The organism is Paraburkholderia sp. Ac-20342, from assembly GCF_017104985.1.
Classification (GTDB): Bacteria; Pseudomonadota; Gammaproteobacteria; order Burkholderiales; family Burkholderiaceae; genus Paraburkholderia.
Genome location: NZ_JAAGPQ010000016.1, coordinates 57,672 through 114,875 on the forward strand (window position 1 = coordinate 57,672; position 57,204 = coordinate 114,875).

The following is a 57,204-nucleotide window of genomic DNA, read 5'->3' on the forward strand; positions in this document are numbered from 1 at the left end:
TTGGCGGTCAGCGTCGAGCCGATCTGCGAGAAGATCATCACGAACGGGCTGCCGCCCGCCGCCACCTCGTTCCACGGATACAGCGACAGCAGCACCGCGAGCGAGCAGATGTAGAAAATCAGAATCCGCACGATCACCTGGTTGACGGCCTTCGGAATGCTCTTCTGCGGCTCGGCGGCCTCGGCCGCCGTAATGCCGATCAGCTCGAGCCCGCCGAACGAGAACATGATCACCGCGAGCATCATGAAGAGCCCATGAAAGCCATGCGGGAAAAAGCCGCCGTGGCTCCACAGGTTCGCGACCGTCGCCTGCGGGCCGCCGTGACCGCTCGCGAGCAGATAGCCGCCGAACACGATCATGCCGATCACCGCCGCGACCTTGATGATCGCGAACCAGAACTCGGTTTCGCCGTATGCCTTCACGTTGGCGAGATTGATCGCGTTGACGATCGCGAAGCACACTAGTGCCGACACCCACGACGGCACGCCCGGCCACCAGTAATGCACGTAGGTGCCCACCGCGGTCAGCTCGGCCATGCTCACGAGCACGTAGAGCACCCAGTAGTTCCAGCCCGACAGGAAGCCCGGAAAGTCGCCCCAGTATTTGTAGGCAAAGTGGCTGAACGAGCCGGCCACCGGCTCCTGCGCGACCATCTCGCCGAGCTGGCGCATCATCATGAAGGCGATCACGCCGCCGATCGCGTAGCCGAGAATCATCGACGGACCGGCCGCCTGCAATACGCTCGCCGAGCCGAGAAAGAGACCCGTGCCGATCGCGCCGCCCAGCGCGATCAACTGGATGTGGCGATTCTTGAGCCCGCGCTTCAGGCCTTCCTGCTGTTGTGTACTATTCATTGCGCCTTGCCGTGTGGAAACCGTTGTGTCCGGACCGTTGTCTCCGGTCCCCTGTATCGGGGCCCATTGCCCGGCCAGCTGTGGTTGCGGTGACGGCCTGGCCCGGCAAAACCGGTAATGTTACCTTGGCCGATATTCCTCAGACATTCGTGGCAACCCGCGTTGGTTCAGCACCGCACCTAAGCGCGAGGATTGTGATTGTCGCCGCGATAGGGCTTCGGTATGTTGCCGGAGTCGAACTCTCAGCCCGCGGAGATTCAGCATGTTGCCCAAACGCCTGCTTTGCGCCGCCGTTCTGTCTCTCTGCTTCGCGAACGTAAGCGCGCTCGCGCAAACGGCGCCCGACGCCGCATCGGCGGAACAGCCACAGCCCTCGGCCGGATCGCCGTCCGGGAACGAGCCCGCAGACCAGGCCGCGCCAGCGGCTCCGGTGGCGACGGCCCCGCCGGCGCCCGCCGCCGCTCCCGCTGCCCCTGCCCCTGCCCCTGCAAAAGACCAGCCCGCCGCCGCGCCGCTCGCCGGCCCGGTGCGCAACATCGTGCTCGTGCATGGCGCGTTCGTCGACGGTTCGAGCTGGAACGGCGTCGTCGCGAAGCTGCAGCAGAAGGGCTATCACGTGACGTCGGTGCAGAACCCGCTCACCTCGCTCGCCGACGACGTCGCCGCGACCCGCCGCGTGCTCGCGCGCGAGCACGGTCCGGTGCTGCTCGTCGGGCATTCGTGGGGCGGCGTCGTCATCACCGAGGTCGCGGCGAATGCGCCGAACGTCGCGGGGCTCGTGTACGTCGCGGCGATCGCGCCGGAACTGCACGAATCGGCGATGGACGTGATGAAGCAAGGCACGCCGATGCCCGCCAGCCAGAGCATCAGCAAGGATGCGAACGGCTTCCTGTGGGTCGATCGCGCGCGCTATCGCGCCGACCTCGCCGCCGACGTGCCCGAGAACGTCACACGCGTGCTCGCGGCCGCGCAGGTGCCGATCGCCGCGCAGGCGTTCGACGAAGCGGTCGATCAGGTCGGCTGGAAAGATAAACCGTCGTGGTACGTGCTGACGACGAAGGACCGGGCGGTCTCGCCCGCGTTGCAGAAAGCGCTCGCCGAGCGCATCGGCGCGAAGGTCGTGCCGGTCGCGTCGAGCCATCTGGCGCCGGTGTCGCACGCGGGCGCGGTGGCGGAAGCGATCGATCACGCGGCGCGCGAGCTGAGCCGTCAGCAGTAGACGCTGCCGGTAACGGTCCACATCGGCGCCGCGTCGGCACGGGACCCTCCCTTGTCATGCGGAAGCCCGGCGTGACAGCACCGGCCCTCTGTGCTTGCCTGCGCCCGACGATGAGCCTCGCCGGGACAGGCAAGCGTGCTACACGCTCACGGGATCGAACGGCAACGTCACCTTGCCATGCGCGTCGACGGTAACACAGCCGCTGGGTCCGTCTGCTCGGGAATGTCAGCAAGGCGCGCCGCGGGCGACACGACAATAATCAGCGCCTGCACGAGAAACGCGAGCGCGGCCGCGACGAGGCATGCGTCGATGCTCCAGCGTGCGCTGAGCGCCGCGCCGAGCAGCGCGCCCACCGGCCGCGCGCCATAGGTTGCGGTGCTGATGAGCGCCGAGACGCGGCCCATCATGCGCTCGGGCGTGATGGCCTGACGCAGCGTCGTCGAAGCGACGACCCACAGGATCGGTCCCGCGCCAAGCAGAAAGAAGCTCGCGAGCGCGAGCCAGAACGATGGCGCGACGAGCGTCGCGACCATCACGAGCGAAGCGAGCAAGCCGCACGACGGACCGATGACGAGCAGGCGGCCGAACGCGAGACGCCGCGCGATCGCGGGCGCGGCAAGCGCACCGCATACCATGCCGACGCCATACGCGCCGAGCGTCACGCCGACCATCGAGGCGCCGAGCCCGAGCCGATGCACCGCATAGGGCACGTACACCGCTTGCAGGATAAAGAAGCCGAGATTGAAGAACACGGCCGTCAGCAGCATCGGCAACAGCAAGGCATCGCGCAGCACGAAGCGCGTGCCGTCGCGCAGTTCCAGCATGAAGCGACGCGGCGGCACGGCGGCGCGCGGCGGTTCGCGCAGTCCCGCGAGCAATGCGACGGCCAGCGCCGACAATGCGGCCGCGCCGCCGTAGGCCCAGCCCGCGCCGATCCAGCCGACCAGCAAGCCGCCGAGCGCCGGCCCCGCCGAATACGCGACACTGCGCGCGAGTTCGAGCCGGCCGTTGGCATTCGCGTAGGCGGCGCGCGGCACGATCGACGGTACCAGCGACGGCGCCGCGACGTTGTAGGCCACGGTGCCGGTCGCGGCGACGAAGCCGAGCGCGGCCAGCAGCGGCAGGTTCAACGCATGCGTGAGAACGAGCAGCAGCACGCAGAGCATCGCGAGCACGCGCACGCTTTCGGCAAGCGTCATCAGCACGCGGCGCGAATGGCGGTCGGCCCAGACGCCGAGCGGAATCGACAGCAGCAGGAACGGCAGCGTCTGCGCGGTTTGCAACAGACCGGTATCGCGCGCGCTGGCGCCCAGCGCGAACACCGCGACGAGCGGCGCGGCGGCGAGACTGATCTGCTCGGCCGACTGCGCGCACAGATTCGACCAGGCGAGACGCTGGAATGCGGCGGGCAAGCGGCTCGCCGCGGCAAACGAAGACGATGAAGACGTGGCGGGCATCGGCCAACTCCGGAGTTCATGACGAGACGTTCATCGTCGCCGCCCGGCCGTCGCGCCGCGCTCCGCTTCTTGCGGTGTTATTCTTCGCTCGCCATGAATCTCGAAAGCATCCTCTTCACTCAAGGTTTCGGTTCGCGCCGACAATGCCGCGCCCTGATCGGCGACGCGCGCGTGAGCATCGACGGCACCGTATGCACCGATGCCGACGCCGACTTCCCCGTCGCCGACGGCACGTTGCGCTTTAACGTCGACGGTGTCGAATGGCCGTATCGCGAGCACGCGTATCTGCTGCTGAACAAGCCGGCCGGCTACGAATGCTCGCGCGATCCGCAGCATCATCCGAGCGTGTTCAGCCTGCTGCCGCCGCCATTCGCCGAGCGCGGCGTGCAGTGCGTGGGCCGCCTCGATCAGGACACCACGGGCCTGCTGCTGCTCTCCGACGACGGCAAGTTCGTGCATCAGTTCACGTCGCCGAAACGCAAGGTGCCGAAGCTCTATGTCGCGACCACGCGCCATCCGCTCGACGATGCGCAACTGGACGCGTTGCGCGGCGGCGTGCTGCTGCACGGCGAAACGAAACCGAGCGCCGCGCTCGACGCGCAAGCGCGCGATCCGCATACGCTCGCGCTCACCGTGCTCGAAGGCAAGTACCACCAGGTCAAGCGGATGATCGCGGCATCGGGCAACCGCTGCGAAGCGCTGCATCGCGAGCGGATCGGCGGACTCGTGCTGCCCGCGACGCTCGCGCCCGGCGCGTGGCAATGGCTCGACGAAGCCGACCTCGGTTCTTTACGGAGCGGGTAAACCACGGCTGCGCCACGATCGCGCTGATACTGTCCCCATAAGCCTTTGATGCGCCGGGAAAAAAGCCCGCGCACATCGTGGTACATCGTGGTGCACCGCACAGACGGCGCTGCGCCGCAGCATGCCGTTCCTTTCATGCCGCCCTATACTCGTTTAAACAAACGACTACAAAGATTTTCAAGGAGGGGCGCCATGCATATCGACAGCACGAACGCGATCTCGCAGGCGATGATTGCCTTTATCTGCTTTGCGCTGCTGCTGATCGGCGGCTTGATGGTCATGATGCGACGGCGGCATACGTATCATCCGGGCCTGATCGGCGCCCTGATCGGCGGAATGCTGTGCTTCCTGCTGCTGGAAGTACTGCCGACGCTGACCTGAAGCGAGCGGACCGCGCGGGTGACGCGGAGGGTCGTTGCACGCGGGCAAGCGCCCGATGCAACGCGACGGGTCAGTGTTTTCGCGAGGGCAGCGATATCTCGCACCCTGCCCCTACGCGCCCTTCGCCGCGTCCCGCAAAAAATCCTCGACGCTCGGATAGCGCAGACGCACGCGTAGCTCGTCCTTGAGACGCCGGTTCACGAGCCGTCTCGATTCGCGCATGAAGGACAGCAGGCTCGGATCGATCTGCTGCTCGGCCTGCGCGCGCGTGATGCGCGGCGCGCGCGCGAGCCCGAACGTGTCGGCGACGAGATCGAAGTACTCGCCCATCTTCAGCGACGAATCGTCGGACGCGTGGATCACGCGCGCGGGTTTGCCGTGCGTCGCGAGGCGCACGAGGATCGCGGCGAGATCGTCGGCGTGAATGTGATTCGTGTAGACGTCGTCGGCCGCGTTGAGCGCCGGCGTGCCCTTCTTGAGCCGCGCGAGCGGCAGCCGGTTGCGCGCATAGATGCCGGGAATCCGCGCAATGCTTGCCGTCACGGCGCCGCGCGCGGTCGCGCGCCGCAACTGCCGCTCGGCCGACACGCGACGTTTCGCGCGCGCATTGGCCGGCCTGACGGCACGCGTTTCGTCGATCCACGCGCCGCCGCAGTCGCCGTAGACGCCCGTCGTGCTCGCGTAGACGATGCGCGACGCGCCGCGCGAAGCGGCAGCCCGGCGCACCCTGTCGGGTACAATACCGGCTGCTTCAGCGTCCAGAAATGAAGCGCGCGCGCGGCGCATGCGCGCGATCGGCGCGACGGCGGGAATCCACGTACAAGCGCGCATGCCAGCGCCCATGCGGCGCACCTGACCCGCGCTGCCGAGCGTCGCCAGCAGTGCGCGAGTGCGGCGGTCGTCGTCACCTGACTTCTGTGGCGGCGCGAGATGCAGCACGGTCGGCGCGAGACCCGCGAGCCGTTTGAGGCTGCGGCGCTCGTCGAGATCGCCGACGAGCGGCGTCGCGCCCGCGGCGCGCAGTTCGGCGCAACGCGCGGCATGGCTCGTCAAGGCGAAGACCCGCGCGCGCGGTTGCAGCAAGGGCACGCAGCGCAGGCCGACGTCGCCGCATCCTACGATCAGCACGCGCGGGCGGCGGAAATTTCGTGTCGCTTTCATGGTGGACGCATTGTAGCCGTCACACACAACAGGTACCGCGCGGTCAATGCGCGCGGGTCCGCTAACGATTCCGATTTTTCGATTCGAACAACGCTATGGCATTTAACGTCACGCTCCGGCAAAGCGGCCGGCAGTTTCAGGTAGAACAGGACGAGCCGGTGCTCTCCGCCGCCCTGCGTCAAGGTATCGGCCTGCCGTACGGCTGCAAGAACGGCGCGTGCGGTTCGTGCAAGGGCACCGTGGTGAGCGGCGAGGTCGAGCAGCGCGCGCATTCGTCGTCGGCGTTGTCGAACGACGAAAAGACGCGCGGCATGGCACTGCTGTGCTGCGCGACCGCGTGCTCCGATCTCGAAGTCGACATCCGCGAAGTCGCCGGCGTCGGCGACGTGCAGGTCAAGAAGCTGCCGTGCCGCGTGAACGCGATCGAGCGCCGCGCCGACGACGTGGTCGTCGTGAAGCTGCAACTGCCCGCCAACGAACGTCTGCAATATCTGGCCGGCCAGTACCTCGAATTCATCCTGAAGGACGGCAAGCGCCGCAGCTATTCGATGGCGAATGCGCCGCACGCCGAAGGCCCGATCGAACTGCACATCCGCCACATGCCGGGCGGTGCGTTCACCGATCACGTGTTCGGCACGATGAAGGAGCGCGACATCCTGCGCTTCGAAGCGCCGCTCGGCACGTTCTTCCTGCGCGAGGATTCGGACAAGCCGATCGTGCTGCTCGCGTCGGGCACCGGCTTTGCGCCGCTGAAGGCGATCGTCGAACACGCGGTGTTCAAGAACATCGCGCGCCCGATGACGCTCTACTGGGGCGCGCGCCGCAAGAAAGACCTGTATCTGCTCGAACTTGCCGAGCAATGGGCGCGCGAAATTCCGAACTTCAGGTTCGTGCCGGTGCTCTCCGAGCCCGATGCAAGCGACGCGTGGACGGGCCGTACCGGCTTCGTGCATCGCGCGGTCATTGAAGACCTGCCCGATCTGTCGGCCTACCAGGTGTATGCGTGCGGCGCGCCGGTGATGGTCGAATCGGCGCAGCGCGATTTCACGCAGCATCACCAGTTGCCGGAAGACGAGTTCTACGCGGACTCGTTCACGAGCGCGGCCGATCTCGCAAACGCGGTCTGATCCGGCGCACGGCGTGTTCATGGCGCGTTGAGTCCGCGCGGCGCAGCGCGGGTTCAACGCGGGTTCAACGCGGGTTCAACGCGGGTTCAACGCGGGTTCAACATGAACCCGGCGCGCCGAACATGTCAGCATCAAGGCAGAGGCTCAAAAATCCGCCTCGTTGCGATGTCATGCAAATTCATGGTTTACACCGGCGCTTTTCTTATCGTATTCTTTCGCGCATGAACCGCATCCAGTCCGAACTCCGACGTCGCCGCTCGCCGCTTCCTTAGGGACGCCGCTGGCTTCGTCACGGATTCGCGCCGCACACGACACTGGGCGCAAGCAGTTCGAATCATGAAAGCCACGGCATGCCGTGGCTTTTCTGTTTTTCCGGTCGCGTTTTTGCCCTGGCCAACCCGTCATATCGATTCACCGTGCTTTTTTACCCTTTGCCTGGAGCCTGCCGTTATGAATTTCAATGAGTACCCGATCGATTCGCTGATGTACATCACGAACCGGCCCGACGTCGTGTTCACGCACGGCAAGGGCTCGTGGATTTACGACAACAACGGCAAGCGCTATCTGGATTTCATTCAGGGCTGGGCGGTCAACTGTCTCGGCCACTGCAACGACGGCATGATCGAAGCGCTGAACCACCAGGCCAAACTGCTGATCAACCCGTCGCCGGCGTTCTACAACGAGCCGATGGCGAAGCTCGCGGCTCTGCTCACGCAACACAGCTGCTTCGACAAGGTGTTCTTCGCGAACAGCGGCGCCGAGGCGAACGAAGGCGCGATCAAGCTCGCGCGCAAGTGGGGCAAGAAGCACAAGGACGGCGCGTTCGAGATCATCACGTTCGATCACGGCTTCCACGGCCGCACCATCGCGACGATGTCGGCAAGCGGCAAGCCGGGCTGGGACACGATCTACGCCCCGCAGGTGCCGGGCTTCCCGAAGGCGGACCTCAACGACATCGCCTCGGTGGAAAAGCTCATCAACGCGAAGACCGTCGCCGTGATGCTCGAGCCGATTCAGGGCGAAGGCGGCGTGATTCCGGCCACGCGCGAATTCATGCAGCAACTGCGCGAGCTGACGAAAAAGCACAACCTGCTGCTGATCGTCGATGAAGTGCAAAGCGGCTGCGGCCGCGCGGGCACGCTGTTCGCGCATCAACTGTCGGGCGTCGAGCCGGACATCATGACGCTCGGCAAGGGCATCGGCGGCGGCGTGCCGCTCGCGGCGCTGCTCTCGAAGGCGGACGTCGCCGTGTTCGAAGCAGGCGACCAGGGCGGCACCTACAACGGCAATCCGCTGATGACCGCGGTCGGCTACTCGGTGATCTCGCAGCTGACGGCGCCGGGCTTCCTCGAAGGCGTGCGCGCGCGCGGCGAATATCTGCGCACGAAGCTGCTCGAACTGTCCGAGGAGCGCGGCTTCCTCGGCGAGCGCGGCGAGGGTCTGCTGCGCGCGCTGCTGCTCGGCAAGGACATCGGCAACCAGATCGTCGAGAAGGCGCGCGAGATGCAGCCCGACGGCGTGCTGCTCAACGCGGCGCGCCCGAACCTGCTGCGCTTCATGCCGGCGCTGAACGTGACGACCGAGGAGATCGACCAGATGCTGGCGATGCTGCGCTCGGTTCTCGACTCGCTGTAATCCACGCGAACCGCACCGATGACGACGCACACGACGCTATCGATCCGCTGCTTCGACGCGAGCGATACCGAGGCGGTCGTCGCGCTGTGGCAGGAAGCGTTTCCCGAGTACCGGGACGTGACGAGGCCGCAGCGCAATCCGTATCTGTCGATCGAGAACAAGCTCGCGACGCAGCCGGAACTGTTCTTCGTCGCGGTGCTCGATGCGCGCATCGTCGGCACCGTGATGGGCGGTTATGACGGACACCGCGGCTGGCTGTATTCGCTCGCGGTCGACGCATCGCTGCGACGTCACGGCATCGGCACGCGGCTCGTCGCACACGTCGAAAGTGCGTTGACGAAGCTCGGTTGTCCGAAGCTGAATCTGCAGGTGCTGTCGGCGAAAGCCGAGGTGCGCGCCTTTTACGACGCGCTCGGTTATCGCGCCGATGCGGTAATCAGCCTGGGCAAGCGGCTCGGCAAATTTGCGGACGCGGCGCCGGCCGGTTGAACGTGTCGCGCCGGGCGCGGCGTCCTCTTCGCGCCTGAACGAAAAAGGCCGCATGCGATCGACAACGCATGCGGCCTTTTCTTTATCGCCGTAATCGGCGACGCAGCCGGGTTGTGGAACCCGGCGTCTTTACCCGCCTATTCGCCGAGATAAGCCGCGCGAACCTTCGGATCGTCGAGCATCTGCTTCGCGTCGCCCGACATCGTGACCAGCCCCGAGTCCATCACATAGCCGCGATTCGCGGCCTGCAACGCGAGACGCGCGTTCTGTTCGACCAGCAGCACGGTCATGCCTTCGGCCGAAATCGAGCGCACCACTTCGAAGATCTTCTCGACCATGATCGGCGACAGACCCATCGACGGTTCGTCGAGCAGCAACAGCTTCGGCCGCGAGATGATCGCGCGCGCCATCGCCAGCATCTGCTGCTCGCCGCCCGACAGCGTGCCCGCGTATTGCGAGGCGCGCTCCTTCAGACGCGGGAAGAAGCCGAACATGCGCTCGACGTCGGACTTGATGCCGTCGGCGTCGTTGCGCAGGTAAGCGCCCATCTGCATGTTCTCGACGATCGACATGCGCGCGAAGATGCCGCGCCCTTCCGGCACCATCGCGAGACCGCGCTTCAACAGCTCGTGCGCAGGCAGGCCCTTGATCGACTGGCCCATGTACTCGATGTCGCCGGCCGCGTACGCCTTCAGACCCGTGATCGCCTTCATCGTCGTGGTCTTGCCCGCGCCGTTCGCACCGATCAGCGTGACGAGTTCGCCCTGCCCGACTTCGAGGTCGATGCCCTTGACCGCCTGGATGCCACCGTAGTTGACCTGCAGGCCCTTGATTTTCAACATTGCTTGCGTCGTGGACATCAGTGGACTCCCGCACCCAGATAAGCTTCGATCACCTTCGCATCCTTCTGCACGTCCTGCGGCAGACCTTGTGCGATTACCTTGCCGTAGTCGAGCACGGTCATCTGGTTGCACAGACCCATCACGAGCTTCACGTCGTGCTCGATCAGCAGGATCGTCCGGCCGTCCGCGCGAATCTTGTCGAGCAGCTTCGTGAGTTCGACCTTTTCGGTCGCGTTCATGCCGGCCGCCGGTTCGTCGAGCGCGAGCAGCTTCGGATCGGTCGCCAGCGCGCGCGCGATTTCGAGGCGGCGCTGGTGGCCGTACGACAGATTGCGCGAGGTGTAGTCCGCGTACTGCGCAATGCCGACATAGTCGAGCAGTTCGATCGCGCGCTCCTTGATCTCGCGCTCTTCCTTGCGCTCGCCCGGCGTCTGGAACACTGCGCCGAGCAGGCCGTGTTTGGTGCGCACATGACGGCCGACCATCACGTTCTCGAGCGCGGTCATGCCGCCGAACAGACGGATGTTCTGGAACGTGCGCGCGATGCCCGCCTTCGCGACCTGATAAACCGCAGTCGGCGTGTACGCTTCGCCGTCGAGCTTGAACTCGCCCGAATCCGGCGTGTAGAGGCCCGTGATCACGTTGAAGAAAGTCGTCTTGCCGGCGCCGTTCGGGCCGATCAGCCCGTAGATCTCGCCCGCGCGAATCTGCAGGCCGACCTCGGAAAGCGCCTGCAGGCCGCCGAAGCGCTTGTTGACGCCCTTCACCGACAGACGGATCGGCGCGTTGTTGCTTACGTTATCGCTCATGTCTTTTTCTCCACCGCGGCCTTATACGCGCACCGGCTTCTTGCCGTTGCGCTTCGCCAGCTTCGCAATCCTGTCTTCGTGTTTCGGCGCGGGCCACAGGCCTTCCGAGCGATACAGCATGATGACGACCATCGCGAGACCGTACAGCAACTGACGGATCACTTCGGTATCGACGATTTCATGGCCGAAAATCATGTTCTGCAGCGGGCCCATCGTCGAGCGCAGGAACTCGGGGAACACCGCGAGCAGCACCGCGCCGAGAATCACGCCGGGAATATGGCCCATGCCGCCGAGCACCACGCAGGCGAGCACCACGACCGATTCCCAGAACGTGAACGATTCCGGCGACACGAAGCCCTGGAACGCACCGAACATCGCGCCCGACAGGCCGCCGAACGACGCGCCCATCGCGAACGCGAGCAGCTTCACGTTGCGGGTGTTGATGCCCATTGCCTTGGCGGCGATTTCGTCTTCGCGGATCGCGGCCCATGCACGGCCGATACGCGAATGCTGCAAACGCGTACAGACCCAGATCACGAACAGCGCGCACAGCACGAACAGGTAGTAGTACAGATACACGGACGGGAACTGCACGCCGAACAGCGAATGAGACTGCGAGAGACTGAAGCCGCCGACCTGCACCGGATCGATGCCGGTGATCCCCTTCGGGCCGTTGGTGATGTTCACCGGACGGTCGAGGTTGTTCATGAAGATCCGCACGATTTCCCCGAAGCCGAGGGTCACGATCGCGAGGTAGTCGCCACGCAGACGCAGCGTCGGTGCGCCGAGCAGAATCCCGAACACGGCAGCGAGCGCCATCGCGATCGGCACGATGATCCAGATCGGCATGTGAATGCCGTTCGGCGCCAGATGTGCGATCCAGTCGAATTGCGTGGAGAGGTGCGGCGAGCTCAGCAGCGCGGCCGTGTAGGCGCCGATCGCGTAGAACGCGATGTAGCCGAGGTCCAGCAGGCCGGCGAAGCCGACCACCACGTTGAGGCCGAGCGCGAGCATCACGTACAGCATCGCGAAGTCGAGCACGCGGACCCAGTAGTTGCCGCCCGCCGCGCCGATAATCATCGGTGCCGCGATCACGAGGATGGCCGTGACGACGCCGATCGCCAGCGTCTTCGTCAGGTTCTTTTCGGGGATCAGCGTCGTCGACGGCTCGATCGGTTGAATTGAGGTCATGTTCGTTTACTCCTTATGGCCCGGGATCAGGCGCGATCCGCAACGCGTTCGCCGAGCAGGCCCGACGGACGGAACACCAGCACGACGATCAGCACGATGAACGCGAACACGTCCTGATAGTTGCTGCCGAACACGCCGCCCGTGAGATTGCCGATATAGCCGGCGCCCAGTTGCTCGATCAGACCGAGCAGCACGCCGCCGACCATCGCGCCGCCGAGATTGCCGATCCCGCCGAGCACCGCCGCGGTAAAGGCCTTCAGGCCGGGGATGAAGCCCATGTAGAAGTGTGCATTGCCGTATTCGGACGCGATCATCACGCCGGCGAGAGCCGCCAACGCCGAGCCGATCATGAAGGTGGCCGAAATCACGAAGTTCGGGTTCACGCCCATCAGGCTCGCGACGCCCGGGTTCTCGGCGATCGCGCGCATCGCGCGGCCGAGCTTGGTCTTGTGCACGAGCAGCAGCAGGCCGCCCATCACGAGGAACGCCACCACGATGATGACGATTTCGGTCATCGAGATCACGGCGCCGGGCGTCGTGTCGGTGGCCTTGATCACGTTGATCGGATCGGTGGGCAGCAGCTGCGGGAACGGCAGCGGGTTGCGCGACCAGATCATCATCGCGAGCGTCTGCAGGAGGATCGACACGCCGATCGCGGTGATCAGCGGCGCGAGACGCGGCGCGCGCCGCAACGGCCGGTAGGCCACGCGCTCGATCGTGTAGCCGACCACGGCGCAGACCGCCGCCGCGATGATCAACGCGATGATGAGCGTCGGCACGTTGCCGAGGCCGGGGAAGTGGTTCTGCAGCACGCCTATGGCGGAGAGCGCGACCATTGCGCCTACCATCAACACGTCGCCGTGAGCGAAGTTGATGATGCCCAGAATGCCGTAAACCATCGTATAGCCCAGTGCGATGATGGCATAGACACTGCCAAGCACCAGTCCATTGAGGATCTGCTGGATGAAGATATCCATTTAATGCTCCTTAGCCCGTGCGGCTGGATTCGCGTTTTTCATCTGCCGGTGGGCGATGATGCGTCACGGAATCTCAACCGCACTGCGGGTACTGATATAAAAGACCGGTAAGGGTTATCCGCTGCCGGTTTGCCGTGCGGCCGGGATGCGGTCGCGGGCTCGCCTTGGGCGGATGCAAAAACGGCACCGTTGGATGGGTTCGGTGCCGTCAGGCCATACTTCCCGTCATCACATCTTGACGACGTCGAGAACCGCTTTCTTGCCGTCCTTGAAGTCGTAAAGCGTAATGGCGCCTTCTTTCAAATCACCCTTGTCGTCGAACGCGATGTGGCCGATTACCCCGTTGTAATCGGTCGAAGGCATCGCGGCCAGCACCTTGGGCGCCTCGATCGAATTAGCGCGCTTCATTGCATCGACGATCACGTACACAGCGTCATACGTGAACGGCGCGTAAATCTGCACCGGTGTGTGGAAGCGCTCCTCGTACTTCTTTTCGAAGTCCGCTCCCTTGTCCATCTTCGAAAGCGCGAGTCCCGCCTCCGAGCAGACCAGGTTTTGCACGGCGGTTCCCGCCAGCTCACCTACCTTGTCGGTACACACACCGTCGCCGCCAAGGATTTTTGCCCTGATACCGAGCGCGGCCGCCTGCTTCACAAACGGCCCGCCCGTCGCGTCCATGCCGCCGAACATGATGGCGTCCGGCCGAACACTCTTGATCTTCGTGAGGATGGCCCGGAAATCCGTGGCCTTGTCGTTCGTCGCCTCCCGCGCGACGATCTTCGCTCCGCCCGCTTCGGCCGCCTTCGCGAATTCGTCCGCGAGACCCTTGCCGTAGGCGGTCGCATCGTCCACTACCGCGATGCGTCTGGCGCCCAGCGCCTTCGTGGCGTAATTGGCGAGCGCCGGCCCCTGCTGCGCGTCGGTGGCGACCACGCGATAGGTGGTCTTGAACCCCTGTTGCGTGTACGCCGGATTGGTCGACGACGGCGAGATCTGCACGATGCTCGCGTCGCTATAGATCTTCGACGCTGGAATCGATACCCCCGAGTTCAGATGCCCGACCACCGCGACCACGTGATCGTCCACCAGCTTCTGCGCGACGGCGGTGCCCGTTTTCGGGTCCGCCGCGTCGTCCTGCGCGTCGAGTTGCAGCTGGATCTTCTGACCGTCGATCGTCAGACCCTGCGCATTGATTTCCTCGACCGCGAGGCGCGCCCCATTTTCATTGTCCTTGCCCAGATGCGCGATGCCGCCCGTCAAGGGCGCGGCATGACCGATCTTCACGATAGTCGCTTCGCTCGCGGCAGCCACCGCCGCAGCCGAAGCCGCCGATGCGCCCGCCCCCGCTTCGCCATCCTGTTTCTTGCCGCACGCGGTCAGCATCGCAACCGCGGCCGCGATAGACACGGCGTAAGCAAATTTGACTCGCATCAAGTAGGTCTCCTGCGCCTTGCAAAATCCACTGTTCAGGACCTCAAGGCCTTGAGAACGCGCGCATTGTAACTCCAATTTTATGGCTGGCAATATTGTTGAACCGGTGGGGTTTTCCTGCATTGCAACCGTATTTTGAGAACAAAATACACTTAAGGGAGCAACCTGGTTGCGATCTTTTTTCGTGCATCAGTTGCACCGCCGTCGAGCCCTTTGGCATCAAGTGTTGTAGCCGGTTCGGCCTGAATGCCAGATGCGGCGGGATTCGCGGCACGGATAAGCTTTTGGCGCTCATTAGGTAGAACGCACTAATCGGGTGCGCGGTGAAACGGGGGTCATGATTTGCGCCAGTCTAAACGGGGGCGCATGCTCCGGAAATCAATAAAACACCGGATCACGAATCAAAATAATTTGTGCGCAAACCCACGGAAATGGACCCATTCTTTCGATTTGGCACCTTTTCTGAAAGACTCGCCGGCGATGCGGCCATAAAAAAAGCGCACCCTTGGGTGCGCTTTTTTCGACGCGGATAACCAACCTGTGTCGAGCCGGGTATCGAGCCGGCTGTCAGGTCGGCAGACCGAGCCCGCGCGGCAGCGGGAACGCGATGTTCTCTTCGATGCCCTCGAGCGCGCGCACGTTGCGCACGCCCAGTTCGCGCAAGCGCGCAATGACGGCTTGCGCCAGCACCTCGGGGGCCGATGCGCCGGCCGTCACGCCGATGCGGCGCTTGCCCTCGACCCAGACCGGATCGATCTGATCGGGCGAATCGACCATATAAGCCGGCACGCCAAGCTTTTCGGCCAGCTCGCGCAGGCGGTTCGAGTTCGAACTGTTCGGGCTGCCGACCACGATCACGACGTCGCACTGCGGCGCCATGAACTTCACGGCGTCCTGGCGATTCTGCGTGGCGTAGCAGATGTCCTGCTTCTTCGGCTCACGGATGGACGGATACTTGGCCTTCAGCGCACCGATGATCTCCGCCGCGTCGTCGACCGACAGCGTGGTTTGCGTGACGAACGCGATCCGCTCGGGATCGGCGAGCTGCAACGCCTGCACGTCTTCGATATCTTCGACGAGATGCATGCCCTCGGCCGCCTGGCCCATCGTGCCCTCGACTTCCGGGTGGCCCTTGTGGCCGATCATCACGATGTCGAAGCCGTCCTGGCGCATCTTCGCGACTTCGATATGCACCTTGGTCACGAGCGGACAGGTGGCGTCGTACACCCGCAGTCCGCGCGACTCCGCCTCCGAGCGCACGGCCTTCGACACGCCGTGCGCGCTGAAGATCACCGTGTTGCCGGCCGGCACTTCGTCCAGGCTCTCGATGAAGATCGCTCCCTTCTTGCGCAGATCTTCGACCACATAGGCGTTATGGACGATTTCGTGACGCACGTAGATCGGCGAGCCATACAGCTTGATGGCCCGCTCGACGATCTCGATCGCCCGGTCGACGCCGGCACAGAATCCGCGTGGCTGGGCCAGCAGGATCTCGGCTTCGGCAAGAGTCGTATCCGTGATGCTCATGTTTACAGAATCCCGATGATTTTCACTTCGAACGCCAGCGCCTGGCCGGCAAGCGGGTGATTGAAATCGAACAGGGCCGACGTCTCGCCGACTTCCTTGAGCACGCCAGCATAGCGCCCGCCGCCCGGCGCATTGAATTCGATCAGATCACCCGGCGAAAAATCCTCGCCGATCATGCTGTTCTCCCGCAGTGTAGCGAGAGACACGCGCTGGATCAGTTCCGGATTGCGCGGACCGAACGCCTGGCCCGGCGTTAGCTGAAAGGTCGAATGGTGGCCCACCTTCAAACCTAGCAAAATATCTTCCAGCGGCGGCGCCAGTTGACCGGCGCCGAGCAGCAGCGTGGCCGGCTTGTCGTTAAACGTGTTGATGACTTCGGCGCCATCGGCAAGGGAAAGCCGGTAATGCAGCGTGACGTGTGAACCGGGTTTCACTTCGGAAATGTCGATGATGCTCATGCAATGCTCGCTCAGTCGAAGCGCGCTGCACGCGTGCGCCGCGGGCGCAGTCGACGCGTGTGGCAAACCGTCGGGTGCCGTGCGCAAAGCGCCTATTGTAAGCCACCTAGCGAGCGTCGGCTTGAGTCCGTCGCGCGCGAAGCGGCTCGGCCCCAGCGGCGCCGTCGCACCGTGGGCGCCGTCAATCCGAAGCGGAGGACACTGTATATATGACCGATTTCGCGAGCACAATCGACGAAACACCTGAGGCAACGGCCCTGCCCGCGCCGCGAACCCGCACAGCCGCGGCCCCCGGGGGCGCAACGCCGCGCAAGCGCGCCCGGTCGCGGCTTTTGCGCGGCAAATGGCATAAGCACGACATGCCGCGCGAGCGGCTCATCAAGCAGGGCGCCACCGTACTGTCCGATACCGAGATGATCGCGCTCGTGCTCGGCTCGGGACTGCCCGGCCACGACGTGTTCAGCGTCGCGAGCCAGCTGCTCGGGCGCTTCGGCTCGCTGCGCGCGATGCTCGACGCGACCTACACGGATTTCGACGGCATCCGCGGCATCGGACCGGCAAAAAAGGCGCAATTGCTCGCGATCATGGAAATGGCGCGCCGCTCGCTGGTCGACAAGATGCGCAAGCGCGAGCTGATGAATTCGCCCGAAACGGTCGAGAACTACCTGCGCCTGCTGATCGGCGGGAGGCCGCAGGAAGTATTCGTGTCGCTTTTTCTTGACGCCCGGCATCGGCTGATCGACTGCGAGGAAAGCGCGCACGGTTCGCTCACGCGCATGGCCGTGTATCCGCGCGAGATCGTGCGGCGGGCGCTGAACGCCAATGCGGCGAGCCTCATCGTCGCGCATAATCACCCGTCCGGCGCCGTGCAGCCGAGTGCGAGCGACTGCCGCCTGACGCACACGCTGCGCGATGCGCTCGCGCTGATCGACGTGCAACTGGTCGATCATCTGGTCATCGGCGCGGACAGCGTCTACTCGTTCGCCCGCGCCGGCTGGCCCGGTGCGCCGACGCATGGCGCCGTGTCGGGCATCGCAAATAAGGTTTGATTTTGCGGCTTTTTTTCTGCTAGAATTCCGGTTTGCCTATTTCCAACCCCCTGTTCCGAAGCCATCAAGGCGTTCCGCAAAGGTCAGGCGGCTGCAGTAGCGAGTCCTTCGGCTCAACTTCAGCGCGGCTCTTTTCGGGAAACTTTCACGGCGTTCGAACTCAGAATTAGCGTATTAGGAGTGCTCTCATGGCACGCGTATGCCAAGTAACTGGGAAAGCGCCGATGAGCGGCAACAACGTTTCCCACGCGAACAACAAGACCAAGCGCCGGTTCCTGCCGAACCTGCAAAGCCGCCGTATCTGGGTGGAAAGCGAAAACCGTTGGGTGCGTCTGCGCATTTCGAATGCCGGCCTGCGCCTGATCGACAAGAACGGTATCGACGCTGTGCTCGCAGACCTGCGTGCACGCGGTGAAGCCTAAGGAGTAAATCATGGCAAAGGGCGCACGCGACAAGATCAAGCTGGAATCGACCGCAGGCACGGGTCACTTCTACACGACCACGAAAAACAAACGCAACATGCCGGAAAAGATGCTGATCAAGAAATTTGATCCGGTCATCCGCAAGCATGTTGACTACAAGGAAACCAAGATCAAATAAGATCGAGGCTCCTCTGCCTGACGAAGGCAAATGTGCAAGAAAGCCCCGCATTCGTGCGGGGCTTTTGCTTTTGTGCGGGCAAAATCCGCATTGACCGCGTAACGCTCCCCGTCCGTAGCTGAGGCAGCATCGCTCGCCACGGCCAGCCGCTTTCACTGCGTCCTCGCAAACCGTCCTATCCCGTTCGGCCGACTTTCGTTCGGTCGTTACGACGCGTATCCTTTGTCGTTTCCGCGGCGCACGATTTGTGCGCCATCATCGCAAAACGAAAGAGGGAGATGGTCGGTAATGGAATTCGATGTGGCGATTGTCGGTAGTGGTCTGGCGGGCTTGAGCGTCGCGCTCAATCTCGCGCAAACGCGGCGGGTCGCGGTGATCGCCAAGCGATCGCTGACCGAAGGTGCGAGCGACTGGGCACAAGGCGGCATTGCCGCGGTACTCGATTCCGCGGACAGCATCGACAATCACGTGCGCGACACGCTGGTCGCCGGCGGCGGCCTGTGCGACGAAGCCGCTACGCGCTTCATCGTCGAACATGGGCGCACCGCGATCGAATGGCTGATCGAACAGGGCGTGCCGTTCACGAAAGACGACGCCGCCGAACTCGGTTTTCACCTGACGCGCGAAGGCGGCCACAGCCATCGCCGAATCATTCATGCAGCGGATGCGACCGGCCACGCGGTAGTCGCCACGCTCAGCGAACAGGTGCGCCGCCACCCGAACATCACGCTGTTCGAAGATCACCACGCGATCGACCTGATCACCTCGGATCGCCTCGGCCTGCCCGGCCGCCGTTGCCACGGCCTCTACGCGCTCGACCTGCAAAGCGGCCGCACCGCGACGATCGAGGCGCCGCATACAGTGCTCGCCACCGGCGGCGCCGGCAAGGTCTATCTGTACACGACGAACCCCGACACCGCGACCGGCGACGGCATCGCAATGGCATGGCGAGCCGGTTGCCGCGTGTCGAACATGGAATTCATCCAGTTTCACCCGACCTGTCTGTTCCACCCGTACGCGAAGTCGTTTCTGATTTCCGAAGCGGTGCGCGGCGAAGGCGGCATCCTGAAGCTGCCCGACGGCACGCGCTTCATGCCGAATCACGACGAGCGCGCGGAGCTGGCGCCGCGCGATATCGTCGCGCGTGCAATCGACTTCGAGATCAAGAAGCGCGGCATCGATTGCGTGTACCTCGACATCAGCCACCAACCGCCCGAGTTCCTGCACGAGCATTTCCCGACCATCCTCGCCCGCTGCCTCGAATTCGGCATCGACATCACCAAAGAGCCAATTCCCGTCGTGCCGGCCGCGCACTACACGTGCGGCGGCGTCGTCACCGACCTTGCCGGGCGCACAGATCTCGCGGGCCTTTACGCGGTCGGCGAGACGTCCTGCACCGGCTTGCACGGCGCGAATCGGCTCGCCAGCAACTCGCTGCTCGAATGCCTCGTGATCGGCCGCTCGGCCGCGCAGGCGATCGAAGCGGAAGGCTTCGGCGCCACCGTCCATGCGCCGCTGCCGGCGTGGGACGAAAGCCGCGTCTCCGATCCCGATGAAGAAGTCGTGGTCGCGCACAACTGGGACGAACTGCGTCGGCTGATGTGGAATTACGTCGGCATCGTGCGCACCGACAAGCGGCTCGAGCGCGCCAGGCACCGGCTTACGCTGCTGCGCGACGAGATCCACGAGTACTACGCGAATTTCAAGGTGAGCCGCGATCTGCTGGAACTGCGCAATCTGGTCGACGTCGCGTCGCTGATCGTCGAAGGCGCGCGCTTGCGGCGCGAAAGCCGCGGGCTGCATTTCAGCCGCGACTGGCCGACTACGCTGCCGAAGGCATTGCCGACGGTGTTGTCGCCGGAGTATGCGCGCAAGCGCGACGCGTGAGAAACGGCGGCAAAAGCCGGCACTGAAACGAACGCGGCAAACCAAACAAGGCCATGCCCGGAGACTCCCGGCCATGGCCTTGTTCAGCGAGCGCTCACACGTCGACGCGTCGGAGTGTCGGCGTCAGACGATCCGCATCGAGTAATCCGTTGCGCGCACGTCCTTGGTCAGCGAACCAATCGAAACACGATCGACCCCCGTCTCCGCGATCGTACTCACAGTGTCGAAGTTCACGCCGCCGGATACCTCGAGCACCGCCCGCCCCGCCGTGATACGCACCGCGTCGCGCATCATGTCGAACGAGAAGTTGTCGAGCAGAATCGACTGCGCACCGTGCGCGAGCCCGGTTTCCAGTTGCTCGATCGTTTCGACTTCGATCTGGATCGGCACGCCCGCATTCAACGCAAGCGCCGCGTCCATCGCCGCGCCCACGCCGCCGGCGGCGGCAATGTGGTTTTCCTTGATCAGAATGCCGTCGTACAACGCGAGCCGCTGATTCGCGCCGCCGCCCACCCGCACCGCGTACTTCTGCGCGAGCCGCAAGCCCGGCAGCGTCTTGCGCGTGTCGAGGACGCGCGTATGCGTATGAGCAATCGCGTCGACATAGCGGCGCGTCGCGCTCGCCACGCCCGACAGCAGTTGCAGAAAGTTCATCGCGTTGCGCTCGGCGGTCAGCAGCGCGCGTACCGGCCCGCGCAGTTCGCAGACGGGAGTGTTCGCGTTCATGCGCTCACCCTCGCGGTAACGCCATTGAACCTCGATGCGCGGATCGACCGACCGCATCACGGCGTTGAACCACAGCACACCGCACAGCACCGCATCCTCGCGCACGACGATGCGCGCGTTGCGAATCTCGTCCGCCGGCACGAGTCGGCCGGTCTGGTCGCCGGCTCCGACGTCTTCGGCGAGCGCATCGGCAACATTGCGTGCGAGCGCTGCATCGAACGCGGCGCCATATTGCGCGTGAATTTCCGCGTAGAGCGGCGACACCGCTTCGTCCCGCTCGCCCCCGACGGCCTGCTCGGGCGCCTTCTCAAGTACCGCCATTACGCTGCCCCCACATTCGAATACAGTTGCGCGTCGCGCGCGAGATCGCCGCTCGCCTGCACGCGCTTCTTGTGACGCGCCGCGAAGTCCAGCATGCGGTCGATCGGCAGACGCGCCCGTTCGCCGATCGCGCGCTCGACGAAAATCTCGTTATGGCCGCGTTCGAGCACATCGGCCAGATTCGCGAGGCCGTTCATCGCCATCCACGGACAATGCGCGCAGCTCTTGCAGGTCGCGCTGTTGCCGGCCGTGGGCGCGGCAATCAGCGTCTTGCCGGGCGCGGCGAGCTGCATCTTGTGAAGAATGCCGAGATCGGTCGCGACGATGAAATGCGTCGCATCGAGCTTCTGCGCGGCGTCGATCAACTGGGTCGTCGAGCCGACCACGTCCGCCTGCGCGACCACGTTGGGCGGCGACTCCGGATGCACGAGCACCTTTGCTAGCGGATACTCGGCGCGCAGCAGATCGAGTTCGATGCCCTTGAATTCGTCGTGCACGAGGCACGAGCCCTGCCACATCAGCATGTCCGCGCCGGTCTTGCCCTGGATGTAGCTGCCGAGATGGCGGTCCGGCGCCCAGATGATCTTCTCGCCGCGCGCATGCAGATCGGCGACGATCTCGAGCCCGATCGACGACGTCACCATCCAGTCCGCGCGCGCCTTCACTGCCGCGCTCGTGTTCGCGTACACGACTACCGTGCGGTCCGGATGCGCATCGCAGAACGCCGAGAATTCGTCGACCGGACAGCCGAGATCGAGCGAACAGGTCGCATCCAGATCCGGCATCAGAATGCGCTTGTCGGGGCTGAGGATTTTCGCGGTCTCGCCCATGAAGCGCACCCCCGCCACCACGAGCGTTTGCGCGTCGTGATCGCGCCCGAAGCGGGCCATTTCCAGCGAGTCGGCCACGATGCCGCCGGTTTCGTCGGCGAGCTCCTGCAATTCCGCGTCGACATAATAGTGCGCGACGAGTACGGCTTTCTCGCGCTCGAGTAATGCACGAATCCGTGCCTTCAGTGCCGCCTTTTCTGCCGCCGACGGCATCTCGGGCACCTTCGCCCATGCCTGACCGATCCCGCAAGTCGTGCCTTGCGCCTGCGGCCGGTCATATTCGACGGTCCTGATCGCCTGCTGCTCCATGATCTCCTCTGTCCTCGCCGCGCCGCCGCTTGCCCATCGAGTCACTACAGTCGCGACGGCTTTCCACGACGCCAAAAAGAAAAACCCCGCCAACGCGGGGTTTTGTGACGTTCTGAAATTTTAATGGATTTTTTCGCGCTCAAGCATAGCGACGCAGTCGCGTCGCGAAATCGTGCAGCGCCTTGATGCCGCTCTGCTCGGCGCGATGGCACCAGTCCTGCAATTGCGCGAGCAGTTGTTCGCGCGATGCGTTGGAGCGTTCCCACATCGACGCGAGTTCGTTGCGCATATCGATGTAGGTCTTGAGCTTCTGGCTGTTGGCGAAGATTTGCGGCAGCTGGCGCTTCTGCGGCTCGTTCAGCCCAGCCTCTTCCTTGTGGAACCAGCTACGCGCACCGCGCATCAACTGATACTTCTCGCGCGAGCCGACATCCTTCAGATGCGCAAGCTCCTGGCGGTACGCGCGCTTGAGCGCCTTGCCGTAACGCGCCATCACTTCGTAGCGGTTTGCGAGCACGGCCTGCAGCGTGTCCTGGTCGAGCACGAGCTTGCCGGTGGTCAGACGCGGCGTGGGCGCGACCTTCTTCACCTTGGCAAGACGGAACGCCGACATGATGCGGATGTACATCCAGCCGATGTCGAACTCGTACCATTTGTTCGACAGCTTGGCCGACGTCGCATACGTATGATGATTGTTGTGCAGCTCTTCGCCGCCGATGATGATGCCCCACGGGAAGATGTTGGTGCTCGCATCCGACGAATTGAAGTTGCGATAGCCCCAGAAGTGCGCGAGGCCGTTGACCACGCCGGCAGCCCAGAACGGAATCCAGATCATCTGCACGGCCCAGATCGTCAGGCCGACGACGCCGAACAGCGCGATGTTGATCACCATCATCAGGCTCACGCCGAGAATCGGGTACTTCGTGTAGACGTTGCGCTCCATCCAGTCGTTCGGCGTGCCGTGGCTGAACTTGCGCATCGTTTCTTCGTTTTTCGCTTCGGTGCGATACAGCTCGGCGCCTTCGAGCAGCACCTTCCAGATACCGCGCGTTTGCGGGCTGTGCGGATCTTCCTCGGTCTCGCACTTCGCGTGGTGTTTGCGGTGGATCGCGGCCCACTGGCCGGTCAGCATGCCGGTGGTCATCCACAGCCAGAAGCGGAAAAAATGACTCGCGATGGGATGCAGCTCCAGCGCGCGATGCGCCTGGCAGCGATGCAGATAGACGGTCACGCCGATAATCGTGATGTGCGTCACGATGAGCGTGTACACGACGAGTTGCCACCACGAGAAGTGCAACAGGCCGTGAGCAAGAAAATCGAGCAAAGAATTCAACAAGGTAAGTTACCTGCAGAACGAGAGATACGGAGCACACGCATTGCGTGTGTCAAGAAAGTGAAAGCATACAGCGGGATAGCACGATATTCTACTTGAAGCATCCCAAGTGTTTGTAACAAATAGGGATTTTTTGTGTGATATCAATATCATAACGGCCGCTGCGGACCGTTTCGGGCGGCGCGGCGGGGCGTCGATCCCGTCAGCGAACGTCGCTCGCAGCGCCGTCCATCGGCCCGGGCGCGGCCTCGGGCAAGGAAGCGGACGCGGCAACAGGCGCCGCGCCGGAGTCGGAGCCGGGGCCGGGGCCGGTCATAGTTACCGGATGCGGCATAGCGCCGCCCGCCGGTCCGACGATCCGCACTTCGCGTTGCGCGAGCGGAATCGAGATGCCGTGTTCGGAGAACAGGCGCCACATGTTGCGGTTGACCGCCGAGCGCACGCCCCCCGTGCCGGTCGCCGCGTCAGCGATCCAGAAACCCAGTTCGAGATTGATGCCGTCGGGGCCGAAGCCCACCAGATACGGCGTCGGCGCCGGCTCGCGCAAGACGCGCGGCACGTCGTCGGCGGCCTGGACGAGCAGCGCCATGGCCTGCTCGACGTCGGACGTATAGGCGATCTGCACGGCCGCCTTGGCATAGCCGCGCGTCAGGTACGACGACTGGTTCTGCACCACGTCGGTAATGAGCTTTTCGTTCGGAATCAGCGTTTCGATGCCGTCGAGCCCGCGCACGACGGTGTAGCGCGTGCGGATCTGCGTGACCATGCCTTGCAGGCCGCCCGTGCTGATCGTGTCGCCGATCCGCAACGACCGGTCGAGCAGGATGATGAAGCCCGACACGTAGTTGCTCGCGATCTTCTGCATGCCGAAGCCGAGCCCGACCCCGAGCGCGCCACCGAACACGCCGAGCACGGTGATGTCGATGCCGACGATCGACAGGCTGATCAGGATCGCCGCCAGCACGAAAGCCGCCCGGCCGACGCGCGCGACCACGACCTTCAGGTTCGCGTCGAGCGTTTTCGAGCGCATCAGGCGGTCTTCGAACGTCGAGCCGAGCCACATCGCGACGATCATCGTGATGCCGACCCACAGCAGGCCGGTTACGAGCGAGAGCAGCGTCATGTGCGCGTTGGCGACACGGAACCGCACGCTGCCCATCCACGCGATCACCTCGTCCTGGATGCCCATCAGCGTGAGCACCATGCCGATCCAGACCACCACCGAGACGGTCTTCTCGACGAGGAAAAGCCACGGATGCACGCCGCCGTCGCGGCTGAAGACGCGGCGCGCGAAGAAGAACACGATGTAGATGAGGCCGATGCCGGCAAGCGGCACCAGCGCCAGATCGAGCAGCGCGGTGTGCATGAACTGGCCGGCGATCGCCCGCGCGAGCCACACGAGCGCCGCGCCGAGCAGCGGAAAGGCCGCGCGGTTCAGGCTTTCCATGCCGAAACGCAGGGTCTGGTAGCGCGGATGCCGCGGGCCGCCGAGGCGGCGGCGCAGCGTGCGCGCAAGCAGCCACGCGACGAGCAGCGTCGCGAGCAGGATGCCGACCTGCCACAACATCACGGGCTGACCGAAGTCGTGCGCGATGTCGCTGAAGCGATGGAAAAAAAGACTCGTCTGCATGATCTCGCCGAAAGCGCCGGCGCGCCGCGACTGCAAGGCAGCCCGCGCACGCCGGCAAAAAACCGGACGCGCCTAGCTCTGGCGCTCCAGCACGGCGGCGAAGAAGCCGTCGGTGGCGTGACGGTGCGGCCACAGCTTCAGGTAATCGTCCATGTCGAGCTCGATGCGCTGCTCGGCGAGCACGTCGCGCACGGGCACCAGCGCGAAATCGGGATGATCGGCGAGGAACTGCTGCACGATCGCCTCGTTTTCCGCTTCGAGAATCGAGCAGGTCGCATAGACGAGCCGGCCGCCCTTCTTCACGAGACGCGCCGCGCTCGCGAGAATCGACGCCTGCTTCGGCGCCAGCTCGGCAATCGACTCCGGCGACTGGCGCCACTTCAGGTCCGGGTTGCGGCGCAGCGTGCCGAGGCCGCTGCACGGCGCGTCGACGAGCACGCGGTCGATCTTGCCGGCGAGGCGCTTGATCTTCGCGTCGTGTTCGCTGTCGATCAGCACCGGGTTCACGTTCGACAGGCCGCTGCGCGCAAGGCGCGGCTTCAGCTTGGCGAGACGCCGCTCGGAGATGTCGAACGCGTAGAGCCGGCCGGTCGAGCGCATCGCCGCGCCGAGCGCGAGCGTCTTGCCGCCGGCGCCCGCGCAGAAATCGACGATCATCTCGCCGCGCCGCGGCGCGACCAGCGAGCACAGCAACTGGCTACCCTCGTCCTGCACTTCGAGCCAGCCCTGCTGGAACGCGTCGAGCTTCGTCAGCGCCGGCTTGCCGACCACGCGCACGCCGAGCGGCGCGAACGGCGTGGCGCCCGCCTCGATGCCGGCCTTCGACAGCGCGCCCAGCACGTCGTCGCGGCTCGCCTTGACCGGATTCGCACGCAAGTCGAGCGGCGCCGGGTAGTTCAGCGCGGCGGCCAGTTGCGCCAGCTCGGCGCCTTCGAAGCGCGTGCCGAGCGCCTGGCAGATCCAGTCGGGAAGATTCAGGCGAATCCGCAGCGGCAGGCTCTCCGGGTCGATCCTCGACACGTGTTCGAGCCACGTCGCCTCGGCTTCGCTGACGAACGGCTTGAGCGCGTTGCGCCCGACCGTCTGCATCAGGCCGAGCAGCGCCATGCGGCGCGCGGGGTTGCCGGTGCCGCTTTCGGCCAGATGCGCGAACTCCATCCGGCGGCGCAGCACCGCGAACACCGCCTCGGCGATCACACCGCGCTCGGCGTGCCCGAGCTTCGGATGCGCGCGGAAAAACCGGCTCGTGGTGGCGTCGGCGGGACCGTTGAGCCGCAGCACTTCGGCCAGCAGCGTTTCAGTTTGACCAATCAGGAAACCATGCAATCTCATGCGCCCTCTCCGGCGGGGTGACCGGCAAAGAGCCATTGAGGCTCCGGCGGCGTAAGCGTGACGCGCAGGCCGTCGAGAGCAAGACGCCCTTCGACGAACCAGCGCGCCGCGCGCGGATAAATGATGTGTTCGGTGGTCAACACGCGTGCGGCGAGCGTCTCGGCGGTGTCGCCCGCCACGACCGGCACCGCCGACTGCGCGACGATCGGCCCGTGGTCGAGCTGCGACGTGACGAAGTGCACCGACGCGCCGTGGAACCGCACGCCGGCGTCGAGCGCCTGCTGATGGGTCTTGAGGCCCGCAAAGCTCGGCAGCAGCGACGGATGCACGTTGAGCATGCGCCCGGCGTAATGGTCGACGAAGCGCGCGGTCAGCACGCGCATGAAGCCCGCGAGCAGCACGAGGTCCGGTGCGAATGCGTCGATCTGTTCGGCGAGCGCCGCGTCGAAGCTGTCGCGGTCGGGAAACTGGCGGTGATCGACCACCGCCGTGGCGATGCCATGCGACGCCGCGAACGTGAGCCCCGCGGCATCGGGACGGTTGGCAATCACGGCGGCGACCCTGGCCGGCCAGCCATCGCTCGCGCAGGCGCGCACGATGGCTTCCATGTTGCTGCCCCGTCCGGAAATCAGGATGACGAGTTTTTTCATGCGCGGATTTTATCATTCGGCAATCGCCTGACAGCGGCCTCGCAGCCGTGCGCTGCGCCAAACGTTTATAATCGTTTGTTTTGCGGCACCCTGGCCGCGCCCCTATTGCCACCGCAGCAAGCGCTGCAACCCGTTATCGTGAGAGTCTTCCGCGGTCTTCCCAATGCCGAGAGCCGCGCGCCGTGCGCGCTGACCATCGGCAACTTCGACGGTGTCCACCGCGGCCACCAGGCTCTGCTCGCGCACGTGCGCGCGGCCGCCGACGCCCGCGGCCTGCCCGTCTGCGTGATGACCTTCGAGCCGCACCCGCGCGAATTCTTCAACCCGGCCGGCGCGCCGCCGCGCATCGCGATGCTGCGCGACAAGCTCGAGGCGCTGCGCACCAACGGGGTCGACCGGGTCGTCGTCGAGCACTTCAATCACACGTTCGCGAGCCAGTCGCCGGACTCGTTCGTCGAGCGGATCATCGTCAACGGGCTGCACGCGCGCTGGATCATGATCGGCGACGACTTCCGCTACGGCGCGAAGCGCGCCGGCGATTTCGCCTCGCTGCAGGCGGCCGGCAAGCAGTACGGCTTCGAAGTCGAGCAGATGGCGACCGTCGCCGATCCGTCGGGCGCGCGCATTTCGAGCTCGGGCGTACGCGCGGCGCTGGTCGCGGGCGACCTCGACGCAGCGCGCGCCGCACTCGGCCGCGACTACCTGATCAGCGGCCACGTCACGCACGGCATGAAGCTCGGCCGCGATCTCGGCTTTCCCACGCTCAATCTGCCGATCGCGCACAAGCGCCCGGCGCTGGCCGGCATCTTCGTCGTGCAGGTGCACGGCATCGCCGAGCAACCGCTGCCCGGCGTCGCGAGCCTCGGCGTGCGTCCCACCGTCGACGATTCCGGCCGCGTGCTGCTCGAAGTGCATCTGCTCGACTGGCACGGCGACGCGTATGGCAAACTCGTGCGCGTCGAATTTCTGAAGAAGCTGCGCGACGAGGAGAAATTCGTCGATCTCGAAACGCTGACCGCCGCGATCGCGCGCGACGTCGCCAATGCGCGCGCGTGGCTCGCCGCGGCCGGCGCCGGCACGCCGGGCAGCCGTTCCACCGGGTTCGCCACGTCGGCCACCGACCGAATTAGATAACCGCCGCGGTTCGGGCCGGCGCACCGCCCCGCCCGAACCGTCGCCGCGCGCATCGAAGGGCATCGGCATCATGCGAGCCGCCTGCCGGGCGCGTCCCACGCTCCTCGCGCAGCGTGCGCAATCCGCGCCCCGCTGCGCATAGAACGAATTCACCGCCATCCACATCATGAGCAACAAGAAAGCCGATTCGAAACCGCAGTCACGCTACCCGGTCAACCTGCTCGACACGCCGTTCCCGATGCGCGGCGACCTGCCCAAACGCGAACCGCAATGGGTCAAGGACTGGCAGGAACGCAAGGTCTACGAGACGATCCGCGCCGCGTCCAAAGGCCGCAAGAAGTTCATCCTGCACGACGGCCCGCCGTATGCGAACGGCGACATCCACCTCGGCCACGCGGTGAACAAGATCCTCAAGGACATGATCGTCAAGGCGCGCAATCTGGCGGGCTTCGACGCGGTCTACGTGCCGGGCTGGGACTGCCACGGCATGCCGATCGAAATCCAGATCGAAAAGCAGTTCGGCAAGTCGCTGCCGGCGGCCGAGGTGATGCAGAAGGCGCGCGCCTACGCGACCGAGCAGATCGAGAAGCAGAAGGTCGGCTTCCGCCGTCTGGGCGTGCTCGGCGACTGGGACAATCCGTACCGGACGATGAACTTCGCCAACGAGGCCGGCGAAATCCGCGCGCTCGCGAAGATCATGGAAAAGGGCTATGTGTTCCGTGGCCTGAAGCCGGTCAACTGGTGTTTCGACTGCGGCTCGGCGCTCGCCGAAGCGGAAGTCGAGTACAAGGACAAGACCGATCCGACCATCGACGTGCTGTTCAGCTTCGCCGAGCCGGACAAGACCGCGCAGGCCTTCGGCCTCGCCGCGCTACCGCGCAGCGAAGGCGGCATCGTGATCTGGACCACCACGCCGTGGACCATTCCTGCCAACCAGGCGCTGAACCTGCACCCGGAAATCGTTTACGCGCTCGTCGACACGCCTCGCGGCCTCCTGATCCTCGCCGAGGAACGCGTCGAGGCGTGCCTCAAGCTCTACGGCCTCGAAGGCACCGTCATCGCGACCACGCCGGGCGCGAAGCTCGTGAATCTGCGCTTCAACCATCCGCTCGCGTCCGCGCATCCAGCTTACAAGCGCACCGCGCCGGTCTATCTCGGCGACTACGTGACGACCGAAACCGGCACCGGCGTCGTGCACTCGTCGCCCGCCTACGGCGTGGAAGACTTCGTGTCGTGCAAGGCGCACGGCATGTCGGACTCGGACATCATCAACCCGGTGATGGGCGACGGCCGCTACATCGAATCGCTCGCGCTGTTCGGTGGCCTGTCGATCTGGGCGGCCAATCCGCAGATCGTCGAGGCGCTGCAAGGCGCCGGCTCGCTGCTGCGTACCGAGAAGTACACGCACAGCTACATGCACTGCTGGCGCCACAAGACGCCGATCATCTATCGCGCCACCTCGCAGTGGTTCGCCGGCATGGACGTGAAGCCGAACGACAGCGACAAGACGCTGCGCGAAACCGCGCTCGAAGGCATCGAGAACACGGCCTTCTATCCGTCGTGGGGCAAGCAGCGCCTCTTCAGCATGATCGCCAACCGCCCGGACTGGACGCTGTCGCGTCAGCGCCAATGGGGCGTGCCGATGGCGTTCTTCGTGCACAAGGAAACCGGCGAGCTGCATCCGCGCACGCTCGAACTGCTCGAACAGGTCGCGCAGCGCGTCGAGCAGGCGGGCATCGAGGCGTGGCAGACGCTCGATCCGCGCGAGCTGCTCGGCGACGACGCGAATCTGTACGAAAAGAACCGCGACACGCTCGACGTCTGGTTCGACTCGGGCACGACGCACTGGCACGTACTGCGCGGCTCGCACAAGGACGAGCTGCAGTTCCCGGCCGACCTGTACCTCGAAGGCTCGGACCAGCATCGCGGCTGGTTCCACTCGTCGCTCCTGACCGCTTCGATGCTCGACGGCCGTCCGCCCTACAACGCGCTGCTCACGCACGGCTTCACCGTCGACGGCGAAGGCCGCAAGATGAGCAAGTCGCTCGGCAACGGTATCGATCCGCATGAAGTGGCGAACCGCCTCGGCGCGGAAATCATCCGCCTGTGGATCGCCTCGACCGACTACTCGGGCGAACTCGCGATCTCCGAGGAAATCCTCAAGCGCGTGACGGAAAGCTATCGCCGCATCCGCAACACGCTGCGCTTCCTGCTCGCGAATCTGTCGGACTTCGACTTCGCGCAGCACGCGCGTCCGGTCGAAGACTGGCTCGAAATCGATCGTTACGCGGTGGCGCTCTCGGCAAACCTGCAGAACGACATCCTCGCGCACTACGAAAAGTACGAGTTCCACCCGGTCGTCGCGAAGCTGCAGACGTTCTGCTCGGAAGACCTCGGCGGCTTCTACCTCGACGTGCTGAAGGACCGCCTCTACACCACGGCGGCCGATTCGGTCGCGCGCCGCTCGGCGCAAACCGCGCTCTACCACATCGCGCACGGTCTGCTGCGTCTGATGGCGCCGTTCCTGTCGTTCACCGCCGAAGAAGCGTGGAAGGTGTTCCAGCCGGATAGCGAAACCATCTTCACCGAGACCTACCACGCGTTCCCGGCCATGCCGGACGCGGGTGCGTTGCTCGACAAGTGGACGCTGCTGCGCGCCGCGCGCGGCGACGTGACGAAGGCGCTCGAAGAGGCCCGCGTGGCGAACCTGATCGGCTCGTCGCTGCAGGCCGAAGTCGAAATCCGCGCGAGCGGCGCGCGTTACGACGCGCTCGCGAGCCTCGGCGAAGACCTCAAGTTCGTGCTGATCACGTCGGCGGCGAAGGTCGTGAAGGTGGACAGCGAAGCGGACGAAAGCGTCGAGGTGATCGCCTCGAAGTATCTGAAGTGCGAGCGCTGCTGGCACTATCGCCCGGACGTCGGCACGATCGCCGAGCATCCGTCGCTGTGCGGCCGCTGCTTCAGCAATCTGTTCGGCAATGGCGAAACGAGGAGCGCGGCATAATGGCGGGAAGCATCTCGAAAACATCGGCCCGAAGCGGCTCGCTGGCCCCTTGGCTCGGCATCGCGCTGATCGTCATCCTGTTCGACCAGTTGACGAAAATCGCGGTCCGCAAGGTGTTCGCCTACGGTGTGCCGCACGAGATCACGCCGTTTTTCAACCTGATCCTCGTGTACAACCGCGGCGCCGCGTTCAGCTTCCTCGCGATGGCGGGCGGCTGGCAGCGCTGGGCGTTCACCGCGCTCGGCGTGGTCGCGGCGCTCGTGATCTGCTATCTGCTCAAGCGGCATAGCGGACAGAAAATGTTCTGCACGGCGCTCGCGCTGATTCTCGGCGGCGCGCTCGGCAACGTGATCGACCGGCTCGCCTACGGCCACGTGATCGACTTTCTCGATTTCCACGTGGGCGGCTGGCACTGGCCGGCGTTCAATCTCGCCGACAGCGCGATCACGATCGGCGCGATCCTGCTCGTGATCGACGAGCTACGGCGCGTGCGCGGTTCATCACGCTGACGCCACCGACGCGAGGCACGGCCGCGCGGCGCGTCGGGTTTGAAACGCACGGCAGCGGCAACGGGTGACGGGTAACACCACCGCGCCCTTGCGCCGCCGGGCGCCATCATGCTTTGTCGGAGGCTTTCGTTGGCAACCGCAGAACTCGCAGGCAAACACCTCGTCCTCGGCATGACGGGCGGCATCGCCTGCTACAAGATCGCCGAACTCACGCGTCTGCTGACCAAGGCGGGCGCGACCGTGCAGGTCGTCATGACCGAAGCGGCCACGCAGTTCATCACTCCCGTCACGATGCAGGCGCTCTCGGGCCGGCCCGTCTACACGAGCCAGTGGGACGGTCGCGTGCCGAACAACATGGCGCACATCGACCTGTCGCGCGAAGCCGACGCGATCGTGATCGCGCCCGCCTCGACCGACTTCCTCGCCAAACTCGCGCACGGCATGGCCGACGATCTGCTCTCGACGCTATGTGTCGCGCGCGACTGCCCGCTGCTCGTCGTGCCGGCGATGAACCGGCAGATGTGGCAGAACCCGGCCACGCAACGCAACGTCGCGCAACTGCGCGCGGACGGCATCGAGGTGCTCGGCCCCGATTCGGGTCCGCAGGCCTGCGGCGAAGTGGGCGACGGGCGCATGCTCGAAGCAGCCGCGACCTATGAAGCGATCGCGTCGTTCTTCGCGCCGAAAATCCTCGCCGGCCGCCGTGTGCTGCTGACCGCCGGGCCGACCTTCGAGCCTCTCGATCCGGTGCGCGGCATCACGAACCGTTCGAGCGGCAAGATGGGCTTCGCGCTCGCGCGCGCCGCGCAGCAGGCCGGCGCCGAGGTACACCTGGTGGCCGGTCCGGTCGCCCTCGAAACGCCGTGGGGCGTGTTCCGCGAAGACGTGCAAACCGCGCAGCAGATGCACGACGCGGTGATGCGGGCTGTCGCCGACGCGGACGTGTTCATCGGCGTCGCCGCCGTGGCCGACTGGCGCGTCGATCACGTCAGCGAACAGAAGATCAAGAAGACCGCCGAGCGCACGCTGCCGAGCTTCTCGTTCGTCGAGAATCCGGACATCCTCGCCGCGGTCGCCAAGTTGCCGAAGCCGCCGTTCACGGTCGGTTTCGCCGCGGAAAGCGGCAACCTCGAAGTCCACGGCGAGGAAAAGCGCGCGCGCAAGAACGTGCCGCTGCTGATCGGCAACCTGGGCCCGCTGACGTTCGGGCTCGACGACAACGAAGTGATCCTGTTCGAAGCAGGCAACGCCACCAGACTGCCGCGCGCCGACAAGCAGACGCTCGCGCGCGCGCTGATCGCCGAGATCGCCGGGCGCCTGCCCGACACCGGCCCGGGGCGCTGAAGGCAAACGGCGGCGAGCCCGCGTGGCTGCCGTCGGCGCTGACTACGCTGACTCGTGGCCGGAATCATCTGGAGCACTACTGACATGACGCTACTTTCCGTGCTCGATCAAACGCCGGTGATCTCCGGGCACTCGGTGGCGGACGCCATCGCCGCCACGGTCGAACTCGCGCAGCTCGCCGACGACCTCGGCTACACGCGCTACTGGTGCGCCGAGCACCACGGCCTGCGCGGCGTGTCGAACCCCTGCCCCGAAGTGATGCTGGCGCGCCTCGGCAGCGTGACGAAACGTATTCGCCTCGGCTCCGGCGGCGTGATGCTGCCGTACTACAGTCCGTTCAAGGTCGCCGAGCAGTTCATGATGCTCGAAGCGCTGTTCCCGAACCGTATCGACCTCGGCGTCGGACGCGCGCCGGGCGGCGATATGCGCACCGCGCAGGCGGTGGCCGCCGGCGCCTACAATCGCGGCGAAATTTTCCCGCAGCAGGTTGCCGATCTGCTCGGGCTCATGCACGGCACGCTCCCCGCCGATCACCTCGCGCAAGGCGTGCTGCTGCAACCGCAAATCGATACGCGCCCGCAACTGTGGATGCTCGGTTCGAGCGAATTCGGCGGCCTGCTCGCGGCGCAGCTCGGCATTCGTTTCTCGTTCGCGCATTTCATCAATGCGCATTTCGGCAGACAGGTCGCGCTCGCGTATCGCGAGCGTTTCCAGCCGAGCGTGGAAGCGTCGCAGCCGTATCTCGCCGCGGCGGTTTTCGTGATCTGCGCCGACACCGACCAGGAAGCCGCCGACCTCGAAAAAGCCGTCGATCTGCGCCGCGTGCAAATGGCGCACGGCCTGAACGAGCCGATTCCGACGATCGAACAAGGCGTCGCGCAGGAGTACGGCGAGCGCGAACGGCTCGTGATCGACCGCGAAAAACCACGCAGCATTATCGGCACGCCGGAGCGCGTCACCGAGCGGCTCGCGGATTTGCAGGAGCAGTTCCAGGCCGACGAACTGATGGTGCTCACGGTCGCCGGCAGTTATCACGCGCGGCTGCGCTCCTATGAACTTCTCGCCGAGGCGTTCCAGCTCGGCTCGCATCCGGCGGCTTGACGGGCGGCACCTCCGTGCCCCTGCCCGCCGTCCATCCCAACGACCACGACAACCCCAACATTCCCGATCGAACCCGAATGAAACTCGACCTGAAGATTCTCGATGAGCGCATGCGCGAACAGCTTCCCGCCTACGCGACGACCGGCAGCGCCGGCCTCGATCTGCGCGCCTGCCTCGACGAACCGCTGACGCTGAAACCGGGCGAAACCGCGCTGGTGCCGACCGGCCTCGCGATTCACGTCGGCGATCCCGGTTATGCGGCGCTGATTCTGCCGCGCTCGGGTCTCGGGCATAAGCACGGCATCGTGCTCGGCAATCTGGTCGGCCTGATCGATTCCGATTACCAGGGGCAACTGATGATTTCGACGTGGAATCGCGGCGCAACGACGTTCGTGCTGAATCCGATGGAACGCCTCGCGCAACTGGTGATCGTGCCGGTCGTGCAGGCCGAGTTCAATATCGTCGATGACTTCGAGGAAAGCGCGCGCGGCGCGGGCGGATTCGGCAGCACCGGCAAGCATTGATTGCCTGATTGCCGCGGTGCGACACGGCTGCCGCGTTTTTCAGCGCACCCGGCTAGCGGAAAACCGGAGCGTAAACGGAGCATAAAAAAACGGCGCGGGATAAAACCCGCGCCGTTCTGCTTCTGGCCTTTGGTCGTTTAGCCGGCTTGACGCCACACCGGCCACGCCGACCTCACCAACATCACTCCACTTCCACCGCTTCCGGATTCGGATTGCGCGGCGCCGGATGCTCGTCGAAGGTCAACTGCACCTTGTCTTCGGCATCGACGTCGACCGTCACCCGGCCGCCGTTCATCAGCTTGCCGAACAGCAATTCGTCGGCGAGCGCGCGACGGATCGTGTCCTGGATCAGACGCTGCATCGGCCGCGCGCCCATCAGCGGATCGAAACCGTGTTTCGCGAGATGCTTGCGCAGCGCGTCGGTGAAGAGCGCGTCAACCTTCTTCTCGTGCAACTGGTCTTCGAGCTGCATCAGGAACTTGTCGACCACGCGCATGATGATTTCCTCATCGAGCGAGCGGAAGCTGATCGTCGCATCCAGACGGTTACGGAACTCTGGCGTGAACATGCGCTTGATGTCGACCATCTCGTCGCCCGCCTCGCGGCGGTTCGTGAAGCCGATCACCGACTTGCCCATCGCCTCGGCGCCCGCGTTCGTCGTCATGATGATGATGACGTTGCGGAAGTCCGCCTTGCGGCCGTTGTTGTCGGTCAGCGTGCCGTGGTCCATCACCTGCAGCAGCACGTTGAAGATGTCCGGATGTGCCTTCTCGATTTCGTCGAGCAGCAGCACGCAATGCGGCTTCTTCGTGATCGCTTCGGTCAGCAGGCCGCCCTGGTCGAAACCGACGTAGCCCGGCGGCGCGCCGATCAGCCGGCTCACCGCATGACGCTCCATGTATTCCGACATGTCGAAGCGGATCAGCTCGATGCCGAGCGTGAACGCGAGCTGCTTCGCCACTTCCGTCTTGCCGACCCCGGTCGGACCCGAGAACAGGAACGCGCCGATCGGCTTGTCGAGCTTGCCGAGGCCCGCGCGCGCCATCTTGATCGCGGCCGACAGCGCGTCGATGGCCGGGTCCTGCCCGAACACCACGCTCTTGAGGTCGCGGTCGAGCGTCTGCAGCTTGCTGCGATCGTCCTGCGAGACGCTTTGCGCCGGCACGCGCGCGATCTTCGAGATAATTTCCTCGATCTCGTTCTTGCCGATCGTCTTCTTCTGCTTCGACTTCGGCAGAATGCGCTGCGCCGCGCCCGCTTCGTCGATCACGTCGATCGCCTTGTCCGGCAGGTGGCGGTCCGTGATGAAGCGCGCCGACAGTTCAGCCGCCGCCGACAGCGCACCCGACGAATATTTGACGCCGTGGTGCTCTTCGAAGCGCGACTTGAGCCCGCGCAGGATCGCCACCGTCTGCTCGACGGTCGGCTCGGTCACGTCGACCTTCTGGAAGCGACGCGACAGCGCCGCGTCCTTCTCGAAGATGCCGCGATATTCGGTGAACGTGGTCGCGCCGATGCACTTCAGCGTGCCCGACGAGAGCGCCGGCTTCAGCAGGTTCGAGGCATCGAGCGTACCGCCCGACGCGGCGCCCGCGCCGATCAGCGTATGAATTTCGTCGATGAACAGAATCGCGTGCGGACGCTCCTTCAGTTCCTTCAGCACCGTCTTCAGGCGCTGCTCGAAGTCTCCGCGATACTTGGTGCCCGCAAGCAGCGCCCCCATGTCGAGCGAATACACCTGCGCATCGGCCAGAATGTCAGGCACTTCGCCACGCGTGATGCGCCAGGCGAGCCCTTCGGCGATCGCGGTTTTACCGACGCCCGCCTCGCCGACCAGCAACGGATTGTTCTTGCGCCGGCGGCACAGCACCTGTACCACGCGCTCGACTTCCGACTCGCGCCCGATCAGCGGATCGATGCGGCCGTCCTTCGCCATCTGGTTCAGGTTCTGGGTGAACTGGGCGAGCGGCGTTTCTTTCTGCGCGGCGGCCTCGTCGGCCTCGGCGTTCGCGTCGCTCGCTTTCGCGGCGTCCGAACTGCTCGTCTTGGCGATGCCGTGCGAGATGAAATTGACCACGTCCAGGCGCGTGACGCCCTGCTGCTGCAGGTAGTACACCGCATGCGAGTCCTTCTCGCCGAAGATCGCGACCAGCACGTTCGCGCCGGTCACTTCCTTCTTGCCGTTCGAGGTGGACTGCACATGCATGATCGCGCGCTGGATCACACGCTGGAAACCCAGCGTGGGCTGCGTATCGACGTCGTCCGTGCCCGGCACGGTCGGCGTGTTGTCATGAATGAAGTTGCGCAGGTTCTGGCGCAGATCCTCGATATTGGCCGCGCATGCACGCAACACCTCCGCCGCCGTCGGGTTATCCAACAGGGCGAGCAAAAGATGTTCGACCGTTATGAACTCGTGCCTTGCCTGGCGTGCTTCCATGAACGCCATGTGCAGGCTGACTTCCAGTTCCTGGGCAATCATGCTTCCTCCATCACACACTGCAGCGGATGCCCGGCCTGCCGTGCGTGGGTAACGACTTGCTCGACTTTGGTCGACGCGATGTCCCGCGTATAGACCCCACAAACTCCCCTGCCTTCGCGATGAACCTTCAACATGACCTGCGTTGCGGTTTCACGATCTTTATTGAAATATTCCTGCACGATCATCACGACAAATTCCATCGGCGTGAAGTCGTCATTCAGCAGCACTACCTTGTACATGGACGGCGGCTTGAGTTTCTGCTCCTGCCGCTCCAGTACGGTGCCGTCCTGCTTGTCCGGGATAATCGCCATACACCCATTCTAAACAACTAGGACAGGCCCGCAATCCTGTCAAAACCCGGCCAGCGGCCGATGCCCCCGTTCGCTGCGGACAGCCGGTCATGACTTCGTCATGACCGCCCGCGCCCGCGCGTTGTCGACGGGCCGATTGCGGAGCCGGCCCCTATCCTGTGATGCCGCGCGATGTTGCTGCGCCGCGGTCGGATCGAGTATCGCATAACCTGCCGGAGCCGGTGGGGGGCACGCGCCGCGGGCACTCCCGGCGGCCCGGCCCCAGTCCAGCATGTGAGTCGATTATGCGACTTTTCAAGACGCGACGCTTGCGCAACCGCACATAACGGAAGCGGGAAAAACCCCTGGAAAGCAGCCTGTTTGCAATGCGACAACGGCGTCTCAAAATTTTCTTGACACTCGAATAAAGAGCCTCAACAATCAAGCTGGCACTTTTTTCACCAAGCCATAATTTCGAAAAAATGCCGATGGTGAGCTTGTGAGGAGGGAGCGGCTGCCTCGTGTGGTCGTGGCTTTTCGAGGGGCTCGTGGTGGTCACATGAGTAACAGGGGAAGTTGGAATGGCAACTGGTACGGTCAAATGGTTTAACGACGCAAAGGGTTTCGGATTCATCACGCCTGACGAGGGTGGCGAGGATCTGTTTGCACACTTCTCGGCCATCCAGATGAATGGCTTCAAGACGCTGAAGGAAGGCCAGAAGGTCACCTTCGAAGTCGTGCAAGGCCCGAAAGGAAAACAGGCTTCGAACATTCAGGCACCTGCCTGAGGCGGTTCGTCCCCGTCCTTTTTGAAACCCGGCTGCGCGCCGGGTTTCTTTTTATGCGGTGCGATTCGGTGTTGAGAAACGATGCAAAAAAGCGATGCTGAAAAGCGGCGCTGAAAATCCGGCGTCATTCGATACCGGCCGCCGCCGATATTCCGGCCGTAAAAAACCGGATACGATTTCCAGAAAAATACCCCGGCCGCGTAATCGCGCCGGGGTATTCCAGTCAAGCCATTAATGCGCGCTGGATAATTCCAGCGCATGAATTACATATTCTCGATCATCACCTGCCCAAATCCTGAGCACGATACCTGGGTCGCGCCTTCCATCAGGCGCGCGAAATCGTAAGTGACACGTTTTTGCAGGATCGATTTTTCCATCGAGCCGATAATCAGGTCCGCCGCCTCGAACCAGCCGAGATGGCGCAGCATCATTTCCGCCGAGAGAATTTCCGAACCCGGATTCACGTAATCCTTACCGGCGTATTTCGGCGCGGTGCCATGCGTCGCCTCGAACATCGCCACCGAATCCGACAGGTTCGCGCCCGGCGCGATGCCGATGCCGCCGACCTGCGCGGCGAGCGCGTCCGAAACGTAGTCGCCGTTCAGGTTCAGCGTCGCGATCACGTCGTATTCGGCCGGGCGCAGCAGGATCTGCTGCAGGAACGCGTCGGCGATCACGTCCTTCACGACGATGTCGCCGCCCGTCTTCGGATTCCTGACCTTCATCCACGGGCCGCCGTCGATCAGCTCCGCGTTGAATTCCTTCTGCGCGAGCGCATAGCCGTAGTCGCGGAACGCGCCTTCGGTGAACTTCATGATGTTGCCCTTGTGCACCAGCGTGACCGACCGGCGCTCATTGTCGATCGCATACTGGATCGCCTTGCGCACGAGACGCTCGGTGCCTTCGCGCGACACCGGCTTGATGCCGATGCCCGACGAATCCGGGAAGCGGATCTTCTTCACGCCCATTTCTTCGCGCAGGAACTTGATGACCTTCTTCGCCTGCTCCGATTCGGCCGCCCATTCGATGCCGGCGTAGATGTCTTCCGAGTTCTCGCGGAAGATCACCATATTGGTTTTCTCGGGCTCGCGCACCGGCGACGGCACGCCCTTGAAGTACTGCACCGGCCGCAGGCACACATAGAGGTCCAGCTCCTGGCGCAGCGCGACGTTCAGCGAGCGGATGCCGCCGCCGACCGGCGTGGTGAGCGGCCCCTTGATCGAGACGATGTATTCCTTCACCGCCTGCAGCGTTTCTTCGGGCAGCCACACGTCCGGGCCGTACACCTTGGTCGCCTTCTCGCCCGCGTAGATTTCCATCCAGTGGATTTTCTTCTTGCCCGCGTACGCCTTCCCGACCGCCGCGTCCACGACCTTGATCATGACCGGCGTGATGTCCAGACCGGTGCCGTCGCCCTCGATAAACGGGATGATCGGCTGGTCGGAGACATTGAGCGAGAAATCGGCGTTGACAGTGATCTTGTCGCCACCGGTCGGAACCTTGATGTGCTGATACGGCATGATCGGACTCCAGTGAAAGCTGTGAAAAGCTGATGGGAGACTGCGAAAGGGGGCGCCCCTCGCCGCGCAATGCCGGACGCTCGCGAGCGGCCTGGCCGTTATTCTAGCCCACGCCTCGCGCGCGTCGAAACGGCCATGGCTCGGGGTTTTCCAACATGGACGAACGCGGCTGCGAGCCTCACTCTTCTATAAGACATAAGAATGGCGATGCCGGTTTATGCATTATCATCGCGCCATCCCTAACCGGACCCTGAGCGCAACGGCCGGCGCCCGCGATGCGGCCGGCCGCCGTCGCCGAAACTTCACGCGGCACAATCGGCACATCGTGTGACGTTGCCGCGACGTGCGTTGACGTGCATGAGCGTGCATTGGCGCGCTTCGATACGTTTCGATACGCCGCCGCGCCCTGGTCCGCCGACTCTTCTTTCCCGTATGCGCCTTCTCGCCCTGAACAAGCCGTTCGGCACCATCTGTCAATTCTCGCCGCATGAAACGCGTGCCTCGCTCGCCGACTGGGTCAAGGTGCCCGGCGTCTATCCGGCGGGCCGGCTCGATTCCGATAGCGAAGGCCTGCTGCTTCTCACCGACGACGGCGCATTGCAGGCGCGTATCGCCGAGCCGCGTCATAAGCTCGTTAAACGCTATTGGGCGCAGGTCGAAGGCGCGATCGACGAGGTCGCGCTAAAGAAGCTTGCACGCGGCGTCGATCTCGGCGACTACGTGACACGCCCCTGTCGCGCGAATCATATAGAGCCGGCGAGCACGCTATGGACTCGCACGCCGCCGATCCGCCACCGCGCCGCGATCCCGACCACGTGGATCGAACTCGCGATCACCGAAGGCAAGAACCGCCAGGTGCGCCGCATGACCGCCGCGGTCGGCTTTCCGACGCTGCGCCTCGTGCGCGTCGGCGTCGGTGCGCTGGACATTTTTTCGCTGGGTCTCGCGCCGCGAGAGAGCATCGAGTTGCCGGCGAACGCGCCATGGGACGGTATCGTGTAAATGCGCGAATACGGGGGGACGTCATGCGTATCGTGAGTGTTTCACGCTTGCCTCGATTGGCCTAAGCCGTTGTATCGGCAAATAAAAACAGGCGTGAAACCACACCGTGAAGCAGCCCCGGAAACGTGAAACATGCACGCTCGCGAATGCCGTCGCAAGGGGTCGTCGCCGCAGTCCATCGCGATGAAAATTTTCCGGCGAATTCTCGTCAACCGCTGCGCAACGCGACGCGTTATTCGACGCAGATGCCGCCGAAGCTATCCGGCATTCAGCCTTAAAGACCTTTGCATAAGCCGTTTGCGCGGCGAATACGAAAGTCCGAACGCTAGCAGACGCGTCGAGAAATTTGTTCGATGCGGCTGTCAACCGAAAGGTGGATGGCACGTTTACCGACTTGACTCTACATAAGCCGGGTCATTTGGTTAATTAACTCAAGCTGAGGATCTACACAATGAACAAACTGATCGCCGCTCTGGTCGCTGGCCTCTTCGCAACGGCAGCATTCGCACAAGCTTCGGCTCCGGCAGCCGCTTCGGCAGCTCCCGCAGCTCCGGCAGCAGCTTCGGCAGCCAAGAAGGCCACCAAGCACGCTCACCACAAGAAGGCGCACAAGAAGGCAGCAGCAGCCGCTGCAGCTTCGGCAGCTTCGGAGTAAGTTGCTTGTAAAAACGCAGTCAAGAACTCGCTTTATTGCCGTTCTTACGGCGTTGTAAGGCAGATCACCGCAAGGCGATCTGCCTTTTTGTTTTGCACGCGCTCGCGTAACATGCGCGAGTTAATTTGAGCAAGGAGTCCTGCCGTGCGATTTTCCATGCGCTCGCTGATGGCGCGTTTCGCTGTTGCCGTTGCACTGCCGCTCGCGGCCATCTCGTTGGCGGCCACCACCGCCCCCGCCCATGCGCAGCAGATGCCGCCGGGCGCCAAGCAGCCTGGCGAATTTCCGCGCGTCAAGCTGACCGCCGGCATGTTCGTGATCGACGCGGCCGTCGCCGCCAACGATGCGGATCGCGAACAGGGCTTGATGTATCGCACGAATCTCGCGCCGAACGAAGGCATGCTATTCGTGTTCAACGAGAACGCCGGCCACTGCTTCTGGATGAAGAACACGCTGATTCCGCTGTCGATCGCGTTCATGCGCGCGGACGGCACGATCACCGACCTCGACGAGATGCAGGCCGAGACCACCAACAATCATTGCCCGACGCACAACGGCGTGTTCGCGCTCGAGATGAGCAAGGGCTGGTTCGCGTCGAAGGGCATCAAGCCGGGCATGCAGATCCAGGGCTTGCCGCCGGTGCCGGGCATCACGCAGTAAGCTGCAATTCTGGCGGCCCCTGCGGCAGCTTGCCGGGCCGCCGGCCGCTCGGGTGGCGCATCTCGGGGGGCGCCCAGGCAGCAACTGAGCACCAACTGGGCGGCACCTCATAGGCACGCCATCGGCATCTCACCCAGCCCTCCCGGCCGCCCCATCGCCGCAACGTTTTCCGGAAAAAGCCGGCGCCCTTCCCGGGCGCCGGCTTTTTTTCGTCCGCGCCGCCTTGCGCGAGCATGCTTGCCGCCCGTCAGCGCGATTCATGCAAAAGACCAACCGACGCGCTATCCTTGTAATCTCGATAAAGCACCACCACATCAAGCAGCACCCAGACTCCCCGGGCGGCCCAACGGTCGCCCGGCATGCGTTTCAGGCGCGCCATTCCAAGGAGGTTCACGTGCCCCGCAAGACTCCCATCGAGCGCTACCGGAATATCGGCATCAGCGCTCACATCGATGCCGGCAAAACCACCACCACCGAACGGATCCTGTTCTACACCGGCGTGACCCACAAGATCGGCGAGGTTCACGACGGTGCGGCGACGATGGACTGGATGGAACAGGAGCAGGAGCGCGGCATCACGATCACCTCGGCGGCCACCACGGCGTTCTGGAAAGGCATGGCCGGCAACTACCCCGAGCATCGCATCAACATCATCGACACCCCGGGGCACGTCGACTTCACGATCGAAGTCGAGCGCTCGATGCGCGTGCTCGACGGCGCCTGCATGGTGTACGACTCGGTCGGCGGCGTGCAGCCGCAATCGGAAACCGTGTGGCGCCAAGCGAACAAGTACAAGGTGCCGCGCATCGCGTTCGTCAACAAGATGGACCGCATCGGCGCGGACTTCTTCCGCGTGCAGCGGCAGATCGGCGATCGTCTGAAGGGCGTCGCGGTGCCGATCCAGATTCCGATCGGCGCGGAAGATCATTTCCAGGGCGTAGTCGATCTCGTCAAGATGAAGGCGATCTTCTGGGACGACGACAGCCAGGGCATCAAGTTCGAGTACCGCGACATTCCGGCTGAACTCGCGGCCACCGCGAAGGAATGGCACGACAAAATGGTCGAATCCGCGGCCGAGGCCAATGAAACGCTGCTCGAAAAATATCTCGGCGGCGAGCCGTTGACCGAAGAGGAAATCAAGCACGGCATTCGCGCCCGCACGATCGCCAACGAGATCGTGCCGATGCTGTGCGGCAGCGCGTTCAAGAACAAGGGCGTGCAGGCGATGCTCGACGCTGTGATCGACTATCTGCCCTCGCCGGTCGACGTGCCCGCGATCACCGGCCACGATGAGCACGACAAGGAGATCGAGCGCCATCCGAACGACGACGATCCGTTCTCGGCGCTCGCCTTCAAGATCATGACCGACCCGTTCGTCGGCCAGTTGATCTTCTTCCGCGTGTACTCGGGCGTCGTCAATTCGGGCGACACGGTCTACAACGCGATCAAGGAAAAGAAGGAGCGCCTCGGCCGCATCCTGCAGATGCACGCGAACGAGCGCAAGGAAATCAAGGAAGTCTACGCGGGCGACATCGCGGCGGCCGTCGGCCTGAAGGAAGCGACCACGGGCGACACGCTCTGCGATCCTAACCACGTCATCATCCTCGAAAAGATGATCTTCCCCGACCCGGTGATCTCGCAGGCCGTCGAGCCGAAGACCAAGGCCGACCAGGAGAAGATGGGCATCGCGCTGAACCGGCTCGCGCAGGAAGACCCGTCGTTCCGCGTGCAGACCGATGAGGAATCGGGACAGACGATCATCTCCGGCATGGGCGAGTTGCACCTCGAAATTCTGGTCGACCGCATGAAGCGCGAGTTCGGCGTGGAAGCGACCGTCGGCAAGCCGCAGGTGGCGTATCGCGAAACGGTGCGCAACAAGGTCGAGGACGTCGAAGGCAAGTTCGTCAAGCAGTCGGGCGGGCGCGGCCAGTACGGTCACGCGGTGATCACGCTCGAACCGTCGGAGCAAGGCAAGGGCTACGAGTTCGTCGATGCGATCAAGGGCGGCGTGATTCCGCGCGAATTCATTCCCGCGGTGGACAAAGGCATCGTGGAAACGCTGAAGGCCGGCGTGCTGGCGGGTTATCCGGTGGTCGACGTGAAGGTCACGCTGACCTTCGGTTCGTACCATGACGTCGACTCGAACGAAAACGCGTTCCGCATGGCCGGCTCGATGGCATTCAAGGAAGCGATGCGCAAGGCGAAGCCCGTGCTGCTCGAACCGATGATGGCCGTCGAGGTGGAAACACCCGAGGACTTCATGGGCAACGTGATGGGCGATCTGTCGAGCCGGCGCGGCATGGTGCAGGGCATGGAAGACATCGCGGGCGGCGGCGGCAAGCTCGTGCGCGCGGAAGTGCCGCTCGCCGAGATGTTCGGCTACTCGACCTCGCTGCGCTCGGCCACCCAGGGCCGAGCGACCTACACGATGGAATTCAAGCACTACGCCGAAACGCCGAGCAACGTCGCCGAAGCGGTGATCAACGCGAAGAAGCAATGATGCTGGCCCGGTGGCATTGAGGAGTGCGGCAAGGCAACCCTTGCCGCGCTTCACCGCAGCCGCAATGCCACCGCCGATACCAACGGCTCGAAGCCCGTTCCCCGTGAGCGGGCTTTTTTTCGGTTCTTCGTCGATGTGCGCGGTCGGGCCCCTGCTGCCCGCCTCGTCACACCACGCGTGCGTGTTCCGAACGTGCCAGAATGTCGAACGGCCATGCAACACCGGCATCGATCAGGCCACGACCGCAGCGCAGGACTCGAACGCGGCACCCACGCCCGCAAGGAGACACCATGAGCCACGAGCACGAACATCCGCATTACCGGGCCGAGCACGAGGCCGCCGCGCAGGTCGACTGGCGCGAGCACGGCGTGAAGGTCATCCGCGGCGATCAGCTCGATGCCAACACCGCGCAGACGCCCGGCATGAATCGCGCCGCCGCGATCAACGCGGCGCGCGTCGGCGCGCAGAAGATCTGGGCCGGCACCGTGACGATCCATCCGAACGCGAAGACCGGCGCGCATCATCACGGCGCGCTCGAAAGCGTGATCTACGTGGTACGCGGCCAGGCACGCATGCGTTGGGGCGAGCACCTCGAATTCACCGCCGAAGCGGGCCCCGGCGACTTCATCTTCGTGCCGCCCTACGTGCCGCATCAGGAGATCAACGCGAGCACCGACGCACCGCTCGAATGCGTGCTCGTGCGCAGCGACAATGAAGCGGTCGTGGTCAATCTGAACATCGACGCGGTCGAACAGCCCGAGACGGTGTACTGGGTCGATCCGATTCACAAGCACCCGCACGATCGCTAAAGCGCGCGGGGGGCAGCCTACAGCGCTTGCGATGCGCGGTGCTTGCTGTCAATCCCGCTGTACGCATGATGCAATCGGTCAGGATTCCAGCGCGTTAGGGGTGATCCATTCGGGCGATCCATTCGCGCTCGCGCCGAACGCCTGCCGCCATGCCGCGCGGCGCTAGCGATCACCGTGGCCCACGCCGTGCTACCGTTGCAGCGACGACACACCACCACGCCGTTATCGGCCGATCGGCAAGCCCACGGCGGCGCAAGCGCGCCGCAGCCGCAAGCAATCGCTTACACTGAAACCGCTTTGCGCAGCATTGCGCTTTCGTCGGGCGCCGAGGCTCGACGCCACGGGCGCTGAAAGCGCGCTGCACCTCGCGCTGTCGCGCGGCTCGCGCGACGTCTTCCGAACCGGCAGCAGAATGGACTGGACACGCCATCGATGAAAACGCCCGCGGACCGACTTCCCGCCTCCCATGCGGAACCTCATGCGCCGCTGCAAGCAGCCCGCCGCACCGCCGACGCCTACGGCAACCATGCCATCGATGAATTCCTGGCCGGCCGCCTCACGCGGCGCGAATTGCTGCGTTACGCGAGCGTGATCGGCCTGTCGCTCGTGGGCGGCGGCCTGCTCGACACGCCGCGTGCCGATGCACAGAGCGCGCAGAACGCACAGGGCACGGCGGCCCCATCGAACCAGACGATCCGCGTCGCGCATCTGACGCCCGCTGGCGCGGTCGACCCGCTCACCGTGACCGACGCGGCGAGCCTCGCGCTGCTGAACCAGACCGGCGAATTCCTGATCGACGACGACGGCGAAAAGCTCATGCTGAAGCCCGCGCTCGCGCTGTCGTGGAAGCCGAACGACAAGGGCGACGTGTGGACCTTCAAGCTGCGCCCGAACGTCAAATTCCACGACGGCCAGCACTTCGGCGCGAAGGACGTGGCCGCCACCTTCGACCGTCTCGCCGATCCGGCCAGCGGCTCGGCCGCGCTCTCGGTATTGAAGGGCGTGCTGTCGAAAGGCGGCGCAAAGGTTATCGACGAACACACGGTCGAGTTCCATCTCGATGCGCCGAACGGCAATTTCCCGTACTACGTTTCCTCGGACAACTACAACGCCGTGATCCTGCCCGCCAACTACGCGGGCAATTACGAAAAGAGCTTTATCGGCACGGGTCCGTTCAGGCTGGAAAAGTATCAGCCGAAGGTCGGCGCATCGTTCGTACGCAATCCCGACTATTGGGGCGAAAAAGCGTTACCGCAACACGTGCAGTTCACCTTCTACGCCGACGAGCAGGCACAGCTGCTCGCGTTGCAAGGCCATCAGGCCGACGTGATGGGCACCTTCACCGTGCAGGGCGGCGCAGGCATTCTGAACAATCCCGACTACAAGGCGGTCGGCGTGAAGTCGAGCGCCCATCGGCAGATTCATATGCGCAACGATAGCCCGCTCTTCAAGGACAAACGCGTACGCGAGGCGCTTGCGCTGTCGATCGATCGCGACGTGCTGGTGCGCGGTCTCTTCAAGGGCCGCGCTCAAGCCGGCAACGACAGCCCGTTCGCGCCGGTGTTTCCGTCGTCGGATGCAGGTGTGCCGCAACGCAAAATCGACGTCGCGAGGGCGAAGCAACTGCTCGCGCAGGCCGGCGTGCCAAACGGCTTCGACGTCACGCTGACCACCGAAAAATACATGGAGATTCCCGACCTCGCCGTGGTCGTGCAGAACGCGGCGAAAGCGATCGGCGTGCGCATCAACCTGAAGGTCGAAAGCCAGTCGCTCTATTACGGCGCGGGCACGCCCGGCAAATCCGACTGGCTCGACTCGCCGCTCGGCATCACCGACTACGGCCATCGCGGCGTGCCGAACGTGTTCCTCAACGCGCCGCTCACGAGCAACGGCACGTGGAACGCCGCGCACTTCAGGAATCCGCAATACGACCGGCTGGTCGCTCAGTTCGTCGCGGCGCTCGATCTCGCCACGCAAAGGAAAATCTCCGGGCAGATCCAGACGCTGCTGCTCGACGAAACGCCGGTCATCATTCCGTTCTTCTACGATCAGTTGATCGCGATGCGCAAGGGCGTGAACGGCGTGCGCTTCACCGCGCTCGCGCAACTGTATTTCGACCGCGCGACGCTGAGCGCTTGAGCACATGGCTCGAGTACCCGGCCTGAACACTTAGGCACCGCGCGCTTAGGCACCGCACGTTTTCGCAGGAGTTCACGATGTCGGCCACGGCGTCCCCTTCATCATCGCGAGCGGCGGCACACGGCCATGCGAGCCGTGTCGCGCGTTTTCTCGCGACGCGCGCGGGCCTCTCGCTGATTACGCTGTGGCTGCTGTCGCTGATCGTGTTCGCGGGCGGCCAGTTGCTGCCCGGCGATATCGGCCGCGCGGTGCTCGGCCCGCTCGCCGATGCGCGCGCGGTCGCCGCGCTCAATCACCAGCTCGGCGCGGATCGGCCGCTGCTCACGCAGTACGTCGACTGGATCGCGCATGTCGTGCGCGGCGACATGGGGCTTTCGTATGCGTACCGCGAACCGGTCGCGCCGTTCATCGCCGACGCGCTCGCGCATTCGGCCAAGCTCGGCTTCCTCGCGTTCATCGTCGTCGTGCCGCTCGGTATCGCGGGCGGCGTAGGGGCGGCGATGCATGCGGGGCGCTGGCTCGATCGCGCGATCAGCATCGCCGGTTTGTCGGCGACGGTGGTGCCGGAGTTCGTATCGTCGATCGTGCTGATTCTGGTGTTCGGCGTGTGGCTGCGCTGGCTGCCGATCGAAGCGTCGTATGCACCCGACGCGAGCGTGTTCGAGCAGTTGAGGCATCTCGTGCTGCCGGTGCTGCCGCTCGTGTTCGTGTTCTTCGGCTATATCGCGCGGATGGCGCGCGCGGGCACCGTCGAAGCGCTCGACGCTGACTACACGCGCACCGCCATCCTCAAGGGCCTGCCGCGCCACGTCGTGATCTGGCGGCACGTGCTGCGCAATGCGCTGCTGCCGACCGTCACGGTAGCCGCAACGCAGCTCGGCTACATGATCGGCGGACTCGTCGTGGTCGAGACGCTGTTCCACTACCCCGGCATCGGCTCGCTGATCTACAACGCGGCCAAGGCGAAGGACTTTCCGATGCTCGAAGCGGGCGTGCTGACGATCGGCGTGGTCTATACGCTCGCGAATCTCGCCGCCGATGCCGTGCATGTGCTGCTCGATCCGCGGCTGCGTGTGAGGAACGGCGAATGAGCGCGACTGTGCCGCCATCGGTGCCACCACCCTCAGTGCCGCCGTCCATGCCGCCGGCTTCGCCTGCGCCGCCCACACCGCCTGTGCCGGGCACGCCCGGCTCCGCATCGCACAACCGCAATCAACCGCGCTATCAACACCTGCTTCTGCTGCTGCGCTCGCCGACCTTCGTCGTGGGCGCGCTAATCGTCGCGTGGTGGATCGGCTGCGCGATGGCCGGGCCGTGGCTCGTGCATCTCGATCCCTACGCATCCGATCCGCTCAACTCGCTCACGCCGCCCGATCGCACGCACTGGTTCGGCACCGATCAGCTCGGCCGCGACGTGTTCTCGCGCGTGATCGTCGGCGCGCGCGACATCCTCACGATCGCGCCGCTCGCGACCTTGCTCGGCACCGCCGCCGGCACCGCGCTCGGGCTCGTGGTCGGCTACTTCGAGGGCTGGGTGGACAACCTCGTAGGACGCGCGATCGACGCCGTGCTCGCGCTGCCGCTCGTGATCGTCGCATTGCTCGCGCTCGCCGCGCTCGGCGCCTCGAACCTCACGGTGATCGTCGTGATCGGCCTTACGTTCACGCCGATCACCGCGCGCACCGTGCGCGCCGCCGTGTTCGCGGAACGCCATCTCGACTACGTGGCCGCCGCGCAACTGCGCGGCGAACGCGCGCCCTACATCATGTTCGCGGAGATCCTGCCGAACGTGCTGCCGCCGATCGTCGTCGAGGCAACCGTGCGGCTCGGCTATGCGATCTTCGCGGTCGCGACGCTGTCGTTCCTCGGCTTCGGCATCCAGCCGCCGTCGGCCGACTGGGGGCTCGCGCTGTCGGAGTCGTACACGCTGATGGCAGGCGGCGCCTGGTGGACCGTCGTGTTCACGGCGGGCGCGATCGCCTCGCTCGTGGTCGGCGTGAATCTTGTGGCCGACGGCGTGCAGGGCGTGCTTGACCCATAAATGGCCAATGAGAATAACCACTGAGCGAGCGATAAACGAGCGATGAGCGCACAGCCCTCTTCCTCTGCCGCGTTCGCGGCCTTCGACGTGTCGAAGAGCGAGCGCACCGATGCGCTGACCCTCGTCGGCCTGACGGTCGCGTACCGCGTGCGCGGGCGCGATCGCGAGGTGCTGCAGGACGTCTCGTTGCGCGTGCGGCGCGGCGAAGCGTATGGACTCGTCGGCGAATCGGGCTGCGGCAAGTCCACGGTCGCGCTGGCAACGCTGCGCTATCTGCCGCGCAACGGCAAGGTGAAGGCGGGCAAGATCGCGATCGCCGGCGAGGACGTGCAGAAGCTCGGCGCCGAGGCGCTGCGCGGCATGCGCGCGACGACGGTCTCGATGGTCTATCAGGACCCCGGGCGCGCGTTGAATCCCTCGCTGACGATCGCGCGTCAGGTCTCCGAAGCATTCGAAACAGCGGGCGCCACACGCGACGAAGCACGGCAACGCACGCTCGAAATGTTGAAGCGCGTGCACATCGCGGCGCCCGAGCGCGTGATGGACAGCTATCCTCATCAATTATCGGGCGGCATGCAGCAGCGCGTCGTGATCGCGATGGCGCTCGCGTCGAACCCCGCGCTGCTGATTCTCGACGAACCGACCACCGGGCTCGATGCAACTGTCGAAGCCGAGGTGCTCGATCTCGTCGCGCAACTGCGCAAGGAACTCGGCACCGCGGTGCTGTTCATCAGCCACAACCTCGCGGTGATCGGGCGCATGTGCGAGCGCGTCGGCGTGCTGTACGCGGGCAAGCTCGTCGAGGAAGGCGCGACGCGCGACGTCTTCACGCGGCCGCGCCATCCGTACACGGTCGGGCTGCTGCGCTGTCTGCCGACGCCCGGGCGCAGCAAGGACAGCGAGCGGCTCGATACGATCGCGGGCAGCCTGCCCGCGCCGGGTTCGGTCACGCAGGGCTGCATCTACGCGGAGCGCTGCCGTCTCGCCGACGAACGTTGCCGCCGCGAAGCGCCGCCGCCTTACCGGCTTGGCGCCGCGCATGGCGATCAGATGGCGCGTTGCCACTATCACGAGCGGGCGATCGAATTGCCGCGGACGGTGGCGGATGGGGAGACGGGGTTGGCCGGCGGGTTGACTGCTGCGTCATCGAACGCGCCATCTAATGCGCCGCCGGCTGCCCCACGTACGGTAAGCGATGCGCGGCAACGCGAACCCTCGTCCACCGTGCTGCGCGCGCGCAATCTGTCGAAGACGTTCCACGTTGCCGGCGTGCCGCTGCGCGCCGTCGACGACGTTTCGCTCGACCTCGCGAGCGGCGAAACGCTCGGGCTCGTCGGCGAATCGGGTAGCGGCAAAACGACGCTCGCGAAGCTGATGCTCGGCCTGCTCACGCCCGACGCGGGCAGCGTGCTCGAACTCGACGGCGCACCGCTCGCCGCACGCGTCACGCGCCGCGGCGGCGAGCAACTGAAGTCGCTGCAGATCGTGTTCCAGAATCCGGACTCGGCGCTCAATCGCGCGCATTCGGTGAAGCGGCTGCTCGGCCGAGCGCTCACGCGCCTGAGCGCGCTGCGCGGCCCCGCGCTCGACGCGCGGCTCGCCGCGTTGACGGCCGCCGTGCGCTTGCCGGAGCGCTATCTCGACGCGCGCTCGCGGCAGTTGTCGGGCGGGCTCAAGCAGCGTGTCGCGATTGCGCGCGCGTTTGCCGGCGAGCCGCGTGTCGTCGTCTGCGACGAGCCGACCTCGTCTCTCGACGTATCGGTGCAAGCCGCGATCCTGAACCTGCTTGCCGACCTGCAGCGCGAGCGCGACGTCAGCTACGTGTTCATCTCGCACGATCTGCACGTGGTGCGCTATGTGTCGGATCGCATCGCGGTGCTCTATCTCGGCCGCCTGCTCGAGATCGGACCGGCCGCCGCGGTGTTCGACGGAGCGCAGCATCCGTACACCGAGGCGCTGCTGTCGGCGGTGCCGACGCTGCGCGACCAGGATGAGCGTGACGGCCGGCAATGGCCGAAGCCGGCGCGCATCCGGCTGTCCGGCGAACTGCCGGGGGCGGGCGCGATGCCGTCGGGCTGCATTTTTCACACGCGCTGTCCACGCAAGCTCGGCGCGATCTGCGAGGAGCAGGACCCGCCGTTTCTCGATGCCGGCAACGACGCGGATAAAACCCGCGCGCATCTGATCCGCTGTCATATTCCACCGGAGACGTTGCGTGCGTTGCAGAGCACGGCGCGCGATGACGGCGCGGGCAAGATGGCGGACGCGGACGATTCCGGCGACGCCGTGCCCAACGCCTGACGGCCCGGCATTCAACGTCCGGTAGCGCTGCCAATCGGTTCACGGTTCACTCGCTCCCCTCGCCCAGCTCCGTTGCCTGACCGGCCTCGCACAGCGCCACATCGAAGCCGCCGCGAGTAACGACGGCAACGCGAGAGTTCCGGCAGGTCGGGGGCCGACAACAGCCGGGGCAATCGCGAAAACAATGGCGAAAGCAAAGGCAGCGCCGCCAATGACAACAGTGGCGTGAACGCGTACCCGCCATCGCCCAGTCTCAGACCGGGCTCACGCGCCCTACCCGCCGGCGGCATGTACCGGCATACTGTCCGCTATCCGCCGGCAACGGCGGTGACGTCCCGATCCCCCGGTCGCGCGTCACCGATCGAGGCCGGTCGGAGCGGCCCACCCGCCTTCGGCACGAGCGCCGACGAAAACGCGGCAGAGCGCGCGCCGGCAAGCGCCGGCGCGTCGCGCGAACCGCGCCGCAGGCGGCGGAAACACCACCCCCATTGCGTGCGAGTGTTATGGAACCAATCCGAGACGATCACCTCATATCAGATTCAACGTTCGATATGAGGGCCCACAACATGCAACGAAACGTCCCCCCTTCCGCGACACGCGCGGCCGCCGCCGTGCTGATGGTTGCCGCGCTGGGCCTCGCATCGCTCGCCAACGCGCAAACGCCGGCGCCCAAGCCGGCGCAACCGCTGCAGCAAACCCTGTCGCAAGCCGCGCCGCCGGTCGATCCGACGTTCTCGGCTTACTCGCTCCTGCAAACCTGCAAGCAGCGCAACGACAATGTCGCGGAAGCGCAGTGCGTCGGCGCGATCCGCGGCATCATTCACGGCTACCAGTACGGCGTGCTATTCCTCAGCCAGCGCGCCCCGCTACCGGCCAACGAAACGCAACGCGTCTCGCTGTGCCTGCGCGACGTGCCGGTGTCGTCGATCGTCGACGACTTCGTCGCGGACGCCGCCCAGGTCGACGACGACTCCCTCAAGCACACCCCCGCCGAAGTCGCGGTGCTCGGTTCCGTGCACCTGCACCACGCCTGCACCTGAGCACATCGGTAACGTCAGGCTCCGCCGGCCGGGTCACCGGCATCGTTCATGAAGCGCACCGCCGTCTCGGCGGCGGCCGCGCTTGAGCCTGCGTCGGCACTCACAGCATTTCGAGCGGACGCTTGCTGCGCGGCGGTTTGAAGTACGCGTCGAGCGCGGCGAGTTCACCGGCTTCCAGCTTCAGTTGCGAGGCGCGATGGTTGTCGCGCACATGCTCGACGCGCGCGGCCTTCGGAATCGCGCAAATGCCGGGCTTGCCCAGCACCCACGCCAGCGCCACCTGAAACACCGAGATGCCGCGCGCGTCGGCGATGTCGTCGAGCGGCGAGCGCTTCGGCAAACGCGCATGATCGACCGGGCTGTAGGCCATCGCCGGCATCCCGCGCGCGGCGAGCCACGGCAGCAGATCGAATTCCGGCCCGCGGCGCGCGACGTTGTAGAGAACCTGATTGGTCGCGCAGGCATCGCCGCCGGACGCCGCGACGAGTTCGTCCATGTCGTCGGTGTCGAAGTTGCTCACGCCCCAGTGACGGATCTTGCCCGCGCGACGCAGCGCCTCGAACGCATCGACGGTTTCGGCGAGCGGCACCGAGCCGCGCCAGTGCAGCAGATACAGATCGAGCCGATCCGTTTTCAGACGCTTGAGGCTTTGCTCGCAGGCGGCGATCACGCCGCGCCGGCTCGCGTTGTGCGGATACACCTTGCTGACGAGGAACACCTTGTCGCGCAAGCCGGCCAGCGCTTCGGCGAGCAGCGACTCGGTCGCGCCGTCGCCGTACATTTCGGCCGTGTCGATCAGCGTCATGCCGAGTTCGATGCCGCAGCGCAGCGCCGCGATTTCCGCCGCGCGCTGCGCCGGCCTCTCGCCCATTTCCCACGTGCCCTGCCCCAACGCCGGAATGCGCTCGCCGCCTGGCAGGCTTACGCTCGCGATATCGCTCGTCATGCTGACTCCTCGAAGTGGCTCGATTCAATGCGGTTCAATACCGTTCAATACGGTTCAATGCGTTTCATGCGATGCGATGCGACGCACGGCCCGGTCCGGCACCGTGCGCGAAATAGCGCCAACCGGCGCAATGCGGCTTGAGGCGCCGGAATACATCGGAACGCCACGGGGTGCATCGGGACGCGACGCATGCCGCAAAAGCTTAGCGACGAGTTTAGCGGCTCGGCGGCCTCGCGGCGGTGCGCCAGGCAAAAGCCCGCTATAACGCGGCGCGCCGATGTTCTAGAATTGCCGCTTGCCTATCTCGCGTGAGCCCCATGACCTCTGCCTCGGAAGACCGCTGGCGCGACCTGCGCCCGGACCCGGAAAACGACACGCCGCTCTATCTGCAGCTCGCCCGCAAGCTCGGCAGCGCGATTCACGAAAACCGCTGGAACGCCGGCGAGGCGCTGCCTTCGGAGCGCGTGCTGTCGGAGGCGCTCGGCGTCTCGCGCATCACGTCGCGCAAGGCGATCGCGCTGCTCGTCGAGCAGGGTTTGATCCGCCGCACCCAGGGCGCGGGCAGCTTCATCACGCCGCGCTACGAAGATCCTTTGTCGCGGCTGTCGAGCTTCAGCGAAATGCTGCGGCGGCGCGGCTTCACGCCGAGTTCGAAGTGGCTGTCGCGCGAAATCTCGCCGGCCAATCGCGATGAAGTGATCCAGCTCGGGCTGTCGCCGGCCGCGGCGGTGACGCGGCTGCGGCGGCTGCGGCTTGCCGACGGCATCGTGATGGCAGTCGAGAACTCCACGTTTCCGGCGGCGGTCATTCCCGATCCTCAGGCGCTCGGCGATTCGCTGTACTCGTATCTGGAGAGTCGTGGGCTGACGATCGTGCGCGCGCTGCAGCATTTTCGGGCGGTGAACGCGAGCGAGGAAATCGCGCAGCAGATGAGCATCGCGCCCAACGAGGCGCTGCTGCTGATTACGCGCATCGGTTATACGGCGGATCAACGGGCGATCGAGTTGACCGATACGTATTGCCGGAACGATTACTACGATTTTGTCGCGGAGTTGAGGAAGTAGGGGTGGAGATGCGAGGTGCCGTGATGTGTGGTCGCGGTGCATTCGTCTGTCTTGTGCGGCGGGATGCTGAGCGGTTGCGGTTGCGGTTGCGGTTGCGGTTGCGGTTGCGGTTGTGATGTGGCGTAGCCTTGGCGCTACGCCTGTCTCGCCTCGCGAGTCGACATGCGCCAGCGGTAACGCTAAAAACGCGGGCGTCTCCTCTCGCCCGTTCCGGGGGCGGCCTGTTGCGCGTGCGGCCGATCGAGCCCGATTGCGAATTGCCGTGTCGCGACGCAATCACTCAGGTGTGGTCGGACAAGAAGTCGAGCAGCCAACCCGTTGCCGCGATACGTCGCACACGCACCCGGCGCTACGCCCATCTCGCCTCATGCGCGCCGATACGCGCTGGCGGCAATGCATAAAACGCGGGCGTCTCCGCCAACTCTTCCGCCGGCTGCACACCAAGCACGCGGCCGAATTCCGACTGCACGCTCGCGACGCAATCACCTATCTCGTCGAGCGCGACCTCGGGCGCCTGCTGTCCATCGGGTAGCAGCCCGAACGACTGAAGCCAGCGCCCTGTCTGCGCAAGCGACACCTTCACGTGCCAGCTGCCGCCTTCGCTGGCTCGCCGCGCGAGCGCGACCATCGCGCCGAACGCCGCCAGATAGCCGGTTGCGTGATCGAGCGCCTGACACGGCAGATGCCGCGGCTCGGCGCTGCCCGCTGCGGCGCGCTCGTGCCACGCGATGCCGCTCGCCGACTGCACGAGGCTATCGAAACCGCGCCGCTGCGCCCACGGCCCCGTATGCCCGTACGCGCACACCGACACATAGACGATGCCGGGCCGCAGCCGCGCCAGTTCCGGAGGACCGAAGCCGCGCGCGGCGAGCGCGCCCGGGCGATACGCCTGCAGGAACACGTCGGCATCGCGCGCGAGTCCGCCCAGCGTCTCGCAGCCGGCCGCGTCGCGCAGATCGACGACGGCCGAGCGCTTGCCGCGACCGTTGTCGATCACGAGCGGCGCGATGTTCGGCAGATGCGGCCCGTTGATCATCAGCACGTCCGCGCCGTGATGCGCGAGCGCGCGTCCAGCCACCGGTCCCGCGATGATGCGCGACAGGTCCAGCACGCGCACGCCCGCGAGCGGCCGGTCAAGCCCGCTCCCGATACGGCGCGGCGGCTCGGCCGGCGCATCGCCGATGCGCTCGATCTCGAACAGCGGCAAGCCCGCGATCGCCCGCGCCTGTTCGAGCGCGGCCCATTCTTCCGGCGTGCGAATCAACGCGGCGCACAGGCCCTCGTCGGCCAGCGTTTGATCGAGCGTCGCGCCGTCCCAATTGCGAATCGCGGCGGCCACCGGCTCGCGCCCGTTCTCGCAACCGAGCACCCGCAGCACGCCCTGCAAGTGATGCGCGAAGTTCGTGTGCAACTGGACCCAGCGGCCATCGCGCGTTTCGTAGAACCCCGTCACCGGATCGCGCAGCACGGGCGGCGGCCCGTCGTCGATACGCAGATAGCGTTCGCTGCGAAACGCCGCGAGCGCGCGCCGCATCTGCACAGCCACGTGTTGCCTGCGGCCGCTGCGCAAGCGCCAATACTCGGCCGCGGCAAGGCCGGTCGCCGCGATCGTCGCCGAAGCGAGGCTGCCGACGCGGTAGACCGACGGCAGGCCCGGGTCCGCGCCGCTCAGCGCAACGGAATGCAGGGTAACCGGATCGCATCCGGCAAGCGTCCAGATATGTTTGAGAGCAAGTTCGGGCGTCATGGCATGGGGCGCGTTCGGCGCGCTGACGGAAATGAAGTGACCCGAGTCTAGAATTCCGCCTTGCCGCAATCAATCTTGATTATGATAATCAATATATATTGATTTCTTCGGTTTCCACACGTTTTCATGCCAGCCCAGACTTTCCTCACCGCCGCCGAAGCGGCCGCAATGCTCGGCATCAGCCTGCCCACGCTGTATGCGTACGTGAGCCGCGGCATGCTCGGCTCGTCGCCGGACGCGCAAGGCCGGCACCGTCTCTACGATGCCGCCGAAGTACGCCGCCTCGCGCGCCGCAAGGCCGACGGCAAGCGTGCGGGCAAGGTCGCACAGAAGGTGCTGGACTGGGGCGTGCCGGTGCTCGAATCGTCGATCACGCTGGTCGCAGACGGGCGTCTTCTGTATCGCGGACACGATGCGATGGAGCTCGCGCGCAGCGCATCGCTCGAAGACGTCGCGGCGCTGCTGTGGGAATGCAGCGCGCGGCGCATCGCCGACGCGCCGGCCGTGCCGCTCGCGCCCGCGCAATGGGGCGCGTGGCTCAAGCTGTGGAGCGACAGCACGCCGCTCGATCGCGCGCT

51 protein-coding genes (1 of these 51 cut by a window edge) are annotated in these 57,204 nt (G+C 65.0%); 29 read left to right on the forward strand and 22 right to left on the reverse strand.

Features of this window, described 5'->3' with window-relative positions; all coding sequences use genetic code 11:
- On the reverse strand, window positions 1-854 hold the 5' portion of the coding sequence (locus G3N58_RS09100) for an amino acid permease (RefSeq protein WP_167041200.1). It extends 532 nt beyond the left edge of the window; the window shows 854 of its 1,386 coding nt (coding positions 1-854); the start codon lies at window positions 852-854; its stop codon lies beyond the left edge, outside the window.
- Window positions 855-1,116: 262 nt separating this feature from the next.
- Between G3N58_RS09100 and G3N58_RS09105 the strand changes: the two genes are divergently transcribed.
- Window positions 1,117-2,073 carry an alpha/beta hydrolase gene (locus G3N58_RS09105; RefSeq protein WP_205998989.1) on the forward strand — a complete coding sequence of 319 codons (957 nt, stop codon included), beginning with the start codon at window positions 1,117-1,119 and terminating at the stop codon, window positions 2,071-2,073.
- 167 nt (window positions 2,074-2,240) lie between these two features.
- Here G3N58_RS09105 and G3N58_RS09110 read toward each other — a convergent pair whose 3' ends face one another.
- A complete protein-coding gene (locus G3N58_RS09110; protein ID WP_205998990.1) occupies window positions 2,241-3,530 on the reverse strand; it encodes an MFS transporter in 1,290 nt (429 codons plus the stop codon).
- Window positions 3,531-3,623: 93 nt separating this feature from the next.
- Here G3N58_RS09110 and G3N58_RS09115 point away from each other — a divergent pair, with 93 nt between their 5' ends.
- Together G3N58_RS09115 and G3N58_RS09120 are read left to right on the forward strand one after the other, a co-directional pair.
- Complete coding sequence (locus G3N58_RS09115; protein ID WP_205988435.1) at window positions 3,624-4,334, forward strand: 16S rRNA pseudouridine(516) synthase; 711 nt, start codon at window positions 3,624-3,626, stop codon at window positions 4,332-4,334.
- 192 nt (window positions 4,335-4,526) lie between these two features.
- A complete protein-coding gene (locus G3N58_RS09120; RefSeq protein ID WP_205998991.1) occupies window positions 4,527-4,715 on the forward strand; it encodes a hypothetical protein in 189 nt (62 codons plus the stop codon).
- Window positions 4,716-4,826: 111 nt separating this feature from the next.
- Here the strand turns inward: G3N58_RS09120 and G3N58_RS09125 are convergent, their stop codons facing one another.
- A complete protein-coding gene (locus G3N58_RS09125; protein WP_205988436.1) occupies window positions 4,827-5,876 on the reverse strand; it encodes an NAD-dependent epimerase/dehydratase family protein in 1,050 nt (349 codons plus the stop codon).
- A gap of 95 nt (window positions 5,877-5,971) precedes the next feature.
- Between G3N58_RS09125 and G3N58_RS09130 the strand changes: the two genes are divergently transcribed.
- From G3N58_RS09130 to G3N58_RS09140, 3 genes are all read left to right on the forward strand, one after another.
- Window positions 5,972-7,003, forward strand: coding sequence for a CDP-6-deoxy-delta-3,4-glucoseen reductase (locus tag G3N58_RS09130; RefSeq protein WP_167281626.1), 1,032 nt, complete (start codon window positions 5,972-5,974; stop codon window positions 7,001-7,003).
- Between the two features lie 450 nt (window positions 7,004-7,453).
- The gene (locus G3N58_RS09135) at window positions 7,454-8,638 is read left to right on the forward strand and encodes an acetylornithine transaminase (RefSeq protein WP_167281628.1); all 1,185 of its coding nucleotides are present in this window, start codon (window positions 7,454-7,456) and stop codon (window positions 8,636-8,638) included.
- An 18-nt stretch (window positions 8,639-8,656) separates the two neighbouring features.
- Window positions 8,657-9,127, forward strand: a complete 471-nt coding sequence (locus G3N58_RS09140; protein ID WP_205998992.1) for a GNAT family acetyltransferase — start codon at window positions 8,657-8,659, stop codon at window positions 9,125-9,127.
- Between the two features lie 137 nt (window positions 9,128-9,264).
- Here G3N58_RS09140 and G3N58_RS09145 read toward each other — a convergent pair whose 3' ends face one another.
- The 7 genes from G3N58_RS09145 to G3N58_RS09175 form a co-directional block, all read right to left on the reverse strand.
- Window positions 9,265-9,987 carry an ABC transporter ATP-binding protein gene (locus G3N58_RS09145; RefSeq protein WP_167041173.1) on the reverse strand — a complete coding sequence of 241 codons (723 nt, stop codon included), beginning with the start codon at window positions 9,985-9,987 and terminating at the stop codon, window positions 9,265-9,267.
- Complete coding sequence (locus G3N58_RS09150; RefSeq protein ID WP_167041170.1) at window positions 9,987-10,778, reverse strand: ABC transporter ATP-binding protein; 792 nt, start codon at window positions 10,776-10,778, stop codon at window positions 9,987-9,989. Before G3N58_RS09150 ends, G3N58_RS09145 begins: the two co-directional genes overlap by 1 nt.
- Before the next feature lie 21 nt (window positions 10,779-10,799).
- A complete protein-coding gene (locus G3N58_RS09155; RefSeq protein WP_167041167.1) occupies window positions 10,800-11,969 on the reverse strand; it encodes an ABC transporter ATP-binding protein in 1,170 nt (389 codons plus the stop codon).
- A 26-nt stretch (window positions 11,970-11,995) separates the two neighbouring features.
- On the reverse strand, window positions 11,996-12,946 hold the full coding sequence (locus tag G3N58_RS09160; RefSeq protein ID WP_167041164.1) for a branched-chain amino acid ABC transporter permease: 951 nt from the start codon (window positions 12,944-12,946) through the stop codon (window positions 11,996-11,998).
- 228 nt (window positions 12,947-13,174) lie between these two features.
- Entirely contained in the window at window positions 13,175-14,377 is a 1,203-nt protein-coding gene (locus tag G3N58_RS09165; RefSeq protein WP_205998993.1) for a branched-chain amino acid ABC transporter substrate-binding protein, read from the reverse strand.
- Window positions 14,378-14,944: 567 nt separating this feature from the next.
- On the reverse strand, window positions 14,945-15,904 hold the full coding sequence (gene ispH, locus G3N58_RS09170; protein ID WP_167041161.1) for a 4-hydroxy-3-methylbut-2-enyl diphosphate reductase: 960 nt from the start codon (window positions 15,902-15,904) through the stop codon (window positions 14,945-14,947).
- Window positions 15,905-15,906: 2 nt separating this feature from the next.
- Window positions 15,907-16,362: a peptidylprolyl isomerase gene (locus G3N58_RS09175; RefSeq protein ID WP_167041158.1), complete on the reverse strand. Its 456-nt coding sequence runs from the start codon at window positions 16,360-16,362 to the stop codon at window positions 15,907-15,909.
- A 209-nt stretch (window positions 16,363-16,571) separates the two neighbouring features.
- Between G3N58_RS09175 and radC the strand changes: the two genes are divergently transcribed.
- From radC to nadB, 4 genes are all read left to right on the forward strand, one after another.
- Entirely contained in the window at window positions 16,572-17,411 is an 840-nt protein-coding gene (radC, locus tag G3N58_RS09180; RefSeq protein WP_205998994.1) for a DNA repair protein RadC, read from the forward strand.
- A 188-nt stretch (window positions 17,412-17,599) separates the two neighbouring features.
- The gene (rpmB, locus tag G3N58_RS09185; protein ID WP_006050117.1) at window positions 17,600-17,833 is read left to right on the forward strand and encodes a 50S ribosomal protein L28; all 234 of its coding nucleotides are present in this window, start codon (window positions 17,600-17,602) and stop codon (window positions 17,831-17,833) included.
- A 10-nt stretch (window positions 17,834-17,843) separates the two neighbouring features.
- Complete coding sequence (gene rpmG / locus G3N58_RS09190; protein ID WP_008919555.1) at window positions 17,844-18,011, forward strand: 50S ribosomal protein L33; 168 nt, start codon at window positions 17,844-17,846, stop codon at window positions 18,009-18,011.
- Between the two features lie 288 nt (window positions 18,012-18,299).
- Complete coding sequence (gene nadB / locus G3N58_RS09195) at window positions 18,300-19,898, forward strand: L-aspartate oxidase (protein ID WP_205998995.1); 1,599 nt, start codon at window positions 18,300-18,302, stop codon at window positions 19,896-19,898.
- A gap of 123 nt (window positions 19,899-20,021) precedes the next feature.
- On the opposite strand, the gene nadC is transcribed toward nadB, so the two are convergent.
- The 6 genes from nadC to purN all read right to left on the reverse strand — a co-directional run bounded on the left by nadC (window position 20,022) and on the right by purN (window position 27,029).
- Complete coding sequence (gene nadC, locus G3N58_RS09200) at window positions 20,022-20,945, reverse strand: carboxylating nicotinate-nucleotide diphosphorylase (protein ID WP_205998996.1); 924 nt, start codon at window positions 20,943-20,945, stop codon at window positions 20,022-20,024.
- Window positions 20,945-22,084 (reverse strand): quinolinate synthase NadA, encoded by a 1,140-nt coding sequence (nadA, locus tag G3N58_RS09205; RefSeq protein ID WP_167041146.1) that lies wholly within the window; start codon window positions 22,082-22,084, stop codon window positions 20,945-20,947. Before nadA ends, nadC begins: the two co-directional genes overlap by 1 nt.
- A gap of 139 nt (window positions 22,085-22,223) precedes the next feature.
- Window positions 22,224-23,420 (reverse strand): acyl-CoA desaturase, encoded by a 1,197-nt coding sequence (locus G3N58_RS09210; RefSeq protein WP_167281637.1) that lies wholly within the window; start codon window positions 23,418-23,420, stop codon window positions 22,224-22,226.
- 199 nt (window positions 23,421-23,619) lie between these two features.
- Window positions 23,620-25,047: a mechanosensitive ion channel domain-containing protein gene (locus tag G3N58_RS09215; RefSeq protein ID WP_205998997.1), complete on the reverse strand. Its 1,428-nt coding sequence runs from the start codon at window positions 25,045-25,047 to the stop codon at window positions 23,620-23,622.
- Between the two features lie 72 nt (window positions 25,048-25,119).
- Window positions 25,120-26,379, reverse strand: a complete 1,260-nt coding sequence (locus G3N58_RS09220) for an RsmB/NOP family class I SAM-dependent RNA methyltransferase (RefSeq protein WP_167281641.1) — start codon at window positions 26,377-26,379, stop codon at window positions 25,120-25,122.
- Window positions 26,376-27,029 carry a phosphoribosylglycinamide formyltransferase gene (gene purN / locus G3N58_RS09225; RefSeq protein WP_205998998.1) on the reverse strand — a complete coding sequence of 218 codons (654 nt, stop codon included), beginning with the start codon at window positions 27,027-27,029 and terminating at the stop codon, window positions 26,376-26,378. Before purN ends, G3N58_RS09220 begins: the two co-directional genes overlap by 4 nt.
- 138 nt (window positions 27,030-27,167) lie before the next feature.
- Here purN and G3N58_RS09230 point away from each other — a divergent pair, with 138 nt between their 5' ends.
- From G3N58_RS09230 to dut, 6 genes are all read left to right on the forward strand, one after another.
- Window positions 27,168-28,163, forward strand: a complete 996-nt coding sequence (locus tag G3N58_RS09230) for a bifunctional riboflavin kinase/FAD synthetase (protein WP_167041131.1) — start codon at window positions 27,168-27,170, stop codon at window positions 28,161-28,163.
- A 166-nt stretch (window positions 28,164-28,329) separates the two neighbouring features.
- On the forward strand, window positions 28,330-31,167 hold the full coding sequence (ileS, locus tag G3N58_RS09235) for an isoleucine--tRNA ligase (RefSeq protein WP_205998999.1): 2,838 nt from the start codon (window positions 28,330-28,332) through the stop codon (window positions 31,165-31,167).
- Entirely contained in the window at window positions 31,167-31,676 is a 510-nt protein-coding gene (gene lspA / locus G3N58_RS09240) for a signal peptidase II (RefSeq protein ID WP_167041125.1), read from the forward strand. The genes ileS and lspA overlap by 1 nt, the downstream gene beginning before the upstream one ends.
- Before the next feature lie 129 nt (window positions 31,677-31,805).
- Window positions 31,806-33,020 (forward strand): bifunctional phosphopantothenoylcysteine decarboxylase/phosphopantothenate--cysteine ligase CoaBC, encoded by a 1,215-nt coding sequence (coaBC, locus tag G3N58_RS09245; RefSeq protein ID WP_205999000.1) that lies wholly within the window; start codon window positions 31,806-31,808, stop codon window positions 33,018-33,020.
- A gap of 84 nt (window positions 33,021-33,104) precedes the next feature.
- Window positions 33,105-34,121, forward strand: a complete 1,017-nt coding sequence (locus G3N58_RS09250) for an LLM class flavin-dependent oxidoreductase (protein ID WP_205999001.1) — start codon at window positions 33,105-33,107, stop codon at window positions 34,119-34,121.
- Window positions 34,122-34,198: 77 nt separating this feature from the next.
- Window positions 34,199-34,645 (forward strand): dUTP diphosphatase, encoded by a 447-nt coding sequence (gene dut, locus G3N58_RS09255; protein WP_167041115.1) that lies wholly within the window; start codon window positions 34,199-34,201, stop codon window positions 34,643-34,645.
- Window positions 34,646-34,826: 181 nt separating this feature from the next.
- On the opposite strand, the gene clpA is transcribed toward dut, so the two are convergent.
- Window positions 34,827-37,124 carry an ATP-dependent Clp protease ATP-binding subunit ClpA gene (gene clpA / locus G3N58_RS09260; RefSeq protein ID WP_167041112.1) on the reverse strand — a complete coding sequence of 766 codons (2,298 nt, stop codon included), beginning with the start codon at window positions 37,122-37,124 and terminating at the stop codon, window positions 34,827-34,829.
- Window positions 37,121-37,435, reverse strand: coding sequence for an ATP-dependent Clp protease adapter ClpS (gene clpS, locus G3N58_RS09265; protein ID WP_008919570.1), 315 nt, complete (start codon window positions 37,433-37,435; stop codon window positions 37,121-37,123). Before clpS ends, clpA begins: the two co-directional genes overlap by 4 nt.
- A gap of 560 nt (window positions 37,436-37,995) precedes the next feature.
- On the opposite strand from clpS, the gene G3N58_RS09270 reads away from it, so the two are divergent.
- Complete coding sequence (locus G3N58_RS09270) at window positions 37,996-38,202, forward strand: cold-shock protein (protein ID WP_007180614.1); 207 nt, start codon at window positions 37,996-37,998, stop codon at window positions 38,200-38,202.
- Here G3N58_RS09270 and G3N58_RS09275 read toward each other — a convergent pair.
- Window positions 38,187-38,462, reverse strand: a complete 276-nt coding sequence (locus tag G3N58_RS09275; RefSeq protein ID WP_205999002.1) for a hypothetical protein — start codon at window positions 38,460-38,462, stop codon at window positions 38,187-38,189. The two genes, G3N58_RS09270 and G3N58_RS09275, sit on opposite strands and share 16 nt — an antisense overlap.
- 3 nt (window positions 38,463-38,465) lie before the next feature.
- Window positions 38,466-39,722 carry an NADP-dependent isocitrate dehydrogenase gene (gene icd / locus G3N58_RS09280; protein ID WP_167041106.1) on the reverse strand — a complete coding sequence of 419 codons (1,257 nt, stop codon included), beginning with the start codon at window positions 39,720-39,722 and terminating at the stop codon, window positions 38,466-38,468.
- Window positions 39,723-40,154: 432 nt separating this feature from the next.
- Between icd and G3N58_RS09285 the strand changes: the two genes are divergently transcribed.
- From G3N58_RS09285 to G3N58_RS09330, 10 genes are all read left to right on the forward strand, one after another.
- On the forward strand, window positions 40,155-40,724 hold the full coding sequence (locus tag G3N58_RS09285; RefSeq protein ID WP_205999003.1) for a pseudouridine synthase: 570 nt from the start codon (window positions 40,155-40,157) through the stop codon (window positions 40,722-40,724).
- A gap of 451 nt (window positions 40,725-41,175) precedes the next feature.
- Window positions 41,176-41,379 (forward strand): hypothetical protein, encoded by a 204-nt coding sequence (locus tag G3N58_RS09290; protein ID WP_167281648.1) that lies wholly within the window; start codon window positions 41,176-41,178, stop codon window positions 41,377-41,379.
- Between the two features lie 144 nt (window positions 41,380-41,523).
- Entirely contained in the window at window positions 41,524-42,039 is a 516-nt protein-coding gene (locus G3N58_RS09295; protein WP_167041096.1) for a DUF192 domain-containing protein, read from the forward strand.
- 394 nt (window positions 42,040-42,433) lie between these two features.
- Window positions 42,434-44,539: an elongation factor G gene (gene fusA, locus G3N58_RS09300; protein WP_167281650.1), complete on the forward strand. Its 2,106-nt coding sequence runs from the start codon at window positions 42,434-42,436 to the stop codon at window positions 44,537-44,539.
- Between the two features lie 290 nt (window positions 44,540-44,829).
- Window positions 44,830-45,348, forward strand: a complete 519-nt coding sequence (locus tag G3N58_RS09305) for a cupin domain-containing protein (RefSeq protein WP_167041090.1) — start codon at window positions 44,830-44,832, stop codon at window positions 45,346-45,348.
- Between the two features lie 432 nt (window positions 45,349-45,780).
- The gene (locus tag G3N58_RS09310) at window positions 45,781-47,487 is read left to right on the forward strand and encodes an ABC transporter substrate-binding protein (protein ID WP_167281652.1); all 1,707 of its coding nucleotides are present in this window, start codon (window positions 45,781-45,783) and stop codon (window positions 47,485-47,487) included.
- Between the two features lie 77 nt (window positions 47,488-47,564).
- On the forward strand, window positions 47,565-48,578 hold the full coding sequence (locus G3N58_RS09315) for an ABC transporter permease (protein WP_205999004.1): 1,014 nt from the start codon (window positions 47,565-47,567) through the stop codon (window positions 48,576-48,578).
- Window positions 48,575-49,528 carry an ABC transporter permease gene (locus tag G3N58_RS09320; protein WP_205999005.1) on the forward strand — a complete coding sequence of 318 codons (954 nt, stop codon included), beginning with the start codon at window positions 48,575-48,577 and terminating at the stop codon, window positions 49,526-49,528. Before G3N58_RS09315 ends, G3N58_RS09320 begins: the two co-directional genes overlap by 4 nt.
- Before the next feature lie 42 nt (window positions 49,529-49,570).
- On the forward strand, window positions 49,571-51,829 hold the full coding sequence (locus G3N58_RS09325; protein WP_205999006.1) for an ABC transporter ATP-binding protein: 2,259 nt from the start codon (window positions 49,571-49,573) through the stop codon (window positions 51,827-51,829).
- A 566-nt stretch (window positions 51,830-52,395) separates the two neighbouring features.
- The gene (locus G3N58_RS09330) at window positions 52,396-52,869 is read left to right on the forward strand and encodes a hypothetical protein (RefSeq protein ID WP_205999007.1); all 474 of its coding nucleotides are present in this window, start codon (window positions 52,396-52,398) and stop codon (window positions 52,867-52,869) included.
- Window positions 52,870-52,969: 100 nt separating this feature from the next.
- Here the strand turns inward: G3N58_RS09330 and G3N58_RS09335 are convergent, their stop codons facing one another.
- Complete coding sequence (locus G3N58_RS09335; RefSeq protein WP_167041078.1) at window positions 52,970-53,815, reverse strand: aldo/keto reductase; 846 nt, start codon at window positions 53,813-53,815, stop codon at window positions 52,970-52,972.
- Between the two features lie 317 nt (window positions 53,816-54,132).
- Between G3N58_RS09335 and G3N58_RS09340 the strand changes: the two genes are divergently transcribed.
- The gene (locus tag G3N58_RS09340; protein ID WP_205999008.1) at window positions 54,133-54,879 is read left to right on the forward strand and encodes a GntR family transcriptional regulator; all 747 of its coding nucleotides are present in this window, start codon (window positions 54,133-54,135) and stop codon (window positions 54,877-54,879) included.
- A gap of 349 nt (window positions 54,880-55,228) precedes the next feature.
- On the opposite strand, the gene G3N58_RS09345 is transcribed toward G3N58_RS09340, so the two are convergent.
- The gene (locus G3N58_RS09345; RefSeq protein WP_205999009.1) at window positions 55,229-56,626 is read right to left on the reverse strand and encodes a CoA transferase; all 1,398 of its coding nucleotides are present in this window, start codon (window positions 56,624-56,626) and stop codon (window positions 55,229-55,231) included.
- 126 nt (window positions 56,627-56,752) lie between these two features.
- On the opposite strand from G3N58_RS09345, the gene G3N58_RS09350 reads away from it, so the two are divergent.
- Window positions 56,753-57,204: helix-turn-helix domain-containing protein (locus G3N58_RS09350; protein ID WP_205999010.1), on the forward strand; the 452-nt coding region annotated here is incomplete at its 3' end.

What these genes read in the sequence shown, in the direction of transcription:
- G3N58_RS09310 (WP_167281652.1), top strand. Translation starts at nt 45,781, where the DNA reads ATGAAAACGCCCGCGGACCGACTTCCCGCCTCCCATGCGGAACCTCAT.
- G3N58_RS09290 (WP_167281648.1), top strand. Translation starts at nt 41,176, where the DNA reads ATGAACAAACTGATCGCCGCTCTGGTCGCTGGCCTCTTCGCAACGGCA.
- G3N58_RS09250 (WP_205999001.1), top strand. Translation starts at nt 33,105, where the DNA reads ATGACGCTACTTTCCGTGCTCGATCAAACGCCGGTGATCTCCGGGCAC.
- G3N58_RS09175 (WP_167041158.1), bottom strand. Translation starts at nt 16,362, where the DNA reads ATGAGCATCATCGACATTTCCGAAGTGAAACCCGGTTCACACGTCACG.
- ispH (WP_167041161.1), bottom strand. Translation starts at nt 15,904, where the DNA reads ATGAGCATCACGGATACGACTCTTGCCGAAGCCGAGATCCTGCTGGCC.
- G3N58_RS09165 (WP_205998993.1), bottom strand. Translation starts at nt 14,377, where the DNA reads ATGCGAGTCAAATTTGCTTACGCCGTGTCTATCGCGGCCGCGGTTGCG.
- G3N58_RS09110 (WP_205998990.1), bottom strand. Translation starts at nt 3,530, where the DNA reads ATGCCCGCCACGTCTTCATCGTCTTCGTTTGCCGCGGCGAGCCGCTTG.
- G3N58_RS09155 (WP_167041167.1), bottom strand. Translation starts at nt 11,969, where the DNA reads ATGACCTCAATTCAACCGATCGAGCCGTCGACGACGCTGATCCCCGAA.
- G3N58_RS09305 (WP_167041090.1), top strand. Translation starts at nt 44,830, where the DNA reads ATGAGCCACGAGCACGAACATCCGCATTACCGGGCCGAGCACGAGGCC.
- G3N58_RS09135 (WP_167281628.1), top strand. Translation starts at nt 7,454, where the DNA reads ATGAATTTCAATGAGTACCCGATCGATTCGCTGATGTACATCACGAAC.
- dut (WP_167041115.1), top strand. Translation starts at nt 34,199, where the DNA reads ATGAAACTCGACCTGAAGATTCTCGATGAGCGCATGCGCGAACAGCTT.
- ileS (WP_205998999.1), top strand. Translation starts at nt 28,330, where the DNA reads ATGAGCAACAAGAAAGCCGATTCGAAACCGCAGTCACGCTACCCGGTC.
- clpA (WP_167041112.1), bottom strand. Translation starts at nt 37,124, where the DNA reads ATGATTGCCCAGGAACTGGAAGTCAGCCTGCACATGGCGTTCATGGAA.
- G3N58_RS09340 (WP_205999008.1), top strand. Translation starts at nt 54,133, where the DNA reads ATGACCTCTGCCTCGGAAGACCGCTGGCGCGACCTGCGCCCGGACCCG.
- G3N58_RS09220 (WP_167281641.1), bottom strand. Translation starts at nt 26,379, where the DNA reads ATGAGATTGCATGGTTTCCTGATTGGTCAAACTGAAACGCTGCTGGCC.
- clpS (WP_008919570.1), bottom strand. Translation starts at nt 37,435, where the DNA reads ATGGCGATTATCCCGGACAAGCAGGACGGCACCGTACTGGAGCGGCAG.
- G3N58_RS09320 (WP_205999005.1), top strand. Translation starts at nt 48,575, where the DNA reads ATGAGCGCGACTGTGCCGCCATCGGTGCCACCACCCTCAGTGCCGCCG.
- G3N58_RS09315 (WP_205999004.1), top strand. Translation starts at nt 47,565, where the DNA reads ATGTCGGCCACGGCGTCCCCTTCATCATCGCGAGCGGCGGCACACGGC.
- G3N58_RS09270 (WP_007180614.1), top strand. Translation starts at nt 37,996, where the DNA reads ATGGCAACTGGTACGGTCAAATGGTTTAACGACGCAAAGGGTTTCGGA.
- G3N58_RS09120 (WP_205998991.1), top strand. Translation starts at nt 4,527, where the DNA reads ATGCATATCGACAGCACGAACGCGATCTCGCAGGCGATGATTGCCTTT.
- G3N58_RS09140 (WP_205998992.1), top strand. Translation starts at nt 8,657, where the DNA reads ATGACGACGCACACGACGCTATCGATCCGCTGCTTCGACGCGAGCGAT.
- G3N58_RS09145 (WP_167041173.1), bottom strand. Translation starts at nt 9,987, where the DNA reads ATGTCCACGACGCAAGCAATGTTGAAAATCAAGGGCCTGCAGGTCAAC.
- G3N58_RS09215 (WP_205998997.1), bottom strand. Translation starts at nt 25,047, where the DNA reads ATGCAGACGAGTCTTTTTTTCCATCGCTTCAGCGACATCGCGCACGAC.
- lspA (WP_167041125.1), top strand. Translation starts at nt 31,167, where the DNA reads ATGGCGGGAAGCATCTCGAAAACATCGGCCCGAAGCGGCTCGCTGGCC.
- G3N58_RS09325 (WP_205999006.1), top strand. Translation starts at nt 49,571, where the DNA reads ATGAGCGCACAGCCCTCTTCCTCTGCCGCGTTCGCGGCCTTCGACGTG.
- rpmB (WP_006050117.1), top strand. Translation starts at nt 17,600, where the DNA reads ATGGCACGCGTATGCCAAGTAACTGGGAAAGCGCCGATGAGCGGCAAC.
- G3N58_RS09125 (WP_205988436.1), bottom strand. Translation starts at nt 5,876, where the DNA reads ATGAAAGCGACACGAAATTTCCGCCGCCCGCGCGTGCTGATCGTAGGA.
- nadB (WP_205998995.1), top strand. Translation starts at nt 18,300, where the DNA reads ATGGAATTCGATGTGGCGATTGTCGGTAGTGGTCTGGCGGGCTTGAGC.
- G3N58_RS09330 (WP_205999007.1), top strand. Translation starts at nt 52,396, where the DNA reads ATGCAACGAAACGTCCCCCCTTCCGCGACACGCGCGGCCGCCGCCGTG.
- icd (WP_167041106.1), bottom strand. Translation starts at nt 39,722, where the DNA reads ATGCCGTATCAGCACATCAAGGTTCCGACCGGTGGCGACAAGATCACT.
- G3N58_RS09115 (WP_205988435.1), top strand. Translation starts at nt 3,624, where the DNA reads ATGAATCTCGAAAGCATCCTCTTCACTCAAGGTTTCGGTTCGCGCCGA.
- radC (WP_205998994.1), top strand. Translation starts at nt 16,572, where the DNA reads ATGACCGATTTCGCGAGCACAATCGACGAAACACCTGAGGCAACGGCC.
- G3N58_RS09160 (WP_167041164.1), bottom strand. Translation starts at nt 12,946, where the DNA reads ATGGATATCTTCATCCAGCAGATCCTCAATGGACTGGTGCTTGGCAGT.
- G3N58_RS09105 (WP_205998989.1), top strand. Translation starts at nt 1,117, where the DNA reads ATGTTGCCCAAACGCCTGCTTTGCGCCGCCGTTCTGTCTCTCTGCTTC.
- G3N58_RS09130 (WP_167281626.1), top strand. Translation starts at nt 5,972, where the DNA reads ATGGCATTTAACGTCACGCTCCGGCAAAGCGGCCGGCAGTTTCAGGTA.
- nadA (WP_167041146.1), bottom strand. Translation starts at nt 22,084, where the DNA reads ATGGAGCAGCAGGCGATCAGGACCGTCGAATATGACCGGCCGCAGGCG.
- G3N58_RS09150 (WP_167041170.1), bottom strand. Translation starts at nt 10,778, where the DNA reads ATGAGCGATAACGTAAGCAACAACGCGCCGATCCGTCTGTCGGTGAAG.
- nadC (WP_205998996.1), bottom strand. Translation starts at nt 20,945, where the DNA reads ATGGCGGTACTTGAGAAGGCGCCCGAGCAGGCCGTCGGGGGCGAGCGG.
- G3N58_RS09335 (WP_167041078.1), bottom strand. Translation starts at nt 53,815, where the DNA reads ATGACGAGCGATATCGCGAGCGTAAGCCTGCCAGGCGGCGAGCGCATT.
- G3N58_RS09285 (WP_205999003.1), top strand. Translation starts at nt 40,155, where the DNA reads ATGCGCCTTCTCGCCCTGAACAAGCCGTTCGGCACCATCTGTCAATTC.
- G3N58_RS09275 (WP_205999002.1), bottom strand. Translation starts at nt 38,462, where the DNA reads ATGCGCTGGAATTATCCAGCGCGCATTAATGGCTTGACTGGAATACCC.
- G3N58_RS09345 (WP_205999009.1), bottom strand. Translation starts at nt 56,626, where the DNA reads ATGACGCCCGAACTTGCTCTCAAACATATCTGGACGCTTGCCGGATGC.
- purN (WP_205998998.1), bottom strand. Translation starts at nt 27,029, where the DNA reads ATGAAAAAACTCGTCATCCTGATTTCCGGACGGGGCAGCAACATGGAA.
- rpmG (WP_008919555.1), top strand. Translation starts at nt 17,844, where the DNA reads ATGGCAAAGGGCGCACGCGACAAGATCAAGCTGGAATCGACCGCAGGC.